The sequence below is a fragment of the Agrobacterium sp. LEGMi-208b genome, assembly GCF_059511785.1.
The window spans coordinates 1,230,172-1,287,215 of sequence record NZ_CM183446.1; the positions used below are offsets into that span (position 1 = coordinate 1,230,172).

A 57,044-nucleotide genomic window follows, 5' to 3' on the forward strand; every position below is an offset into this window, starting at 1 on the left:
GTATCCTCGTCGGCCTCTCCAGTGCGGCGATCGCGCTCGTCATCGGCGCATCGATCGGCCTCACCAGCGCTTATGTCGGCGGCCGGCTGGACTCGGTGCTGATGCGTATCGTCGATATCCAGCTGAGCTTCCCCGCAATCCTGATTGCGCTGATTTTCCTCGCCATTCTCGGCCAGGGCGTCGACAAGATCATTCTGGCGCTGGTGGTGACGCAATGGGCCTATTATGCCCGCACGATCCGCGGTTCGGCGCTGGTCGAGCGCAAACGCGCTTATGTCGATGCCGCCCGCTCGATGGCGCTGCCGGACCGTAACATCCTGTTCCGGCACATCCTGCCGAACTGCCTGCCGCCGCTGATTGTCGTCGCCACCATGCGTGTCGCTTATGCCATCATGCTGGAAGCAACGCTTTCCTTCCTCGGCATCGGTCTGCCGGTGACGGAACCGTCCCTTGGTCTGCTGATCTCGAACGGCTTCGAATACCTGCTTTCCGGTGACTACTGGATCAGCCTATTCCCGGGCATCGCCCTTCTGTTGCTCATCGTCGCGATCAACCTGATCGGCGATTCCCTGCGCGACATCCTCAATCCGCGTCGTGAGGGCTAAGATCATGACCAATCCAATTCTTTCGATTTCCAATCTCAACACGGCCTTCCGCGTCGGTGGCGAGTGGCGCAATGTCGTGCATGATGTCAGCTTCGATATCGCGCCAAAAGAAACCGTTGCCGTTGTCGGTGAATCCGGTTCGGGCAAGAGCGTCACGGCGATGTCGATCATGCGGCTTCTGTCGCCGGGCAATTCGCGCGTGGCCGGAAAGATCGAGTTCGAGGGCAAGGACCTTCTGTCGATCCCGCTTGAAGACATGCAGAAAATCCGCGGCAATCGCATTGGCATGATCTTTCAGGAGCCGATGACTTCGCTCAACCCGGTGCTGAAGATCGGTGCGCAGATCACCGAGGTCCTGCGCCAGCACCGCGGTATGACGGAAATCGAAGCTCAGGCAGAAGCCGTGCGGCTTCTGGAAAAGGTCCACATTCCCTCGGCAAAGTCGCGCCTTAACGAATACCCGATGAATTTTTCGGGCGGCATGCGCCAGCGTGTCGTTATCGCGATTGCACTTGCCTGTGACCCCAAGCTGCTGATCGCCGACGAACCGACGACGGCGCTCGATGTGACCATCCAGGCGCAGATCCTCGAACTCATCAAGACACTGCAGGAAGAGGAAGGCATGTCCGTTCTCTTCATCACCCATGACATGGGCGTTGTTGCGGAAATATCCGACCGTACGGTGGTGATGTATCGTGGCGAACAGGTTGAGACCGGCACGACGCATGATCTCTTTGCCGGCGCCAAACATCCCTATACCCGCGCGCTGTTGTCGGCAGTACCACAGCTTGGCTCGATGACCGGCAAGGATCGTCCGTTGCGGTTTCCGCAGGTGGACATGGCAACCGGGGAAATCCAGCCGGTCAAGCCGACCGAGGATACGGTCAAGCGCAACCACCCACCGATCCTCAAGGTCGACAACCTGATTACGCGCTTTCCGATCAGGAAGGGTTTCCTGCGCAAAACCATCGGCTGCATCCACGCGGTCGAAGGCGTATCGCTGGAACTACGTCAGGGGGAAACCCTGTCGTTGGTCGGCGAATCCGGTTGCGGTAAATCTACCACCGGTCGCTCGATCATTCGGCTTACCGATGCGGTATCCGGTGAAGTGCAGATTGGCGGCAAGAATGTACTCACGGCCGGCAAGAGCGACCTCGCCGATATCCGCCGCGAAGCGCAGATGATCTTCCAGGACCCGTTCGAAAGCCTCAATCCACGCATCCGCGTCGGCCAGGCGATCGCCGAGCCGATCGTCACCCATGGTCTGGCGCCAGCTTCGCAAGCGCGTCAGCGCGTCGGTGACCTTCTGGAACGTGTCGGCCTTTCCGCTTCGATGGCGGACCGCTTCCCGCACGAATTTTCCGGCGGCCAGCGTCAGCGCGTCTGTATCGCCCGCGCCCTCGCGCTGGAGCCGAAGCTCCTGATTGCCGACGAGTCGGTGTCCGCGCTCGATGTCTCGGTCAAGGCACAGGTCATCAATCTGATGCTGGACCTGCAGGAAAAATACGGTCTCGGTTACCTCTTCATCAGCCACGACATGGCGGTTGTCGAGCGCATCAGCCACCGCGTCGCCGTGATGTATCTCGGAGAGATCGTCGAGATAGGCCCGCGTCAGGCCGTCTTCGAAAACCCGCAACACGAATATACCAAGCGGCTGATGGCGGCGGTCCCGATCGCCGATCCGTCGCGCCGACAGACGCGCCGCATCTCCAATGACGAGATCAAGAGTCCCTTCCGCCCTGCAGATTACGTGCCTCCGAAGCGGACATACGAAGAAGCGGGCGAAGGTCACTTCGTTCAGATCGCGTAAGGAAACCGCGTCATGATCATCACCTTCGGCTCAATCAATGTCGACTTCGTTTATGAGGTCGAGGACATGCCGCAACCGGGCCAGACGCTGCTTGCCAAACGTTTCCGCACGGAAGCCGGCGGCAAAGGCGCCAACCAGGCGCTTGCAGCGGCCCGGGACGGTGCCGAAGTGGTGATGGTGGGTGCGGTCGGGCAGGATGGTCTGGCCGAAATCGGCTTGCAGAACCTGAAGACGGCAACGGATATCAGCCGCGTCGCCTCTCTTGGCGCACCGACCGGCAATGCCTCGATCCATATCGACGCCAAGGGTCGGAATATGATTGTGGTGGCGGCTGGCGCCAACCTCGCGGTTTCTTCGAATTGCGTGGAAGAGGATCTGTTGCAGCGGGCCAATATCGTGCTCATGCAAATGGAAAACGATGTCGCCGAAGTGGAAAAACTCATCCGCCGCACGCGTGCCTCCAAAGCCACCTCGATCCTCAACCTCGCACCGGCATTTCCTTTGTCGGAAGAGGTTCTGTCTTTGTGCGATTTGATTGTCGTCAATGAAGACGAAGCCGAGGCTTTGGCGGGTTGGCTTGGTTGCGATGCATCGGCAGAGGCCTTGTCTCTGCGTCTCGGCACCGGCGTTCTGCGCACACTCGGCGGTGAAGGCGCGGAAGCCTGCGCGTTTGGAGAACATGTTCGTATCGCGGCAATTTCCGTCGACGTACAGGACACAACGGCAGCCGGCGATTGTTTCGTCGGCGTGCTTGCCTCGGGATTGGACTGCGGCTTGCCGCTGAAGGCGGCTATGCGGCGGGCGTCGATCGCCGCGGCGCTGACATGCTCACGAAGAGGTAGTCAGAGCAGTATCCCCGACCGGCGGGCTACGGATTCCGTCGATAACAGGTGCAACTAACTTGGCGGCATGAGGTTGCCAGCTCTTTCTCACCTGATTCGGAGCCGACCGGCTCGGATTATGAAGCCGCCGTTCTTCTCGCAAAGGACCTCGGCGTTTCCTTGGAGATCGTCGAAGTCACCGGACCAAATCGCGTTCCTTTCCTCGTCAGCAATCGCGCCGATGTGGTGATATCGACCTTTTCGATTACGCCGGAAAGGGAGAAGGTCATCGACTTCTCCGTACCCTACGCCAGTGCCTTGCAATTCGTTGCCGCGCCGAGGAGCCTTGAGTTGAAGAGCCGGGACGATCTCTCAGGCCAGCGCGTCGGCGTGACCCGTGGCACAACAGGAGATACCGTGCTTTCGAAGATTTCGCCCATCCGCTTTCAATAGCTATACTTGCTCAAATATCCGTCATGCCCCCGTAAAATGGGGCGTCTATCGTTCCTTTCAGGAGCGGAAAATTCGCGGCATCGACGAAAGATAAGGCAAGCATGTATCAGGTGATCGTCATCGGCTCGGTCAACCACGACCGCATCTGGCAGCTCGACGATCCGCTGGTTGCGGGCGGGCGGCTGCGGTTTTCCTCACGCGAAATCCATCTTGGCGGCGGTGGCTTTTTCACCGGCTGCCAGCTTCTTGACCTCGGCGCCAAAGTCGTCCTCGTTAACCGGCTGATGCGGGACGAACAGGGTCTGCGTGCCCTCGAAACGCTGCGTGAAATGGGTTTCGACACCGGGCAGGTGGCGCTGCATCCCGGCGAAACCAGGCCGCTGGAAATCCTGCTCGAACCGAACGGCGAGCGGACGATCCTCTATTGCGGGGATCGCAGCAGTCCGTTGTTTGCGGCCAGCGCTCCATTCAGCGGCGATGCGGCCTATCTCAACGCGCTCAATCTCGATGCTGGCCTCGTCGCTGAGCTCGGTACGATCCCACTCGTCATCTCGCAACTGCCGCTACGCCCGGCCACACCTCGCCCCGCCGACTACGTCATCTCGTCGCGCCACGATGCGGACGACGGGATCGAGATCGCCTGGCGGCGCGCCCGGGCGATTGCGGGTCCGCGGTTGAAAATGCTGGTCCTGACCGACGGCCCCCGCCCGGTCACCCTGTTCGACGGACGTAACGTCGTTGAAGTCGCTCCGGCGCCAACCGTCCATGTCAAAAGCACGATCGGCGCCGGCGACCGCTTCAGCGGCGCTTTCCTCCATGCCCTGCTCGATGGTGAGACCGCAGCTTCCGCTGCAACCCGGGCCAGCCGCCAGACAGCCGACTGGTTGCGCCGCACGAGCGGTTGAACTGCGGCAAGCGCCCGCCGTTAGAAATCCCGGCAAATGCCCATTCGGACATACGACTGTCATTGAGGCCAGCTATAAACATAGTCATCCGAATGAATTTGAAGTCGTCCGAACATATAGGCTGGCCATGGTGCAGACCGAACGCCCGAAATCGGGCCAATGGCAATCCATCGAAAGGCAGATCAGCCGGGATATCGCGTCCGGGGCTCTGGCTCCGCGCAGTCAACTCCCGACCGAACTGGAAATCATGCGGCGCTTCGGCGTTGGCCGGCACACCGTGCGGCGCGCGATCTCCGAACTTGCGGCTGCCGGCAAGGTGCGGGTCGAACAGGGCCGCGGCACATTTGTGGAGGAACAGTCGGTCATCCGTTATGCGATTGCCAGGCGCACGCGGTTCAGCCGCAACCTGAAGGAACAGGGGCGGGTCCCTTCCGGCCAGCCCATCGATGAGATGGAGATTGCCGTCCCGCCGGTCGTCGCTGCGGCGCTGCGCATTCCGGAAGGTTCGAAGGTCTATATGATCCTGCGGCGCAGCTTTGCCGACGACGTGCCGATAACGGTTGGCCGAAGCTATTATCCGGTCGAGCGCTTTCCGGACATGCCGGGGCGCCGCCGTGCCGGCTCGTCGATCACCGAAATCTATCGGGAATTCGGCATCCCGGACTATGTGCGACAGGCCACCACCATTTTCGCCCGCCTGCCGATCGCCGAGGAAGCCCGGCTTCTGGCGCAATCCCCGGAACAGCCGGTCCTCGTCACCCAGAAGGTCGACGTCGACATGCAAGGCCGGCCGATCGCCTATTCCGAAGTGGTCTGGGCCGGCGAGAGAATGCAGTTCGTCATCGATAACGATGAAGCGCCCGGAGGCCGGGCAACGGGAATACCCGCAGAGAGGAAGACCAATGACTGACGTTGCGACCGGCGGGCCGGTCATCGCAGCCTATACCCATGGGCAGGCGCTCGACATTCTGGCGGCAAGCCGCCCCGAAACCATCAAGGCCTGCGCCGAGACCCTATTGACCGATCTCGGCGCCGTCTGCGTCGTCACCAACCGCACCGGGCTCGCCATGCTGCCCTTCATGGATACGGTGCGCAACACCGCCTTCCATCTCGGCGAGGTTCTGGTGGCGGAAGCGCATATCCGCGTGCCGGAGCGCGATGTTGAAGGTTACGGCGCCGTCACCGGCCGCGATCTCGAACATGCGATGGCGATGGCCGTCATCGACGCGGCCATCGCCGCCGAGCACCGGCCCGGCCCGATCCTCGAATTTCTGGATGCCGAAAGCCGCCACCTCGAAGCAACCGACCGCGAACGGCTGAAAAAGGTCGAGGCGACCCGCGTGCAGATGGAGACCTTCTGACCATGTCGCTCTCCCTGATCCCGACCGCCGACGACAGCCGCACCAATGCGGCATTCGACGCGTTGATGTGGGCGCTCAGCCGTCCCGGCCTCATTCGTTCCCTGCCCTTCGCCGGCTTCGAGACACTGGCCGAAAGCCTGCTCGACCGCGAATGCACCTTCTTCGCTGCCGATGACGCCGCGCTCGACCGGCGGCTCGCCGACACCGGCGCTCACCGCGCTCCCCTCGACAGGGCCGAATATGTCTTCGCCCCGCTCGGCTGCGCAGCCGAGGTCGAGGCGCTGTCGCCGCTGCGCAGCGGTTCGCTTGCCTATCCGGACGAAGCCGCGACGCTGTTTGCGCCCGCAGAGATCGGTTCCGGCCAGACCCTTCGCCTTACCGGCCCCGGCATCAAGGGGTCGCTGACGATTGAAATCGGCGGCATCGACCCGTCCTTCTGGGCAATGCGCGAAAAGGCGATCCGCTATCCGCTCGGCTGGGATCTCTACCTCGTCGATGCCGACCGGCTGGTCGGCCTGCCCCGTTCCACGAAAATCGAGGTGCTCAGATGGCCTATGTAGCAACCCGTGGCGGTGAACGCGCCATCGAACAGGCCGAAAACCTGTTCCGCGACGATCTCGGCCCGATCACCCGCGCCCGTATCGATGCCGTCAGACAAGGTCTGCCTTATCTGATTGATCGCGTCATGGGCGAGGCATCGCTCTATGAACCGGATCTCGCGGCACTCGCCATCGCCCAGGCCGGCGGCGAGCTTTACGAAGCGGTGCTGCTGCTGCGCGCCTATCGCACCACCCAGCCGCGCCTTGCGGTCTGCGAACCGGTCGCGCAGACGGATCTCTTCACCCTCCGCCGCATCTCGGCCGCTTTCAAGGATATTCCCGGCGGCCAGATCCTTGGGCCGACGCTCGATTATTCGCACCGCCTGCTACAGGTCGGCGTGCTGAAGGGCGAGGATTATACGCCCGATCCGGTCATCCCGAGCGCAGAACCGGCGCCGGCGACCCAGCCGTCACTCGCCGCCTGGCAGAAGGCGCAGGGCCTGATCAAGGATTACCCCTCAGAGGCAATCGCGCCCGACGATATTCCCGACCTCACCCGCCAGCCGCTGCTTTTCCCGGCCGAGCGCGCCCACAAGCTGCAAAGCCTGGCGCGCGCCGATACCGGCGGCACGCTGGCGCTCGGCTACGCCACCATGCGCGGTTACGGCGACGTCCACCCGACCGTCAACGAACTGCGCCTCGCCGAAGCGCCGGTGCGGCTGCGCCACCCGCGCGGCACCGTCTTCAGCGCCGGCCGCGTGCGTGTCAGCCAGACCGAGGTCATCACCAAGACCCATGAATTGCAGCTCGGCTTCTCGGCCACTTTCGGCTGGAACGAGGTGAAGGTGATCGCCGCCGCGACGCTCGATATCGCCTCCAGCCAGCCGAACGCGCATCCGGCCTCCAACGAGGAATTCGTGCTCTACCATACCGAGCCGGTCGAAAGCTCCGGCTTCTGCATCCACTTCAAGCTGCCCCACTATGTCACCTTCCAGTCGAGCCTCGACGCGATCCGCCGCGTCAAGGCCGATGGGGAAGCCGCGGTTTCCAGGCCGGCGGCCGAGGCGGCGCTTTTCGAACAGGAAGACGAGGAAGAGGTCGCGCTGTGACGACGCTACAGGAACTCACCAGGCCCTGGGCGGCCTTCAATTACGGCTTTCTCGATGAATCGGCCAAGCGCGAACTGCGCCGCCGCATCCTGAAGGCCATCGCGGTGCCGGGTTATCAGGTGCCCTATGCCAGCCGCGAAGTGCCGATCGCTCGCGGCTGGGGAACCGGCGGCCTGCAGGTGACGCTGACGCTTTTGAAGCCGACATCGATCGTCAAGGTCATCGACCAGGGCGCGGACGATTCGGTTAATGCCAGCAGCATCCGCAAATTCGTCGGCCGCGTCGGCGGGGCTGTCGAGACCGAGGATACGAGGCAGGCGACGATCATCCAGTCGCGCCACCGCATTCCCGAAGAGAAGATGCGCGAGGACCAGATCCTCGTGTTGCAGGTGCCGAACCCGGAGCCGCTGCGCCCCGTCCAGCCGGACATGTCGGTTGCCCGGCAAATGCACGGCGACGCCGATTACGGCCAGCTCTGGCTGATCCTCTACGAACAGCTCGTCCGCTCCGGCCGCATCATGCAGGGGTCGAGCTATCCGAGCATGGTCAACGGCCGCCACGTCATGACGCCATCGCCTATCCCGCGCTGGGACGTGCCGAAGCTTAATCAGGCCGACCATCTGACGATCCTCTCGGCCGGCCGCGAAAAGCGCATTTTCGCCGTGCCGCCCTATACCAGCGTCGAACCGCTGGTCTTCGACGACGTGCCCTACCGGGTTGAGGATCATCAGGACAAGACCTGCTACCGCAGCCATGTCACCGGCTATTTCATGAACGAGCTGCCGCAGGAAGACGGCTCGTCGCAATACGAACTCTCCGACAGCCATTTCGGCGTCAAGCACATCCAGAAATCGGATGGCGAGACGGTCGAGATCGGCGAAACCTGGTACAAAAACGGAAAGATGGGCTGATGGCGGCGCTTAATTTCGACAACACGGCCGGTCTGAAGCGCCAGCCGCCGAAACTCATGCTGGCAGAACCGATCCTGACGATGCGCGGCATCGCCAGGAATTACGGCGATGTCACGGCTCTCGCCGGCGTCGACGCCACCGTCTATCCGGGCGAAGTGCTCGGCATCGTCGGCGAATCCGGCTCCGGCAAGTCGACGCTGCTCAGAATGATGAATCTCGAGGACACGCCGGATACCGGCACCTATAATCTGGCGCTGCCGGGCCATGCGGACCGCGACCTCTTCACGCTCGACCGCTTTGAGCGGCGTATGCTGCGCGCCCACCATATCGGCATCGTCTACCAGAACCCGCATCTCGGCCTGTTGATGAACCACACGAGCAGCGGCAATGTCGCCGAACGCCTGCTGATCGCCGGAAAACGCAACTTCGCCGAACTGCGCGCCCGCGCGAAAGAATCCCTCGATGCGTCGGAATTCCCGATCGACCGCATGGATGCCCGGCCGCGCGAACTCTCCGGCGGCATGCAGCAGCGCGTCCAGCTTGCCAAGGCGATCGCGCTGGAACCGGCCGTGCTGCTCCTCGACGAGCCGACCACCGGCCTCGACGTCAGCGTCCAGGCGCTGGTGCTCGATACGCTGAAAAGATTGCAGCGTGACCGCGCGATCACCATGGTTCTCGTCTCCCACGATCTCGGCGTCATACGCACGATGGCTGACCGGGTTATGGTCATGCGCCGGGGGGAAGTGGTGGAACAGGGTCTCGCCGACCAGATTTTCCAGGATCCGCAGCACAGCTACACCCAGCAACTCGTTCACGCGAAACTCTGAAAGGGAGATGGGATCATGAACATTCAAGTGTCTCCCAAGCGCCCGCCCGTGCTGCGCATCGAAGGTCTCGCCAAACAGTTCGAGATGCATCACCTCAAGCGGACGCTCCATGCTTTCGAGAATATCGAATTCGAACTCTGCGAAGGCGAATTCATCCTTTTGAGGGGCGAAAACGGCGCGGGCAAATCCACCCTGCTGCGCACCATCTACCGCTCCTACCTGCCGCGCGCCGGCCATGCCTGGTATTACACCAAGGAAGGCGCGATCGATCTGGCATCGGCCGCCGATGTCGATATCGCCGTGCTGCGCCGCCGGGAAATCGGCTTCGTCACCCAGTTCCTCAATGCCCGCCCGCGCGTCGCGGCCGAGGAAATCGTCGCCGAACCCTTGCGTCTCGCCGGCATGGCGCATGGGCAAGCCCTGGCGGAGGCTCGCCGGTGGCTCTCAGCCTTCGGCGTCAAGCCGCAGCTCTGGCCGGCCTATCCCTCCACCTTTTCCGGCGGTGAGCAGCAGAAGGTCAATCTGGCCCGCGCCCTCATCCTGCCGCAGCGCCTGCTGCTGCTCGACGAGCCGACCGCCTCGCTCGACCGTTCGGCGCGCAAGGCCCTGGTCGACCGGCTTGCCGAACTCAAGGCGTCCGGTGTGGCGATGATCGGCGTCTTCCATCACCCGGAAGACGTCGCCCATCTCATCGATCGGGAAATTCAACTGGAAACCATCAAGATTACGGATGAGACAGACAATGTGGTTGACTAATTTCGAAATCGTCCTGAAGGACCGGGTCATCGAGCGCGGCGCGCTGCGGATCGAAAACGGCCTGATCGCCGAGATCAGCGAAAAGCAGGTCGCCAATGCGGATATCGATGGCGAAGGCCGGCTGCTCCTGCCGGGCTTCGTCGATATGCATGGCGACATGATCGAGAAGGAAATCGAGCCGCGCGCCAATGTGCGCATGCCGCTCGAACTCGGCATTTACGACCTCGACAAGAAGCTCGCGGCGAACGGTATCACCACCGCCTATGCGGCGCTGGCCTTCACACCGGCGACCTACGGCAATGTCCGCTCCGTGGAGCATACGACGGCGCTGATTTCGGCGCTCACCGACATGCGCGACAAGCTTTTGATCGACCACCGCGTCCATGCCCGTTTTGAGATCACCTATCCCTCGGCGATAGACGTCGCCGAAAGACTGATGACTTCAGGTGCGCTCGGCATGATCTCGCTGATGGACCACACGCCGGGACAGGGCCAGTATCGCGACCTCGAAATCCACACCCGCAACATGGCGAAGGCGAGAAAGATCGACTATGCCACGGCCGTTGAGATGGTGAAGGAGCGCATTGCCCAGCGCGAAGCCCATGGCGACGCCATGCATGTCGTGACCGGCCTGGCCGAACTGGCGCGGGAAAGGGGCGTGGCAATCGCCTCCCACGACGACGATACGCTCGAAAAGGTTGCGCTGATGCATGGCATCGGCGCCGCGATCAGCGAATTCCCGATCACGCTCGAAGTGGCGACGGAAGCCAAGCGGCTGGGACTGGCGACCGCCATGGGCGCGCCGAACGCGCTGCGCGGTCTCTCCTATTCCGGCAATCTCTCGGCGCGCGAGGCTTTCGAGGCCGGCGTGCTCGATATATTGGCCAGCGATTATCACCCCTCGGCCATCCTACCGGCGGTGATCGCTCTCGCGGAGTTGAGCGATGGCGGTCTGCCGGCCGCCGTGGCGCTTGCCAGCGCCAACCCGGCGGCGGCCTTGGGTCTCACCGACCGCGGCCGGATCGCCGAGGGCCTGCGCGCCGACCTCGTGATCGCCGAACGCAGCCGCATGCCACGCCTGCGCGCCACCATAAGGGGCGGCCGGAAAATCTGGTCCGACGGCGCCGTGAGGGTCGCACGCCCGGTAGCGGCATAAGAACGTTTCGAAAACACCCTGCGGGCTGGAGGTGATTTCCGGCCCGAAATGGTCTGCCATTCCAAAATATCCTGCAATCGTTCGGAAAAATCGAACATATTCTGACAATATAAGAATAAATTTCCAAAGATAAACGATTTATAAATAATTCTGTCACGGACACGGATTAATAATTCATCTCAGAAACCGAGCATCCTCCATCTCGATAGATGGCGGGAAGAAACTTTCTTTGCTTCAAGGGCGAGATTGATGCTGGAGCTATATTCCATCAAAAAGACATTCGGTCAGACGAATGCTGTCGATGACGTGACGATTACTGTTGAGGCCGGTCAGATGGTCGGCATTATCGGCCGCAGCGGAGCGGGCAAATCGACCCTGCTCAGGCTCGTCAACCGGCTGATCGAGCCGACCACCGGCCGCATCATGTTCGAGGGCCGCGACATTACCCAGCTCAGGGGCCGTGATCTGCGGCTATGGCGCGCCTCCTGCGCCATGATCTTCCAGCAGTTCAATCTGGTCGAGCGCATGGACGTTCTGACCAACGTCCTGATCGGCCGTATCGCCCACCAGGGTGTCTTCCCGACCGTCGCACGCCGCTTTACGGAAGAGGAAACCGCCATGGCGGTGCAGGCGCTGGCGCGTCTCGATCTCCTGTCGCAGGCCCTCCAGAAGGCCGGCACGCTGTCCGGCGGCCAGCAGCAGCGCGTCGCGATCGCCAAGGCGCTGGTGCAGCGCCCGCAGATCATGCTGGCCGACGAGCCGATCGCCTCGCTCGACCCCGCCAATGCGACCCGCGTCATGGAGGCGCTGCGCCGCATCAACCGCGAGGACCGGATCACCGTTCTCGTCAACCTGCATACGCTCGATACGGCGCGGGCCTATTGCGACCGGATCATCGCCATGCGCTTTGGCCGCGTGGTTTTCGAAGGTACGCCGGCGGAACTGACCCGCGAGCGCCTGAACAGCATCTACGGCGACGAGAGCGGCGAATTCGAACTCGACGAAACCGTGACATCGACGGCCATTCGCCCCCCGGCGGAAAAAGACAGCCGGCAGACGGCGATGGCCTGACGACCCTTCGGCACCGGCAATGGCGCCGGGCCGCAAGTTCATCCTTGGAGAGATCAATGAAAAACGTCCTCATGACAGTGGCCGTGACGGCTGCGTTTGCCTTTTCCGGCCTGAGCACCGCCCAGGCGCAGGAATGGAAGCAGACCTACAAGACGATCCGCTTCGGCATCACCTCCGCCGAAAACGAAAGGGACCGTATCGCCCGCTGGAAGGGCTTTACGGCCTATCTGGAAAATCAACTCGGCGTGAAGGTCGAGATTTTCACCGCCGGCAGCTATGACGGTGTCGTCCAGGCGCTTTCCTCCAACCAGATCGAGTTCGCCAATCTCGGTTCGTCGGCCTATGCCGCCGCCTATACCGAAAGCAATGGCGGCGTCGAGCCCCTTCTCGCCCAGGTCGACAAGGACGGCGCCAGCGGCTATTTCTCGGTCGTTACCGTGCGTTGCGACTCCGGTTACAAGAAGATCGAAGACCTGAAGGGCAAGGTTCTCGCCTTCGCCGATCCGGATTCCACTTCCGGCTATGCCGTGCCGTTCTTCAACCTCGTCAAGCAGGGTTACGATCCGAAGACCTACTTCTCGGCGATCCCTTTCTCGGGCTCGCATGAGACGGGCGTCATGGGCGTGTTCAACAAGCAGTTCGACGCGGCCGCGACCTATATCAACACCGAGAAGAACGGCATTCCGCAGCGCATGGAAGAAAAGGGCATGATTCCCGCCGGCCAGATCTGCCGCATCTGGCAGTCGCCGGAAATCACCAACGGTCCGCTGACCACCCGCAAGAATCTGCCGGCCGACCTCATCGCCGCCGTCAAGAACGCAATCAAGGCGCTGCCGAAGAACGACCCGGCCGTCTACAAGGAAATCACCTCCGGCAACGAATCCCAGGTCGGCTATATCGAGGTCGATCACAAGCGTTACGAATGGATCGTCGAAATGCGCGAATGGCTGCGCAAGCAGCGCCGCCAGGGCTGATGCAGCGTGGCGCCGGATTTCACCGGCGCCACTTCTTTTCCAGATAGGCCAAGGTTGTTCAAACAATGACCGTTCAAGCGATGACCGATCAATCAATAACCGTTCAATCTCTGGCGATCGGCAATTTCCACGCCGACTATGCGCGGGCACGGCGAAGCGCGCGGCGCGTGCAGATCGTCTCGACGCTGCTTTTCGTCGCGGCCGTGCTGTTTTCGGCCTATGTCGGCGGCTTTTTCGGCTTCACCGACGTCTCTTTGCCCGGCGGCGAGCGTGTTTCGATGCTTAAGATCTGGGCCGGCCTGCCGCGGCTTGGCGAATATCTGGAAAAGACCGTTCCGAAACTGCGTTTTGCGACCTTCGGCGCCGATCTCGCCGAATGGTTCTGGCGTTGGAAAACCTGGCTCAACCTGCTTTTGGAGACGATCCTGATCGCCTATGCGGCGACGGTGCTCGGCGTCTTCGGCGGTTTCGTCTTGAGCTTCTTTGCCGCCCGCAACTTAAGCCCCGGCAGGCTCGCCTCGACCGTGACCCGCCGCTATCTCGAAATCATCCGCACCGTGCCGGAACTGGTCTGGGCGCTGATCTTCGTCTTCTGTTTCGGCATCGGGCCGCTCGCCGGCGTGCTGGCGATCGGGCTTCACGCGACCGGCTCGCTCGGCAAGCTCTATTCGGAAGCCAACGAGAATATCGACATGCGGCCGATCGAAGGTGTCAGGGCGTCGGGCGGCAACTGGTTCCAGCAGATGCGTTACGGCGCGGTGCCGCAGGTCATCCCCAACATCATCAGCTATACCCTGCTGCGTTTCGAGATCAACGTCCGCTCGTCCTCGATCATCGGTTATGTCGGCGCCGGCGGCCTCGGCCAGGAAATCCGCACCGCCATGTCGCTACAGGAATATACCGACCTCTCGGCGCTGTTCGTCATCATCCTGGTGACGGTGACGATCATGGACTTCGCCAGCGAAAAGCTGCGCCACCGCATCATCGGCCTTTCGGAGAGCTGGGCATGACCGCAGAAACCATCGCGAGGCAAGCCGATAGCGTGGCGGCCGCAAGGCTGCGGCTGCCCGAAGCCTTCGACAAGCCGCTCGCAAAGCGCATCCTGCCCTTCGCCATCGTCTTGTTGCTGCTCGCGCCGGTCGTTTATGCGGCCATCGCCTTCGGCGTCACGCCGGCGCGCATTCTCCAGGGCCTGACGCGGCTCGGCAATATCATCGCCTTCATGTTCCCGCCGCATGTCTGGACCAAATGGGAAGAATGGCGCGAAATCCTCGAGGGCCTCGGCGAAACCGCCGTCATGGCCTTTCTCGGCACGCTGCTTGGCGCGGTCGCCGCCCTACCGCTCGCCCTTTTAGGCGCCAAGAACATCATGCCGCTCGGCTGGCTGCGGCTCATTTCGCGGCGCGGCTTCGATGCGCTGCGCGCCGTGGAGCAGATCATCCTGGCGCTGATCTTCATCCGCGCCTTCGGCCTCGGCCCCATGGCCGGTATCCTGGCGATTGCGGTGTCGGAAATCGGCACATTTGCAAAACTTTTCGCGGAAGCGATCGAGAATACGTCGCGCCGGCCGGTCGAGGGCGTCAAGGCCTCGGGGGGCAGCCGCTTCCAGGCGATCCGCTATGCGATCATCCCGCAATCGCTTCCGGTCATCCTGTCGATCATCCTCTATAATTTTGAATCCAACGCCCGCTCCGGCACCATCCTCGGCATCGTCGGCGCCGGCGGCATCGGCTTCCTGCTTGCAGACCGCATGCATGCCTTCCGCTGGCCGGAAGCCTGGTCGATCATCTTCCTGATCATCGCCATGGTCTATCTGATAGACGCTGCATCGGCCTGGCTGCGCAAAAGGCTGATCTGAAAACGAGGGTCGGCCGAGATGTTCGGCAGGCTTCAGCGTGAAAAAACTCGAAACTTCTTGCGGAACAATCTGGGAGGCTGAGCGATGCGGTGGCAATGCGGGGCTCTGACGCCATCTCGATGCCATCAGGACGCTCTATTATTTAGGGTACGGTATCCGGACGGCTCATATACGGGGTGATATGCAGGGCGTACAACGCTTTGGAGGCTTCACCCTTTGTGGCACCTGTTGCATGCGGCGATGTGGATCTTAGAATTTTAAACGACAAAGGGACAGGCATGCACCTGTCCCTCGCTTTTCGCACGCCGTGCAAATCTACTTCGCCGACAAGTCTTCCATGAAGAACTCATAATTGTCGGCATTGTCGACCGCCTCATTGGGATTGCCGGCGGCCCGTTTCTGGGCATTCGCCCGGCCATAAGTGTAGTCCTGAGTGCCGGCTACCACGTGGGTCAGTTCGTGCAGCAGCGTCCCGGCACGCGAATCTTCGCCGGTCAACGGGGCTTTGAAGAATGCGGCGCACAGCCCGATATAGTCCCTGCCGTGGGTTGTCAGGGCAAAAGTGCCGTTGCCGCAGCGTTGTGGTACGCATTCGACGGTGAAGGTTTCCTTGTTTTGTAGAAGATCGCGCACGCCGCCGATTGTGTTCTGCACTCTCGTCAACCGGGTCTGGTTGGCCTTGCCGAACCAGGTTTCGTAAAGCGGCGACGTCTTTTTCACAGTCATGTCATCAACTGCATTCGCGGCTTTTTTGGCGATCGGCGTAATTCTGGCAAATGCCTCGTTCGTCGCGGTGCGGTGCTCCTTTGTGCAGTTCGCGTCATATTTCAAATTGGTGGCGTGAGCTTGGCCGGCGACCGCAAGCAGCATGCCCAGAGCCAGGATCGTGCATGATTTATGGGGATGAATGGATGACATGGATAATCTCCTTGATGAGAAATGCACTGCTCGCCCGAGACGAGTCAGCCCGGAATCTCCGGTTGGCTTGATGATATGATGAGGCCGGAGGCAATTACCGGGTCGTCAGTCCTCAATGGTCATGTTCATCGTCGTGCCGCGGATCGTGACAATCCTGTCGCGGTCGAGGGTCGGATAGGATTTGAACGCCGTGTGGTGCTTGTCCCAGACTATCCATGTGTCATTCGTCGCCTTCACCATGAAGTCCCGGGCGTCGCCTGGAAATGGCGGCAAGGTGCAATCATAGGGGTTTGTCTTACCGTGCGAAGTCCAACTTCTCGAGGCAAAGACGGTCTTATCGTCCGTGCTCGCGGCCTCATCCACTTCGTTCCACGTAACATCGAATTTGGCGGCGTAACCGCCGCGATGGCGAACAGTGATCAGTCGATCCGAAAGCACCTTGCGGTCAACTTCAACATATCTGGTGGTATTTCTGATCTCTGACACCTTCGCCGACTTCAGGTCCGCCACGACATACGAAATCGGATAGCCCAGATTGTCCTTGGACAAGACAATACCCTTCTCGATAACTTCCCTGATTTTGTCGATCTCGCCTACCAGCAGGGGTGTCGAGCCCTCGCCGGCGCCAAGCACGATCGCCTGAAATGAGGAGACATTGGCGATGCTTTCATATTTGGCCTTGGTCTCGGCACTCACCTCGACACCGCCGGTCGAAACATCAAGCGCGGCTTCGGCGTCGTGTTCGCTCACATGCTCGCTTGTCCGCATCTGAACGATCATGATCCTGCCGTAGTCGACGCTGCGCACAAAGCCGGGCGGCTCGGCGTTGGCCATGTTGTTTTTTGACAGGGTTACACTGGCATCGAAGACATCGCCGGCTTCCTGCGGATCCTGCGCGACGACCGTGTAATAGATCTGGCGGAATACCCGGTAGACGATGGTCTCGCTGTCGTTCGAAGACGACTTCAGGTTGGCGGTGGCGCTGTTCTTGCCCCATTGGGCGCCAAAACCGAGCGATATGCCGATCTGTTCCTGGGTGTATGATTTATGAGAGCTTGAGAAAGCGCGCATCGGCGGGAAGTAGCCGCCAGTGTCCTTCAGCCAGGTGTTGACGGTCTTCTCGATGGCGATCGACACGGATGTGTAGTCCGGCATTTCGACCCGGAGTTCGCTTCGCTCTTCCAGGCCAGGTAATTCCACCCGCAGGGTCAGGGGTGCCCGGGCAAGGCGATAGGGCGTGGGGCGTCCTTCCGCCAGGGTCTGGTCCTGTTTGATGACAGCGCCCGGAAATATCACCCCGGCCGCGGGGTTCAACAGCGCACTCGACTCGATCTTCTGATCGAGATTGATCTCACGCTTGCTGCAAATGATAACCGAGCCGGAAGCGCGTTCGCGGTTGGGAAATTTGGGCTGGGACGTTGGCTGCAAATCCAGCGCCAGCAGTCTGTCCAAATCATAGTCGAGGCTGTTGATATAGTCTGTATTCTTGGACATGGCATCCTCCGTTGATGGCAACGGTGGGATGTTCCCTCCGCGACGTCATCTACGGCAGTGCAGCCCCGTATCAATTGAGGGCAACGCGTATCAATCTGAATCCGAATCCGCCAGGGCTGACCTGACGTGGCGGAGCGGGCTACGGCGAAACTCGCCGGGTGTCATGCCGAAGCGCTTGGCAAACTGGCGATTGAAGGTTCGTAGATCGACGAAGCCATTGCTCAGCGCCAGGGTGGCAATCGGCGTCTGGCTCGGCGCGGTCTGTAACAGTTTGCCCATGCGCTCCAGCCGCGCCATGCGGATAGCACCTGCCACGGTGAGGTCGCGATCGGCGAAACAACGGTAGAGCGTAGCGCGCGAGCAACGAACGCCATGCGCCACCGAGTCCGCGTCCAATGTCAGGTCGCTCAGATGCGCGTCGATATAGCGGGTCGCCGCTACGAACAACGCACGGCGCGCCATAGGCGCATCGGCGGGGCCGTGTTGCTGATAGACGGAACGCAACGCCCCAAGAGTAAGGTCGGTAACACTGCCGAACACCATGCCTTTTTCCATTGCCGACATCTGCTCGATATATTCGGCCAGCAATCGCAATTGAGCTATGAGGAAAGGTGCCAATCTCGACTTATGCAGCGCTTCGACAATGCACTCTTCCGCCGGCACGTCGCCATTGAAGGCGTCCACCAGCGCATTGCGCCGCAAGGTCAGGGCAATGGCCATATGGTTGGCACGCCAAGCCACACGCGAGGGTTTCGTCGGATCGTAAACGAAAAAATCATTGAGGCCGGCGCACAAGGCCGCACCGGTTGACGTCGCATGCTGGCGCTCGCCTGCTAATGTCAAGCCGATAGCGATGTCGTCATGTGCGCCCGACAGCGCACTCGATGGCGGCCGGCTGCCCGAAATGGCCTCTGAGCGGTAGCGGAACAACGTGCCTGTCGGTGTCACCGTGCCGATCGTGTCGGCCTTAAAATCCAAGCGTTGTGTATCGTTAGGCGCATCCGGCTCAAAATCATAGAACGCGATATTTGTCCAAGCGTCGTAGCGTTGGCGCTGTGCCACCTCCTCGCTGCTCAACGACAACTGGACGCTTTTGCTCGGTACTCCGGCATCCGGGGTCCACTTGCCCTCCGCCGGCGACCACAGCCAGATTTCCGGAGACCAGGCTCGCGGTTTGGAAGAGTCTGATGCGCTATCCGACATGATTTGTTGCATAGCGTCGCCCTGATACGGTCTTTAACGGCCGCCGAGCCATAGAAATCGCAAGGTCGGCATCATCAAGCATGGACATCCATTTTCCCCGGGGGCTACGCGATCGTGTTCTCTTCGGCGCTCAAGCTTCTGTAATGGCACTCAGAATCATAAACCCCACAACACATGGGAGTGGGAATTTCGCCAGCGATGGTCAACACAGGGTTAACCAAGACAATTACCGTGCTGACTGCACAGTCAGCCCCGGTTTCCTGCAATGCCTCGAACAGGATTCCGGAGGCGATCATCGTTCCAAAGCGGCCGCCAGTTACAGCGCCCTTTGTCAGACTGACGACTTACCAAGTAGCCCCTGAAACGCCCTAGAACCTGACAATGAGCCCGACTGTGCCCGCAAGGCTGTAGCTGCTCCCGAAATCGACAAGACTTGTATTGACGCCAGCTTGACCGTGGATGGCGTATTTATAGTCGCCCCACGAATAAGTCCCGCCGATCCCGAGGCCACCCCAGAGATTGTCTTGCGTGTTTACCAGTGCCACTCCCGCAAGGTCGGTCCTGCTATCGGGCAGCGCGGCGTAGTAGAGATTGGCAATGCCATAGGCATGGATACGGCTGGTCTCGCCGGCCTCATCGGTCCAGCTATTCTGGTAGTCGGCCGAAAGGCCCAGCCGAATATTGAGGTCGTTGCCATCGGCCAGCGAAACGGCGGCACCGAAGGTGTCAGTGAAGTCATCATAGGTGACGTCGGAATAGGTTAGCTGCGCCTGTGGCGTGACCGACCAGTTCTGGGTAAGTGCGATCTGCTGACCGGCCTCGACACCAAGGGCGTAACCGACGCCGCTATTGCCCGAAACCAGGCCGGTCGCTGCGGTCGAGGAAGCGAGTGCGCTGTCGTACCAGGTCAGGTTCGCCTGAGCATCGAGGTAAAAGCCGCGCGAACCATACCAGGTCAACGATCCGCCCAGGCCATAGCCGGTGCTGCTGATCGAGCCGTTTCCGAATATCGAGTTCACATCGCTGGCAATGGTGCCATATCGCGCGGAAAGCCCCCCGACAAGATTGCCGGCCTCACCCGAATAGAGCTGCTGATCGGCCCCGGCCTGCAATTGCCAGATGTCGACATCGGAGTCGGCTCCAGTTGTGGAGAACTTGGAATTCATGCTGGCGTGGCGGCCAACAATACGGCCCCATATACCGCTATTGGCGCCAGCCGCTTCGGGCAAGGCACGCGTTTCGATCACACCGGTAATCCAAGCACGATTGCCGACACGCTGCTGCAAGGTTTCGAGTTCGTTGAAACTCTGCAGCACCGTGGCATAAGCCTCGTAGATCGGAGCCCCGGCTTGATAAAGTGGCCCCGTCGGGGTAGTCCCGTTGATCAAGGCGGACCGCAGGTACCAGTCACCGTCGGCGGGCGTACTGACGCCTCCCTGATAAAGCCGGTAGGCATAGGCCCCGGCTACCACCGCCGGAGCGCCCTCGAAAGCATAGCTCCCCAGCAGCCTGAAATCGCCCGCGGACACGCCACCCACATCGACGATCCTGATGCCTTCGCTGGTCTGCGCGCCAGCGCCGCCGAGATTGATGACACGAACATTGGTGCTGCCGGACGTGTCGCCGGTCACCACCAGCAAGTCCGTGGCCGAGCTGTCTTCACCCAGAACCGTCTCGATTTCGAGCGTGCCGCCATTGCCGGCATAATTGCCAGCGACGGTAAGCGTGCCGATCGAATTGCCAGGCGCGATCGTGCCGCCGGCAAAATTCGTCGTCGTCCCCACCTGGCCTATGCCCTGCAACCGCCCGCCGATGACTTCCATCGACCCACCAAGGATGCCGTTGACCGAGAGGATGCCGTTATACACCCCGGAGACGCCCGACAGGCTCGAGCTATCGGCAGTAAGTATGGTCTGCCCGCTGCCCACCTGCCGAACGCCACCCGTCCCGTTGATTGTGCCGCCAAAGGTCACCTCGTCCGAGCGATTGAAGGTAAGGATGCCGCTATTGGCGACATTGCCCACTATGCTTCCGCTCGTGCCGCCGTCGCCCAGCTGCAAGGAGCCGGCCGTGATCGTCGTACCACCGCCATAGCTGTTGGCGCCGGTGAGCGTCAGCGTGCCCAGGCCGTCCTTGGTCAGGCTGCCCGCTCCCGTCATTACAGGGGCGATGCCGATATTATGGTTATTGGTGTCGATGATGCCGCCGCCAGCGCCAAGGGTAATCTGTTGAGCGCCATAGTTGCTGAAGAAATTCGCGTTTTCGCGAATGGCCCGAATGATGCCGCCATCCACGGTGACATTTGAGATACCTATACCGCCCCGGAAACCGCTGGTTTCCAGAACCCCGCGCACACCCGGCGTACCAAGTACATTCAGAGTACCGCTGGCTGTCACATCCGATGTGCCGAGATAGACGCCGTTATTCGCGAAAACCCGCGCGCCATCTTCGATGGTCATCACGCCGGTTCCATAATTGCCTAGGCTAAGATTGAAACTGGTCATGTCCCAGCTCGATCCCGCCCCGGTTACGGTGACACTGCCATCGCCACCGGCATTAGCGCCCACATAGCCCTGGCTGCTGGTCAGGCCGGCGCCATCTTCAATACGCAGATCGCCTTGGGCGAACAGGCCGACGGTGAACTGGTCCGTCACGGTCCAGGATGCGCCGGAAGTCAGAACTGCCTCTCCATAGGCGTTGACGCCAATGATAGCATCATAGCTCGACACCGCAGCGCCACCGGAGAGCTCAACAGCGCCGGCCTCCCAGGAACCAACGCTGATACGGCCGACAGTCGTGACACGACCGCCCTGCGCGACGTTAAGCGTTCCCGTTCCTTGCTCTCCAACGATCAGATCTTGCCGAAGAGACCAGGTGGAAGCATTGCCTGAGCCATCATCGCCTGAAACCGTCACGACGCCTGTGCCGCCCAGGCTGCTGCCGATATAGCCGGTCTCACCGCCAACGAAGCCGCCGGCAAGAATGTCGAGCGTTCCATTACCTTGCTGCCCGATAACGACATCACCAAGATTGTCCCAGCGCGAATTCTGACCCGAAACCGTGACGACTCCGACGCCGGACCCATTGAGGCCGACATAGCCCGTAGCATTGGTCAATGCGCTGCCATTGAGAATGGTCAAGCTACCAGCACTGTTCACACCGATTTCCAGATCGACGTTGCCATCGATGAGCGCAGGGTCTGACGGCGCGCTGTCGCCGCCAATGGACATTTGTGCCGATGCAGGCGAGAGCGCCGCCATCGCCAAAACGAAGGGTGCCGCCGAAATGAACAGGCATTGACGGAACGACCCAACACTTTGGAGAAAACGGCTGCCTTGCATCGTCACCGAGTTAAAAATGAAATAAGCGATGCCTGATTTTGTGAATATTATGCCTAATTATTCATTAATTCCCCTGTCTCATCGGTGCTGATTTCTTGAAGAAATTATTGCGGTTTGAGATGTTAACTTCATCCCCCCAAACCGATACTGCCACAGCGTAGCTTCCGAAGGCAGCGCCAGTGATGGGATTAGTCAGTTGGCCAGAACCCAAGTCTGCACACGAGCGTCTGAAATGCTTGCCGGTTTGACAGAAGCTGCCGGTCCGCAACTACCTCAAGTAGGGCCTTCAGCTCGAATAAACCCGAATGGCAGCTTTCGGAAACATGCAGAGTGACACCGAACGACTGAAATGACGGCGCAAGGCAGTCGATCGACCGCCCCAAGACTCTACACCTGACCGCAACGCCACTCGCTACACATATGGCGCCGGAGTCAACTTCCGGGTGAGGCGGGATGGGTCACAAGACGGCGAGGCTTATTAAGATTCCGCTTCGGCGAAACCGATAGCTTCGGGCCTACAAATGGCACTGGCTAGGGGCGACCAACGCCCGCCGCCGTCACCTGTGGCCTCAAACCATTCGTGCCCAGGTTTGGATGATTTGACGGTCGAAACTGTCCAATTTGCCCGCAAAGATCGAGGTGTCAAAAGCCGCAGCAAGTCTCTGAGATCAAGTGCGAGCACATTCTCTTTGAGATCATAAATTCTAAGTATCGCCATGCCCCCTGACGGCACGATTCGCATTGGCAGCAGCACTTCGTCAACAGGACCTACGTCGGGAAAATGCCTGAAAACAAAGCGCAGAGAACGTCAAACGTTTCCGTTTAAACAGGACGTGCTCTAAAAAGCCTGCTGGGGTCAGCGTCGGCAGGCTTCTTGCGGAGGCTGAAAGCCCGTCAGCTTAATCCTGGCTCTTATAGTGAACGGAAAGAGCGGCGCTGAGATTGCGGTTCAGGAAGTCCATGAACCTGCCCCTAAATTGCGCCGCATGTTGATGCGCGGCGTGCTCGGCCGCGTCGATATCCCGGTTTGTGATGGCATCAACCATGATCGTATGATCGGCAGCGATCTCCGCAACGCTCAGACTTGGATCGAGCGACTGATATTTGAAATGGAAGAAAAGAAGGCGGCGGCCTTCCTGCAGGATGCGACGGTATGAATCGCTGAAATAAGCGTTTCCACAGGCGCTCGCGATTGCCATATGGAATTCGAAATTTTTCTCGATCATCGGGATGCTGTCGCCGGACACCAACGTATTGGCAGCTTCGGCTTCATAGGCTTTCTGGGCGATGACGATTTTCTTGAGTTCGGCCGGGCTTCTGTTCATCGCCGCCAGGCGTGTTACGACCCGCTGCAGAAGGTCCAGCGCGTCGAGAAATTCCGGCATCTTGTCGAATTCCATCGGGGCAACCATGGTGCTTCGATTGGGAAGGATGACGACAAGTCCTTCTCCGGAAAGGCGAACCAGTGCTTCGCGGATCGGCGATCGGGACATGCCGAAGCGTTCGCTCAATCCCAGTTCATCAAGGGGCATGCCAGGAGCTACCTGCACCCGCAGAATTTCATCTCGCAACGTGTGATAAACGCGCGCGCTGCCGGTCAGTTTTGACCCGCTGGACGTGAGTACCGTAGGAGATGCAGGCATTGTAAACCCTTCAACAGTGATCTTGCGGGTGTTCACAACGCATTGCGGACCTCAAGATGTTAGAACCAAACACGTATGCATACTCTAATTTGTCATGGCTTGGCACAAAATATAGATCACCTTGGCCGCTGGTTGCGCTTGTCTCATCCCTTATCCTGAGTTTCCAAATGGCTGGGTTGCATGGCGGTTAAATCGACGGCCGAACTGACATTGCGGTTCAGGAACTGCATGAAACGTCCCTTGAATTGGGCCGCATGTTCGTGGGCGACCCGCTCAGCGCCATCGGCGTCCCGAAGCCTGATCGCCTCAATCATTTCTTCATGCCCAGCACCCAGCTTCTCGACACTGATATCCGGATCCATACGTTGAAACTCCAGGTGGAAGTGCAGGAGCCGGCGCCCGTCGTTTAGAACACGACTGTAAAAGTTGGTGAAATAGCGGTTACGTCCGGCCCGTGCGATCGCCATGTGAAACTCGTAATTGGAATCGATCATCGGGATTGAATCGCCGGTGTCGAGGCTGATGCGCGTATAGTCCACATAGCGCTTTTGCGCAGCGGTAATGACATCCAGATCGGCCTGTGTCCTGAACATCGCGGCGGAACGTGTGGTCACTCGCTGGTACAGGTCGAGCGCATCGAGAAATTCGGGTAATTTGTCGAGGTTCAGCGGAGTAACGATCGTGCTTCTGTTGGGCAGAATGTCAACGAGCCCTTCGCTGGAAAGGCGAACCAGAGCTTCGCGGATCGGCGAGCGGGACAGGCCGAAGCGTTCGCTCAATCCCACCTCATCGAGCGCGGAGCCAGGCGCCAGATCGACCCGAAGGATATCTTGCCGCAACTGGCTATAAACCCTGGAACTGCCCGTTTCCTTGGCCTGTGCCGGACTGGTGCTGAGCGGCTTTGCCATGCCTTCCTCCCTTTCGAATACCACCGCACATTCCCAAGGTGCGGCGGCTTGTCAAGCGTCTCGCTTTCCTCCTGTCACATTGCAAAGGGAAAGCGGCTGGAAAACCATGAACTTTCCAATGTTCAGGTTAGATAACCCTTGGCGTAAGGTTCGCTGTCATCGATATAATGGGTGGAGAGACCCGTAATATAAGCGCTGCCCTCGACGCTCGGAATCACCGCTTCAAGGCCGCTGTTCAAGGTAACGTGACGTTCCACCCGTCCCTTGAAGCTGGAGCCTATCAGGCTCTCATGGACAAAGACGTCGCCAATCTTCTGGTCGCCACGGGATGCGCGCAAGGCGACGCGCGCCGATGTTCCCGTGCCGCAGGGTGATCGGTCGATGATCTTGGGTGTTGCGATAACCACAGCCCGCGCCTCGCCGCCATTTTGAGCTGCGCCGCACCACATCGTATGATGGGCGCCGCGGATCTGCGGGTTGTCCGGATGGACGACATCGATAACCTCCGGGAGCAATTTGACGAGAACCTGCGCAAGCCGGCGAAGCTCTTCAGGGGCATAATCGGCGCAATCGCGGAAATTCGGTTGGCTTTCGATGATCGGATAGAAATTGCCGCCATAGGCAATGTCGAAGACGATCGGACCCAGATCGGGATGGTTGAGTTCGACGCCTTTTGCCAGGACGAAGGAAGGAACGTTGCTGAACCGCACGCCGGTGACCTTGTCGCCCTGCTTTTCATATTGCGCTTCGACCACGCCGGCGGGCGTATCCAGCCGAACGATACCGGCCGTTGCCGGGGTGACAATGCCCTGTTCGATAACGAATGTTACCAGGCCAATTGTGGCGTGGCCGCACATTGGAATGCATCCAGACGTTTCCAGATAAAGAACGCCGGTATCGCAATCGGCTCTGGTCGAAGGAACGAGCATCGCGCCTGACATCATCTCATGGCCGCGCGGCTCGCACATCAACCCGGTTCGTATCCAGTCGTGGCGGGCGATGAAGTCGACGCGGCGATCGCTCTGGGTTTCTCCGACGAGGTCTGGCTGACCTGAAATGACAAGGCGGACCGGCATGCCGGCGGTGTGGCCTTCGATACAGTCGAATGTGTAGCGGGTCATGATGTTTACTCGGCTTTCGCAGGGATTGATCGCGGTGACATTGTTGCCGACACTGGGCACATCCAGATTGTACGCATAATGTCGGTCATATGTCGACATATTAAATGTCAAACGTTAGAATGTTTTTGGTTCGCCGCAAAACGGTAGCCGAAATTGACTTGACTTCAGATTTATGTCGACATTAGATCGACCAATATGGCTTGACGACTGAGATATGACGGGAGAGTGCAATGAATGAAAAGTCCAACGGCGATCAGACGCCACTTGTTATTGTGACGGGCGGCGCCAGCGGTATTGGCGAAGCAACGTTACGAAAGTTCGTCTCGGCCGGCTGGCGAACGGTGAGCGCTGACGTCAACACCGAGCGCGGCAATGCGATTGCCGACGAGCTCTCCGCTCTGGGCGCAAAGCATGAATTCGTCCGTCTTGATGTCTCGGATGAGAATGCCGTGGATCAATTTGCAAGCGATGTTTATGCCAAGCACGGCCCCGTCGCTGCGGTTGTGAATTCCGGCGGCGTGCTTCAGAACGCGATCCGCATTACCGATATGCCGATTGCCGACTTCGACCGGATCATCGATATCAATCTGCGTGGCAGCGTTTTGATGGGCAAGGCATTCGGCCGCCGTATGTCGGAGACGGGTGGCGGCTCGATCGTCAATCTCTGCTCGCTCACCAGCTTCCAGGCAACGCCGCAACCGGCCTATGGCATGAGCAAGGCAGCGGTGAAGATGTTGACCGAGCAGATGGCCGCTGAATTCGGCCCCAGGGGTGTCCGCGTCAATGCGGTCGCACCGGGCTACACATTGACGCCGGCAATGAAACAGCGCATCGGCAGCGGCCAGCGCGATCCTGCTACCATTATCGCGAAGTCCGCTCTTCGGAAATTTGTGGAGCCGAAGGACGTCGGGGAAGCGATCTTCTTCCTGTGCTCATCGGCTGCATCGGCAATCACCGGGGCCACCTTGCCGGTGGATGCCGGTTGGCTGGTTTATTCCGTTTACAGCGCCGCCGCCGCGCAGCCCGAGTGATCCCCTTAATTCATTGAAAGCTTGCAGGAGCATCAGAAAATGCCCGTCATTCGTGTCGAAATGCTGTCCGGTCGTAGCCGGGAGCAGAAAAAGGAACTTGCGGAAGTTTTTACCCGCGAAATGTCCCGCATCTCCAAATGCGGACCAGAAGCGGTTCAGATCGTCTTCGTCGATGTCGAAAAGCAGGATTGGTCGGTTGGCGGCGTCCTGAGCGATGAGAAGAAGCACCCCTGACTGGCATAGGGGCTGGCCGTTTCCTTCGTCATTTCCGCAAATAGGCGATGACGATACCGACGGCCTGCTCCCGCTGCTTGGCGACTTCGTCCGCCTTTTCGAGTTGTTCATCGAGAACGATCGACAGCGTGTGGATGTTTGAAAAGTAGAAATATCCGAGCGCCGAGATTGAAACATAAAGATGCTTCAGATCGATATTTTCGCGGAAAACGCCGAGTTTCTGGCCTTTCCCGATGATGTAGTCGAGCTTTTCGAGAAGCGGCGTATAGAGCGACTTGATGTCCAGCGCCTGTTTGAGAAACCGGGCATTTTGAACATTTTCATGCGTCATCATTCTGACGATGTGCGGATTGTTGGCAAATGTGTCGAAGGTCGACTCGACGAGTTTCCTGATCGATTCCACAGGGTCTGGATCGTTATGGTCGATCTCGTGCTGGGAAGCGCGCAACTGTCTATAAATGTCGGAAAGGCTTGATATATATAACTCTTCCTTGCTGTTGAAATATTTGTAAATCAAGCTCTTGTTGGTTTGGGATTGCTCGGCGATCGCGTCGATGCGGGCGCCGTCGAAGCCACGTTCGGTAAATTCCGCCACGGCGGCGTCGATGATCCACTGTCTGGTTCGCTGCGGATCGCGAATTCTTTTCTTCTTGGTCACCGCGACTGTCTCATTCACGATCGGTGCCTCCTCCCGACGGGGTTGATCTCAGTTGTCCGTCTCGGCTCCCTAGCAGCTAAAGCCCGGTTTCGCCATGCGTTTTGCCGCATGGCCAAGCGGCATAGCAATGAATGGACATGTCGAATTCCGCAGTAAAAACAACATCAGTCAACCTAAGTTGCTGATACAAATCACAAATTTCGCATCTTGCCGCAATTTAAGGCGATTGACTCCAGTTTGGAAATCCAGTACGACAGTCGTTATTAAACTAAATAGTTCTATAAAGAACAAGAGGGGTTTTCGACATGGTTAGCAGGAACATCACATTTTCGACGACAAGACGGGCATTCGTTGCCGGAAGCATGGCAGCGCTTGCTGCACCGGCGCTCGGCCGCGCACAGGGACTGGAGACGGTTTCTGCGCGGATGGATTTTGCGCCATGGGGCGTTCAGGCGGCAATTCATCTTGCGCATGTCAAGGGCTGGTTCAAGGATGTCGGCCTGAATGTCGATATCCAGGATGGCCGCGGCTCCGCCAATACGCTGCAATTGGTAAATGCCGGCCAGGTGGATGTCGGGCAGGTTCAGCTTGGTCTGGTCCCGCAGGCGAGGGTCAAGGGTGCGCAGGTTCGTGCTTTCGCCGGTTTTGGCCGCGCGACCGATCTTTGCGCTGCGGTCGACCGGGATTCGTCAATCAAGACGGTCGCTGATTTCAGGGGCAAGAGCATCGTCTGCTTCGCTGCCAGCCCCTGGGCGCCCTTCATCGATTACTGGCTCGCGCAAGGTGGTCTGGATCGCACGACGGTCGAGCTGCTTCTGGTCGATCCCGCAGCCCTGTGGAGCACCTATACCACCAAGCGCGCCGATGCGATCCTGTCGACCGGGCCATCGATCCTTCCGCCAGCCGAAGCCGTACGTCCTTCCAAGGGGATTGCAGCAAGCGATGCAGGGGTGAATTTCCCGAGCTACGGCCTGGTCGCCAATGAGCAGGTCATTGCCAAACGGCACCATGTTCTAAAGGGTCTGGTTGCCTCCCAGCAGAAGGCATGGGCCTATCTTCGTGACGGACATGCGGAGGAAGGTGCGGAAGCCATGATCCAGCAGCGCCCGAATGCGAAGCTGGACAAGGCAATTCTCGTCAATCAGATCAAGCTGACGATTGAAACATTCGACACGCCGGCGACGGCCGGCAAGCCGATCGGCTGGCAGGCTGACGCGGATTGGAATGCCGCGCTCGACACCATGCGCAAATCCAAGGCGCTGACAACCGAGCTTGCCTTGACCGACATCTTCACAAACGATTTCGTTGCTTGAGGTTGACGGTATGAGCGTGCCGCAAGACAGCTACATACGGGTTTCCGGCGTGGATAAGCGATATGGCGGGCCGGAAACCGCATTGACCCTGCAGGGTATCGACCTGAACATACGTAAAGGCGAGTTCGTGAGCATTCTCGGTCCGAGCGGCTGCGGAAAGAGCACACTCTTGAAATGCGTGGCCGGGCTTGAGAATGTCACTTCGGGCCGGATCAGTGCCCGGGGTGAGGCCATCAAAGGGCCCCCGGCGGGCCTTGGAATGGTGTTCCAGCGCGACATGCTGCTGGACTGGCGCACGATCGTGGAAAACGTGCTGTTCAATGTCGAGCTTCAGCAGAAGGTCACGCCGGAGATCCGCGAACGTGCGAAAGCCCAATTGGCGAGGTTTGGTCTGGCTGGATATGAGGACAAGCGCCCCTGGGAGCTTTCCGGCGGCATGCGGCAGCGTGCTTCCATTTGTCGGGCGCTGTTGACCGATCCGGATATTTTGCTGATGGACGAGCCCTTCGGTGCTCTCGATGCGATGACGCGCGACGACCTCAATGTCGAGGTCGCCCGCATCTGGCTGGAAACCCGCAAGACGATCGTCTTCATCACTCACAGTATCAGCGAGGCGGTTTTCCTGTCCGACAAGGTCGTCATTCTAGACCGTCATCCGGGCAGGATCATCGAAGTTCTCGATATCGACCTGCCGCGCCCGCGCCCTTTGTCCTTGCGTGAGACGCCCGACTTCGGGCGCTACAGCAACCACATTCGACAGGTCTTCACCAAGCTGGGAATCGTCAAAGATGCATAAAAAAGCTTCCCGCCTTTCACGCTTTCTCCCAGGTGTTCTGACATTGGTGGCGGCTGTCGCGCTCTGGGAGGTCGCGGTTCGGGCCTTCGCCATATCGCCCATCCTTTTACCCGCGCCTTCGGCCGTATGGCAGGAGTTTCTGAGGGCACCCTCTTATTTCCTCTATAATGCCGGCATCACGCTTGGCGTAACGCTGATCGGCTTCCTGTTGTCGGTTCTGTTCGGTGTTTTGCTCGCAATCGTGATCGTCTCGTCGAAATCGCTGGAACGGCCGATCTTTTCGCTGCTCGTCGCACTCAATTCCATCCCCAAGGTGGCGCTTGCACCCCTCTTTGTCGTCTGGATGGGCATCGGACCCGAGCCCAAAATCGCCATCGCTGTGATGCTGGCGATCTTCGCCATCGTCATCGATACGGTTCTCGGCCTGCGCTCGGTCGATCCCGACATGATCAATCTTGCCCGCGTCGGTCGGGCAAGCGCTTGGCAGATCCTCGTGAAAGTGCGGTTGCCCTGCGCCCTGCCGAGTATCTTCGCCGGGCTCAAGGTCGCCATTTCGTTGGCGTTGATCGGCACGATTATCGGTGAATTCGTCGGCTCCTCCTCTGGTCTCGGCTTTGCGATCCTGACTGCCCAGGGCCAATTCGACACGCCGAGCCTTTTCGTCAGTCTGGTGCTGCTGATCGCGATGGGCTCGCTCCTCTTCAGTCTCATGGAAACAATCGAACGGCTTTCCATTCCCTGGCACGCCTCGGTTCGATCCCACTAACGCATACGCATTCACTGCTGCTTTCATTCGACGGCCGGAAAATCCGGGCGAACGGGGAAGGCATGCCCTGATGTTCCCAAGGCGCGCTTCGGCGCAGGAGGTAAAAATGAATACTGCACGCATCGGCGTGGATATTGGCGGGACATTTACGGACCTCGTCCTGTTCGGTGATGGAGGCGAGACCTTCTTCACGAAGGTTCCCTCGACCCCTGCCAAGCCTGAGCAGGCGGTTCTGACCGGTATCAGGCAGATCACCGAGACGGCCGGGCTTGACGTCGGCAAGGTTGTGGAAGTCGTCCACGGAACGACAGTCGGCTCCAACACGCTGCTTCAGAAAGTCGGCGCCAAGAGCGGCCTTATCACCACAAAGGGTTTCCGCGACGTTCTCGAAATCGGCCGCGTTCGCACGCCGACCATGTTCGATCTGAGCTGGGAAAAGGCGGTTCCGCTGATTTCGCGTCGCTATCGCCTTGAAGTGGATGAGCGCTCCACATCCGATGGTCGTGTGCTCAAGCCGCTGAACGAACGGGAAGTCATCGAAATCGGTCGCTTTTTCGAAAGCGAAGGCGTCGAATCCGTCGCGATCTGCTTCATCAACTCCTACAAGAACCCGGAGAACGAGGCGCGTGCGCTCGATGTCATGCGCAGGCACTTCCCGAACATGTGGGTCACCGCTTCCGTTTCGGTTCTGCCGGAAATCCGCGAATACGAGCGCACCTCGACCACGGCCGTCAATGCCTACGTCCTTCCGTCGCTGCGCGCCTATTTCGAGCGTCTCGAAAACGGTCTTCGCGAGATCGGTGTCTCGGCACCGCTCCTCATCAGCAACTCGAATGGTGGTTTGTCGAGCGCCAGGATGGCGCAGGAAAAGCCGGTCTTCTTCATTTCGTCGGGCCGTTCGGCAGGCGTCGTCGGTGCCGGCCGTCTCGGCGAAGCGATGGGCGAAAAAGACCTTGTGGTCTTCGACATGGGCGGCACCACAGCTTCCGCGTCGCTGATCCACAATGGCGAACTGTCGCGCGCCAATGAATATGAATTTCGTGCCGGCATTTCGACGCCGAGCCGGTTCATCAAGGCCGGTGGTTATCTGATGCGTGTTCCGACCGTCGACGTTGCCGAAGTCGGCAGCGGCGCTGGCTCCATCGCGCGCATCGACGATGGCGGCCTGCTGCATGTCGGCCCCCTCTCGGCCGGCGCCGATCCGGGGCCGGTCTGCTACGGCATCGGCGGTCAGTCACCGACTGTCACGGACGCCAACGTCGTTCTCGGCTTCCTGCCGTCTGCGCTTGCCGGCGGCAGCATGAAGCTCGACGTTGAAGGTGCGCGTGCCGCGATCAGGGGCGACCTCGCCGATCCGCTCGGCCTGTCGATCGAAGACGCTGCTTTCGGTATCCGCGAAGTCGTCAATATCAACATGGCCCGCACCATCAAGGCGGTGACCGTCGAGCGCGGCGTCGATCCGCGTGATTTCGCAATCCTCGCCTTCGGCGGCTCCGGCCCGGTGCATGCTTGTGACCTCGCCCGCACGCTCAACATTTCCCGCGTCATCTTCCCGAAGTCGCCGGGCGTATTCACGGCGACGGGCATGCTGGCCGCCAAGGTCGAGCGCTACTTTCTGCGCAGCCTCAACGGCATGCTCGACCAGCTTCCGGTCGATCAGGTCAATGCGCTGCTGAAGGAAATGCGCGCGGAGGCGATCGCATCGCTGGCCGAGGAAGGTTACTCGGAAGCTCAAGTCGAATGCGGTTTCGAAGCCGATCTGCGCTTCAAGGGGCAGGATTTCGAACTGCCGATCGCCTTGCCGGAAACCGTTACCGAAGCCGACCGGGCGAGCCTGCGCACCGCCTTCCGTGAGGTCTACAAGGGTATTTACGGCTATGCGTCGGATGATGGTGTCGAGATCGTCAACATCCGCCTCAATGCCAGCGGCAATAGCGGTAACCGTCTCAGCTTCGTTCCGAACCCGCCGGAAAAGAGCGCGAACGGCCCCGACTCTCGCAAGATCTATTTCTCGCGCACCGACGGCTGGATCGATACTCCGATCTACCAGCGCGAGACCTTCCAGGGTGGCGTGACCGGACCGCTCATCATCCAGAGCCCGGACACCACCATCGTCATCCCGCCGCGCGCAACCGCCGACCTCGATACCTTCGGTAACGTCGTCGCCACCCTCGCTTGAGTCGTTTGAGAAGGAACAGCTTCATGGCTCAGAAACACAACGATCCCATCACCTTCGCCGTCATCAAGAACGCGCTGGATACCATTGTCGACGACATGGCCTTCGCCGTCATGCGTACCGCACGCTCACCGATCGTTCGCGACGTTCTCGATTATTCCGTCACGCTCTGCGACCGTCACGGCCGCATCCTGTCGCAAGCCAAGACCGTTGCCCTCCATCTCGGTGCAGTTCCCGATGCGATGGAAGTCATCATGGCGAAATATGCCGACGATCTTTCGCCCGGCGACGTCATTGTCTTCAACGATCCCTATGAAGGCGGCATGCACCTTCCGGATATCTTCATGATCCGGCCGATCTTCCATCGCGATTCACTGCGTGGTTTCTCCGTCGTCATCGCGCACCATTGCGATGTGGGCGGTCGTGTTCCCGGTTCGAATGCCGCAGACTCGACCGAAATCTACCAGGAAGGCCTGCGCATTGCGCCGATGAAGCTCTATTCGAAGGGTGTCGTCAACGATACCCTGATGCGCATCATCGAAAAAAACGTCCGCCTTCCGGAACTGGTATTCGGTGATCTGGAGGCGCAATTCGCGACCTGCAACCTCGGTGAGCGCGAATTGCTGCGTCTGATCGAACGTTACGGCGCCGAGGAACTCGACAGCTATTTCGATGACCTCATTGACTACGGCGAGCAATTGACGCGCGCTGCGATCCGCTCCTGGCCGGATGGTGACTACCATTTCGAAGACTATATCGATGGCGATGGTTTCACGACCGAAGCGATACCGATCAAGGTCAAGCTCACCGTCAAGGGCGATCATCTCTACGTCGATTTCGCCGGGTCTTCGCCGCAGGTCAAGGGTGCCATCAATTCGACGCTCTCCTTCGTGAAGTCTTCGACTTATCTTTCGGTGCGCTGCGCGCTCGATGGCGAAGTACCGAACAATGCCGGCGTATATCGTGCCATCACGATCTCGGCGCCGGAAGGCTCGATCCTCAATCCGCTGATGCCGGCGCCGGTCGCGGCCCGCGCATTGACTGGCTATCGCGTTGTCGACACGGTTCTGGGTGCGCTGTCGCAGATCGCGCCGAAGAGGGTCATGGCGGCCGGTGAAGGCGGCAACACGGTTCTGGCCTTCGGCGGTTGGGATAAAGAAACCCGCGAACCCTTCGTCCTGGTCGACATGATCAACGGCGCATGGGGCGGTCGCTGGAACAAGGACGGCGTCGAAGGCGTCACCAATCCGTCGCAGAATATGTCGAACCTGCCGGTCGAGACGCTCGAAGTCCGTTATCCGATGATGATGGACGAATACAGCCTGCGACCGGACTCCTGCGGAGCAGGGGAATATCGCGGTGGTCTCGGCCTGATCCGGCAATATCGTCTTCTTGCCGAAGAAGCCGTGCTGCAGATTCGCGCCGACCGTTGCAACCATTCGCCCTACGGCCTGTTCGGCGGCAAACCGGCTGCACCCTGCATCAACATCCTCGATCCGGAAGGTGAGAATGTCTATCTGCCCGCCAAGGTTACCCGCACGATCGGTCGTGATGTCGTGGTTCGGCATGAGCAGGCCGGTGGCGGTGGCTACGGCGATCCGCTGAAGCGTTCGCTCGACCTGATCCGCGACGACCTCGTCAATGGCAAGATCACAGCGGCCTATGCCGGCGAACATCATGGCGTCGTCTTTGCCGCGGACGGTGTGACCATCGATGTCTCGGCAACCGAGAGCCGTCGCATCCAGGGGGTGGCGGCATGACGCAGTACGATCTTACGCGGTTCGCGATCAATCAGATCACCACACCAAAATGGTCGATGCCGGAGGCGATCGAAGGTTATGCGCGCCATGGCGTGAAAGGCATCGCGGTCTGGCGGCACTTCCTCGACGCTTATGGTGTCGAGGCAACAGCCAAACATCTTCGGGATGCGGGGATGTGGGTGGCTTCGCTGTGCACGAGCGCCTGGGTCAATGAAACGGACCCGGCAGCCTATCGGGGGAAGATCGAGGAAAACCGCCGCATCATCGATCAGGCGGCGGCCATCGGTGCGCCTTGCGTCGTCATGGTGATGGGTGGTTTGCCAATCGGTGACAAGGATCTTGCCGGCCAGCGGGCGCGTATTCACGACGCGCTTGCGGAACTTGCGCCCTATGCTCAGTCTTCCGGCGTAAAACTCGGCCTCGAGCCGCTGCATCCGATGTATTGCGGTGACCGCAGCGCAATGAATTCTATCACCGACGTCAACGGTCTGATTGACGAATTGGGAGATAGTGTGACCAGCCTTGTTGCCGATGTCTACCATTGCTGGTGGGACACGGCTTTCGAGAGGGAGTTGCGCCGGGCCGGAAAAGACCGGATCCAGACGTTCCACTATTGCGACTGGCTGGTGCCCACCAGAAATCTCAGAGACCGCGGCATGGTCGGAGATGGCGTTGTCGATATTGCCCGCATTCGCGGCTGGCTCGACGAGATCGGTTATGAAGGCCCGTTCGAGCTGGAAATCTTCTCCGAGCTCGACTGGTGGGAACGCGATCCAGATGAGACGGTCCGTATCGCCGTGGAACGATGCGGACCCTATGTCGGGCCATTGCGATAGGGCTTTTCAAGCTATCAACTTGATTGCATGTCACGGGGGCTTCGCATTGCTGCGGAGCCCTGTCAAGTTTCCGGTATCGTGCCTGTCAGCTTGGTTCCCTCCAGCAGATTGTGCTGCTCGGATAAAGACCCTGCAAGATCGGCGTTTTTGTTACGGATCGCATCGAAGATCGGTTGGTGCTGGGCGACAATCTCGGACGGATCGCTGATCAGGGCATCACTGGAATGGATGTAGACCAGGATCTGCTGTTCGATCAGTTCATATTGCAGCCGGAGCCTTTCATGGTTTGCAGCATTGACGATCGACTTGTGGAACGCGAAATCCGCCTCCGCGATAGAGGCAGCCTTGCCCGTCTCGCATTGCGACTTTAGATTCTGGAACGCTTTGGCGATCGTATCCAGGCCATTGCTGTCATCCGTGGACGCCGCCAATTGGGCGGCCAGTCGCTCGACGGCCCCGCGCAAAGTGTAAAGCTCCCAGATATCCTGGCGCGTCAATTCAATAACGGTCCATCCGGTATAGGGAACGAGATTGACGAGCCCTTCCTTGCCCAGTTGGTGAAGGGCTGTCCGCACGGTGGCGCGTGAAAGCCCCATTTCTTCGGAAAGCTGGACTTCGGTCAATCGCGAACCCGGGCGGATGGAACCGTCGATGATCTGGCCGCGCAAGGCGTCCAAGGCGCGCGCGTCGGCGGGCATTTTCTGGATCTTGGGAAGTTTTACCTGCGTCATTGAAAGCCTCTGCCTGACAAGGAATCGAAACCTATAGCCGCGCCCGATATCCAACAAGGTCAAAAAAAACGCTAAATTGATTTATGGGCTATTGTCGACAATAGCCCATAATGATAGAGATGGCGACCACAGAGGCAAACCCTGTCCGCACAAATATCCATTCACCCTCCAGCGCACAGCTGCTTTCGAGGAGCGCCTATCCGTGTCCAAAATGACGAAGATACGAAACGCCGACACCATTCTTTCGCAAGGCGACATCGCTTCACGGCAGGTCGTGCTGGAGATTGCCGATCGCACGCTTGAGCGGCTCGACAGCTATAAGCGCATTCGCAGCATCATGCGGCTGGACGGCGATATCCTGCATATCGGCACCAAGTCCTGGGATCTGTCGAAGAAGCGCCATGTCTATCTCTTCGGCGCCGGCAAGGCCTGCAATCACATGGCGATGGCCGTGGATCACGTGCTTGGAGATCGCCTGACCGGCGGAATTGCGATCGTCAAGATCCACGAGGAAACCGACCACTTCAACAAGACCGAGGTCTATGTCGGCGGTCATCCGCTTCCGAACGAGGAGGGTTTCCGTGCCTCGCGGAAGATCATCGAGATCGTCGATCAGGCCGGGCCGGACGATCTGTTCATCGTGGTGATCAGCGGCGGCAGTTCTGCCCTCATGTCGTGCCCGATTGACGGCATCACCTTGCAGGATGAGATCGATACGACTGACGTTCTGCTGAAGTCAGGCGCCGGCATTTACGAAATCAATGCCGTGCGCCGGCATATTTCCGCGCTGAATGGCGGCATGCTGGCCAAACGTATCCAGGAAGTGGGTGCCGAACTCATCGGCTTCGGTATCAGCGATGGCGTGGGCACACCGGCTACAGGCGACATTGCCGTCCCCTATGCCGCGTATAAGAGCACGCCGATCGGCCCGGATGCGACGACACTGGACGATGCGCGCGCCACCATCGTCAACTTCAACGTCGCCGACCGGCTGCCACCGCGTGTCGTCGATTACCTGATGAATGCCGGCCCGGACAAGGAAACGCCGAAGGCCTTCCCGAGCAACACGTATTTCCTGCTGAACTCGCTGCCGGACAGCTGCATCTATGCCAGGCAGGTCTGCGAGGAGATGGGCATTCCGGCCATGATCGTCTCGTCCTTTCTCGAAGGTGAAAGCAAGGATGCCGGCACGTTTTTCGCGTCGATCGCACGGGAGATCCAGACGCATGGCAATCCGATCAAGGCGCCCTGCGTCCTTCTCAGCTCGGGCGAAGTCACGACCCAGATCCTCGATAACAGCGTGATCAAGGGTCATGGTGGACCAGGTCAGGAAATGGCCGTCGGCTTTGCAATCATGGCGTCGAAAACAAAAGGCGCCTGCCTTCTGTCGATAGACAGCGAAGGCACCGACGGCACCGCCAAGGTCGCCGGCGGCATCACCGACTCCGCCAGCCTTGCCGCCGCTGCCGCCAACGGAATCAACCTCCACCAGACATTGCGCGAACACAGCTGCTTCGAGGCGCTCGATGCGATCGGATCGGCGATCTTCACCGGCAATACCGGCACCAATCTCTGCGACCTCAACATTCTCTACGTTCCAGCCTGAAGGATGGCCAGCAAGATGGAAGACAGGATCGTATCGGTCTTTGCCCAACAGATCATCGACTGCAAATGCCGCCCCGCCGTCGAAGTCGAAATCCGCACCGCAAGCGGCGCAATCGGTCGGGGTGCGGCGCCGACCGGTACATCAGTCGGCATGCATGAAGCCTTCGTCCTGAGAGACGGCGACAAGTCGAGTTATGGTGGCCTTAGCGTCCATAACGCCGTCGAAAAGGCCGAGAAAGTCATTGGTCCGGCATTGATCGGCATGAATGTCTTCGATCAGCGCGCCATCGACCAGAAGATGATTGATCTGGACGGCACACCGGACAAACGGAACCTCGGCGGCAACACCATTTATTCGGTGTCCATCGCGGCGTTCCGTGCCGCTGCCGACGCACGCCGCATTCCGCTTTACGATCATATCGCCGGCGCCGGCATCAAGACTGTTCCGGTGCCGTGCTTTAATGTCATCAACGGCGGCAAATACGAAGGCTTCATCCAGTCTTTCAACGAATTCCTGATCGTCCCCTACGGCACCGACAGCATCGACACGTCCATCGAGATGGCGGTGACCGTTTTCCAGAAGCTCGGAGAGGTGCTGACCGGACACCTCGGTCACAAGCCGCAGGTGGCAAGCTCCTACGGTTATGCGGCGCCGTCCGATGATCCTGAAGTCCTGCTTGACCTGATGCAGAAGGCGATCGACGAATGCGGTTATACCGGCCGGATTGCCTTTGCGCTCGATTGCGCTTCCAGCGAATTTTACGACGCAAAAAGCCGTACCTATCTTCTCAAAGGGGAGCGGGTCAGCAGCGATCGGTTAATTGCCTACACCAAGGCACTGACGGAAAAATACAATTTCGTCTTTATCGAGGATTTGCTCGATGAGAACGATTGGGATGGTTACGTCAAGACGAGCCAGGAACTGACCCGCACCATCATCCTTGGCGACGATTTGACGGTCACCAAGCTGGACTATCTCAAGCGGGCCCATGAAACCCGCGCGGTGGCGGGCTTCATCCTCAAGCCGAACCAGGTCGGCACGATCACCGAAGCCATGGACGCTTATCGTTTTGCCGACGATCACGGGATGATCGCCGTGCCTTCCGGTCGCTCCGGCGGTGTCGTTGACGATGTGGTGATGGATTTCTCCGTCGGTCTGCAGGTGCCGTTTCAAAAGAACGGCGCGCCGCGTTCCGGCGAGCGCATCGAGAAACTGAACTTCCTGATGCGGGCCAATGCGCGAAGCGCCGGCTGCCGCCTCTACGACATCAAACCTCTGCTCAAGTTCTAACCATAAGTCTTCGAAGGGAACAGCAATGTCTACCAAAATCGACTTCGTTTATCTGTCCGAACCCGACATGATCGCCGCCGGCGTCAACGACGCGGCCCGCTGCGTCGAGGTGTGCGAGGAAACCTTCAGCCTGCTCGGCGAAGGCGATTACCTCATGGGTGGCGCCAACCACAATAATCACGGCATGAACATCGTCTTCCCGAAGGAAACGAAGTTCCCGAACATGCCGGTTGCCGGCCCTGACCGCCGTTTTGCCGCCATGCCGGGTTATCTCGGCGGTCGTTTCGATGTCTGCGGCAACAAGTGGTACGGTTCCAACCACGCCAATACCCAGAAGGGCCTTCCGCGCTCAATCCTGACGATGATGATCAACGACAAGGAAACCGGCGCCCCGCTGGCACTGATGTCGGCCAACCTGCTCAGCGCCGCCCGCACCGGCGCCGTACCGGGCGTTGCCGCCAAGCATCTCGCCAGGAAGGATTCCAAAACCGTCTCGATCGTCGGCTGCGGCCCGATCAACAAGGCCTGCTTCACGGCGGTCATGACGCAGCTGCCGGCCGTCGAAAAGGTTGTCTGCTTCGACGTCTTCCTCGACAAGGCCAATGAACTGGCGCGCTGGGTCGAGGAAACCTACAAGGTCAAGGCCGTTGGCGTGGACGAGGCCGAGGCCGGCTTCCGTGATGCCGACGTCATCACCGTCGCGGCCTCGCGGCTGAAACCGCTGTTCTTCAAGGACGAATGGATCAAGGAGGGCGCAACCATCCTGGTCTCCGGCCCGGTCAATGCCGACGAATCCTTCCTGACCAGTTGCAAGATCGTCTATGACCACACTCCATTGCAGGAAGCCTATGTCGAAGACGCGATCGCCTCCGGCAACAAGGATGCCTATTACAGTGGTGTCATCGGCGGGCCTTTCTACCGCCTGATCGATGCAGGCAAGCTGCCAGCGCTGAAGGACTCCACCGGTCTCGGCGACGTTGTCAACGGCAGGAAGTCCGGCCGCGAAACCGCCAGGGACAGGATTGTCTTCATCGCGTGCGGCATGGCCGTTTTCGATATCAGCTGGGGTTACGAAATGCTCGAAAGCGCCAAGCAAAAAGGTATCGGGCAATCCCTCAACCTCTGGGACAAGCCGAGCCTGGCCTGATCGAAAGCCGGCCGCGGCGGGAAAAGACGCCTTGGCCGGCGATTACGATGAGATAGGCGAGATGCCGATGCGGTCGTTGAGAGCGCCGCATCGGCCTCCGCCTGTCGATCATGTTGCAAGTCTTCATCGGTAGCGTGCAATATTTTCGTCAGCCGGTAAGCGAACCCCGGATATTAAAGCAGCTCGGCCGGGCGACTGAAGATCGTCCAGTGGCGCAAGTTCCGGGTACGCCTGAAACCTTATCAACCCGAAGGATGCTCAATCTTCTCCGGGTCGCTGCCTAAATGGCCGACGTTGGCGCGACGATCGCCGTGATCATCGAACGAGACGGACATGCTCTAGAAGCGCGTGACGCGGTAGGGCGACAGGTCGATCGCCGGCTTGCGCCCCGCTACCAAATCTGCAACGATTTTTCCCGTCGTTGCGCCAAGCGTCATGCCCACTTGGCCATGGCCGAAGGCCAGAACGACATTGTTGTGATGCGGTGCGCGATCAAGAACAGGCATGGTATCCGGCATGAACGGACGTGGACCCATCCACTGCTTTCCACCGGAAATATCGAGCCCCGGCAAGACCTTCAGGGCCTTTTGCGCGATGAGATCCGCGCGCGCGAAGTTCGGGCGCGGATCGAGCCCGGCGACTTCGATCGTCCCGCCAATCCGAAGACCGCTTTCCATCGGCGTCAAGACGAAGCCGCCATTCGCGTAAAGCACAGCGTGATTGAGCTTCACGCCGGGGTTCGGAACATGGTGGTGATAGCCCTGAAGCGCGGCGATCGGGACCTTCAGCCCCAGATCTTTCGAGAGCTTGCCGCTCCATGCGCCAGCGCACACCACCACCTGGTTTACGGCGAAGCGCTCGCCGCTGGCCAGATGAATGGCGACAGCCTTGCCGCCTTGCGTTTCGATCCGATCCGCCGATCCGACACGGAGCTTGCCGCCATTGGCGACAAAGAATTCCAGCAGACGCTGTCGGATCACTCCGGGCTCGCTGAACTGAAGCCATCCTTGCAGGAGGACGCCGCAGGTGATCGGGCCGCCGAGACCCGGTTCCAGCGAGCGCAATTCTTCGGTGCCCAGAAAGCGATGTTTGAAGTCCTGACTGTCGCGCAGGTCCCAGGTAAAGCGGTCGGCTTCGTAATCGGCTTTTGAATTGAAAGCCATAATGTTTTCCGTGGGGACCAGCTTGTCGGCGATATCGACCTTGTCGAAAAGGGCGCGATAATCGTCTTCCGCACGGTGCAGCAGCGGTGCCATGCCCTTGGCGATTTCCAGTACCCGTTTGCGCCGGCCCGACCACAGGAACCGCAGCAGCCACGGCATCTGGCCTACCAGATCCTTCGGCCTGACGAAGAGCGGGCTCTGCGGGTCCAGAATCCATTTGGGAATCTTCGGCAATATACCCGGCTTGGAAATGGGGACTACCTCACCGACAGCCAGAAGTCCGCAATTGCCGTAGCTAGCACCCTCGGTATCGAGGCCGCGATCGATGACTTCGACAGAATGGCCTTCTGATTGCAGCGATATCGCCGAACATATGCCGACAATCCCGCCACCCACTATCGTAACTTCGCTCATCTTCAGTCCCTGGGTGCATTGTTTGGGGTTCACCGCCAAGATTCCGGGCGATTACAGCGGCGGGCTCAAGGCGTTGATCAAATCAGGCCGAATATTGCATATCTAATGTCGACATTCCATAGACAATATGCGAGACCTTGCATCATGCCAAGGCGGTCTTGCCCGGCACAGGTTTTCAAGGAGGGCATTCAGGCATGATTTCGGGTACGACAAAGATTTTCTACATGCTCGCCCATCCGATCGCGCATGTCCGCACCCCCGAGGTGATTAACCCCTTATTCAAAAGCCGCAACATCGATGCGATCATGGTGCCAGTGCATTTCACGCCGGAAGACTTTGCGGCCGGCTGGGCCGCCATGAAACGCACCCGCAACCTGGGCGGAATCGTCGTCAGTGTTCCCCTTAAGGAACAGGCTTTCGAATTGGCCGACGAGGCCGATTCCGTTGCTGCAGAGCTTGGTGCCGCCAATGTGATTCGCCGCAGTGAAGATGGCCGGATGATCGCCACCAACCTTGATGGACAGGGTTTTTTGCGTGGCATGCTCAACGACGGCAGCGACGCGAAAGGCAGTAAGGCACTCGTCGTCGGAGCAGGGGGGGCAGGCAAGGCAATTGCGTTCGGACTGGCGAGAAGCGGCTGCGCTTCTCTGAAAGTCAGCGATCTGGATCGCTCGCGCGCGCAAGCACTGGTCGATGATATCAGGAAGCGTTATCCGGGCCTCGATGTTGAAAGCTCGGACAACGGGCTCGACGGTATCGATCTCCTGGTAAATGCCACCCCATGCGGTCTGCATCCGAAAACGGATCCCTTGCCCGTCGATATAAAGCAGCTCAAGTCCGACATGTTGGTCGCAGACATCATCATGAAGCCCCGGGAAACACCCTTGCTTACGGCTGCGCTCAAGGCCGGTTGCGACGTCAGATATGGCGCCGGCATGCTCGATAAACAGATCGACTTGATGGTCTCGTATTTCGGATACTGACAGACGTCGCGACCGGCACGGCGGCGCACGAGATCGGTCATTCCACGACCCAATCGTCAGTCCAAGCCGGCGCTCCCGGAGAGCGCCGGCAGCGTCGTCAGATCTGCGCCCAGCCGCCATCGACACAGAGTTCGCTGCCCGTCAGATAGGACGAGTCATCGGAGGCCAGGAACAGAACGGCTTTTGCGATTTCCTCGACTGTGCCGCTGCGGTGCATCGGAATTTGCGCATGCACCTGGGCTTTCGTCTGCTCGATCATCTCTTCGCTCACTCCCGATTTACGGGCTTGATCGGTATCGATGTAGCCGGGGGCCATGGCGTTCACACGAATGCCCTTGCCGGTGAGTTCCGCAGCGAGCGACCGTGCCAGCGACCGGATGGCCGCCTTGCCGGCCGAATAGACGCTGACATAAGGCATGCCTTTCGTGGTCAGGGTCGTGGTGTTGAGGACGATCGAGCCGCCGCCGGTCATGAGGGGCAGGAGCTTCTGCACCGTGAAATAGGTCCCCTTGAAGGTGCAGGCGATCGTGAAATCGAATTCTTCCTCCGACATATACTCAAACATGTTCGGCCGCGCCGCGCCGGCATTCGCGAAGATGATGTCGACGCGGCCATGCTTTTTCTCGACAAAGTCGCGAAGCGCTTCGATATCCGACATCTTGGAAATATCGCAGCCGATAGCGGCGCTGCCATTTCCGATACTTTGAGCCGCAGCATTGAGCCTCGCTTGATCGCGGCCGGTAATGACGACCTTCGCGCCTTCGCGTGCAAACAGCTTGGCGGTCGCCAGCCCCATTCCATCGCTGCCGCCGGTTATGACCGCGATCTTTCCGTCCAATTTACCCATATTCAGCTCCAATTCGTCTTTGCATGCGCCCGACATAAACCGCACTATTGCTGGAGTGGCGGGGCCAGAAGTTATATATGAAGCATCTTTCAGGTTTTGGATTCGCTTATGGGAAACGGCTCTCCACCACTGCTAACTCCCCGGAAATCCCCGCGTCAGGGTCGATCCATCGCGACCGTGGATGCCATTTTCGAGGCAACCATTCAGGTTTTGGCGAATGATGGTCTCATCCGCCTGAACACCACGCGCGTGGCGCGTCGTGCCGGCGTTTCGGTCGGAACGTTGTACCAGTATTTCCCGAACAAGCAGGCGCTGCTCTTTGCGGCGCTGGAGCGACATCTCGCGATCCTGGCAATCGCCATAGAAAAAGCCTGCGACGAAAATCTCCACTCAACCCTTGAGAAGATAGCCGACGCCGTGGTCAAGGCGTATCTTCGTGTACAGATGGCGCAGGCCGAAATCTCTCCCACCCTCTACCGCATCGCCCTGGAATTCGACGCGCGCGAGTTGCTCGATCTGGCGGGTCGGCGGAGTGCGGAAGCGATCGAGGCGGCACTGTCGACCGCCAGCGATGGTCGCTTTGCCGATCCCGGCCTGCTCGCTCGAACCATGACGGCAGCGCTTTACGGAACGGTTCCGGCTTTCTGCCACCGCGTTCTGTCCCCCGTTGATGGTCGAGAGGCCGAAAAACAGCTCACAATCATGTTTCGCTCCTACCTTGTCGCTCAGCAGAGCGGTACGGCGGATGTTGAGCGCAAGGATGCGAATGGCGCCGGGCTGCAAGCCGGGTAGTGGGATCAACTCCGGTCCCGCTTGGGATCGAGAGCGACGTTCAGGCCGACCTTCACGCGGTCCATGGTGACAAAGCTGCGGAAACGCTTGACGTTCTTGTTCGAGAAAAACAGCCTTCTTGTCATCGCTTCGTAATCGGCCATCGTCCGGACGACGACGAGAAGAATGAAATCTACCTCACCCGTCACATAGTAGCACTGCTGGACTTCCGGAGCCTCGGCGAAGGACTTCTTCGTTGCGTCATGTGTGGTGCCGAATTCGTTGTGCATCTCCACCTCGACGAAGACCGTGATCTCGTGACGCACATGCGACGGTTCCACCACTGCCACATTGGCGATGATGGTGCCCGTCTCCTCCATCCGCTTGATACGGCGCTGCACCGCCGGGGCGGACAGGCCGATCGCCTCTGCGATAGAGCGCTGCGGTATCTTGTTGTCCTTCTGGAGAATTTCCAGAATCGCGAGGTCGAAGCGGTCGAGTTCTACCGTTTTCGCAGGGTGCCTGCCAGCCATGCATATGTCCTTTCGAGGATTCCAAGTTGCCGATCGGTCGAGAGAGTCGCCGAAATTCATGCGATGAGCGAGCGAATGTTTCATATAGGACGTCAAAATACAGCGCATTTTTCGCCGCCAATGAATTAATTATCAATGCATGGTCAATCTCGAAAGAATGTTCCGATGCTCCTCCTGAATGAACACTCCGACTATCGCAAGCCGCTTGAAGCGATCGACGCCGAAGTTCTGGGGGTAGAGGCCGCCAGGACCGTCGAGCACTTCCTGCATCACCGCGAAGGTCACAAGCCCACTCCGCTGGTTTCGCTGCCGGATCTCGCGCGGGAGATCGGCATCGCGTCGATCCTCGTGAAGGATGAGGGGCATCGCCTTGGCCTTGGCAGCTTCAAGGCACTCGGCGGCTCTTATGCCGTCATCAAGCTGGTTCTCGAAGAGGCATCGAAGTGCCTTGGCCGGGAAGTCGACGTGGCGGAACTGCAGAGCAAGGACGTGAAGGCCATCGCATCGAAGATGACAGTCGCCTGCGCAACCGACGGCAACCACGGCCGGTCCGTCGCCATGGGCGCGCAACTCGTCGGCGCGAAATGCTCGATCTTCGTCCATTCGGGGGTCAGCAAGGAGCGCATCGCGGCAATCGCGCGTTATGGAGCGACCATGATCCGGGTGAATGGCAATTACGACGACTCGGTCCATGAGGCCGCCCGCGTGGCCAAGGAGAAGAATTGGATCACGGTGTCGGACACCTCCTGGCCCGGTTATGAGCGCATCCCCGGTTTCGTCATGCAGGGCTATACGGCGTTGCTGACAGAGGCGCTTCGCCAGATGCCGGAGCGCCCGACCCATGTCTTCGTCCAGGCTGGTGTCGGTGGCATCGCAGCCACTGTCGCAGGCCATTTCTCCGTTCTGTTCGGCGATGCCCGTCCCTTCTTTGTCGTCGTCGATCCATCCCGCGCAGCCTGCATCGTCGAGACTGCCCGGGCCGGACATCCGGTGAAGGTCGATCATGGCGAAGCCACCGTAATGGCGATGCTGGAGTGCTACGAGCCCTCGCTCGTGGCGTGGCGAATTCTCTCCCGCGTCGCGGACGCCTTCATGACGGTCGAAGACGATGACGCAATCAATGCGATGAAGCTGCTTGCGAACCCGAAAGGATCCGATCCGGCAATTGTTGCCGGCGAGAGCGGCGGTGTTGGCCTTGCCGCGCTGCTGAAGGTCGCGGACGACAAAGAGCTGCGGGCAAAGATCGGCCTCGATACGCAGTCCCGCGTCTTCCTTATCAACACCGAGGGGGCAACGGATCCCGCTCTTTACCAGCAATTCGTCGGTGTGACGCCTGCGGAAATCGTCGCAAGGAATTCAAATCGGTCCGGGGAAAAGGAAAGGGTCGCCTGATGAGCAAAATCTCGATCGACTCCTTACGGCTTCTAAGCCGACTGTCGGAACTGGGTGAGATTGGCCGTGGCGGCGACGGCCGGCTGGTCCGGCTCGCGGCTTCGGATACTGAAAAACTGGGACGCGACACGTTCGTATCGTGGATCGAACAGGCCGGGTTGGAACTTGCCGTCGACCGGATCGGCAACATATTCGGCATCTGGAGGCCTGAGGGTGTTTCCGATGAAGCGCCGCTCATGCTCGGCTCCCACATCGATACCGTCATCGATGCGGGAATCTACGATGGATGCTACGGCGTGCTTTCTGGCCTCGAAGTGATCGAGACGCTTATCGAAGCGGGCTTCAAGCCATCCCGCCCGATCGTTGTCGCCGCCTTCACAAATGAAGAGGGCGTACGCTACGCACCGGACATGATGGGGTCGCTTGTCTATGCGGGCGGTCTTGATGTCGACACCGCCTTGGCAACTGTCGGGACCGACGGCACGAGGCTCGGAGACGAACTGCGGCGCATCGGCTTCGATGGGGAGCACGAACCCGGCTTCCTTCGGCCCTATGCCTATATCGAACTGCATATCGAGCAGGGCCCGGTCCTCGAGCGCGAGGGCATCCAGATCGGAGCCGTCGAAAACCTGCAAGGGATCTCCTGGCAGCGGGTAACAGTGAGTGGCGATGCGAACCACGCCGGAACGACGCCGATCTCCATGCGTCGTGATGCCGGACATGCAGCCGCACTGGTCGTCACGTTCCTGCGGGAGCGTGCGCGCAATTCAAACACTCCGACGGTCGCGACGGTCGGTTGCATGAATTTTGAGCCGAACGCTATCAATGTCATCCCCTCGCGCGTGACGTTCACCGTGGATCTCCGCGACCCCGACGAGGATCGGCTGAAAGAGGAAGAAGCCGCTCTCGATGCGTATCTTGCCCAGGTGGCGAGGGATGAAGGCGTATCCTTCAATGTGGAGCGCCTTGCCCGATTCCAACCCGTGACATTCGATGCCAATATCGTCGAGCTCATCGAAGGGGCTGCCGCGAGACGAGGCCATACGGTTCGTCGCATGACGTCCGGTGCCGGCCATGATGCGCAGATGATCGCAAGGATTGCTCCATCGGCGATGATCTTCGTGCCGAGCCTTGGCGGTATCAGCCATAACCCCAGGGAAAAGACAGCGGACGAGGATCTTGTCGCGGGAGCGAACATGCTGCTGGATGTGGTTTGTCAACTCGCAGGCGGGGATAATTGACATGGCTGTCGCGCGGATTGAGCTGTTGGCGAAGCCTCAAATCTCAGAGTCGGGATATCTCTCGGTTCAAGATTGCTGCTCACCAAAGTGAGTGGCCGTGAGGTTTCGTACAATGATTTGAGAGTTTTCAGGAGAGGTGGAAGCCTTTGAGGCGCATAACGCTGTGCAAACTCGGGTGCGCGAGTAACCCTGAAAGCCTGATTTTATTGCCGGAAAAATAATTGGCTGGGGAACCTGGATTCGAACCAAGATCGACGGAGTCAGAGTCCGCTGTTCTACCATTGAACTATTCCCCAAAAGCCAGCGCGTGGCGCGTTCGCTTTGGTGGGTCGTCATATAGATGATTTATCCCGTGGCGCAAGTCGAAAAAATCGAAAAATGCGTTTTATCCGTGTTTTGTGTTTCGCCCCAGGCTCAGAGCCTTGCGCGGGTGGAGCGGGGGGTGGAGAGCAGCAGGCTGGTCTCGCTGCCGGTGATGCCGGGCACCAGCCGGATGCGTCGGAGCACCGCATCGAAATCGCTGAGCGTGGCGGCGTTGAGTCCCACGATCAAATCCCAGCGGCCGTTGGTGCTGTGGATTTCGGATATTTCCGGAAAACCGCCAAGGGTGCGGATGACGCGGTCCGTTACATGGCCTTCAATCTCGATCATCATGATGCCACGGATAGCGGCCTCCACGGCGTCGGCGCGCAGGATGACGGTATAGCCGATGATCGTGCCGTCATTCTCCATTCTTTCGATGCGCGAGCGCACCGTCGCGCGCGAGGTTTCCGTCTCGACGGCGAGATCGGAGATGCTGCGCCGGCCATTATGCCGCAAAAGGGTGATGAGGCGTTCGTCGAGATTATCCATTCATGCCATTTCGATAAAAATATTTTACCAAAATGATAGCTCATTTCGATAATATTGCCAATATTTGATGTTCATTCTGCCATGTCTCCATGGTCTAGTGGCACGATCGGTTGGGAAAGCGAGGACGGGAATGGATATCAGGCTTGTTGGTGCGCCGTTGCAGATCGGGGCCGGGCAGTTGGGGTGTGAAATGGGGCCAAGCGCCTATCGCGTCGCAGGGCTGGCGCACGCTCTCGCAGAGCTGGGGCATCGGGTTGTCGATACCGGCAATGTGACACCTACGCCGTTGCGCGAATTCCACCATCCCAATCCCGCCGTGCACCATCTGGCTGAAACCGTGGCCTGGACCGAGGCGCTGACGGAGGCCGCCTATCTCGAAAGCGCCGGCGCCGTGCCGATCTTTCTCGGCGGTGACCATGCGATTTCCGCCGGAACGGTGGCGGGCATGGCGCGGCGTGTGGCCGAGACCGGCCGGCCGTTTTTTGTGCTCTGGCTCGATGCCCATACCGACTATCACACGCTGGAGACGACGCGCAGCGGCAATCTCCACGGCACGCCGGTCGCCTATTTCAGTGGGCGAGAGGGGTTTGCCGGTTATTTCCCGCCGCTCTCTCATGCGGTTCCGGAAGAGAATATCGGCATGATCGGCATCCGCAGTGTCGACCCCGCCGAGAGAGCCGCGCTGGAGAAGAGCGGTATCACCGTTCACGACATGCGTTCGATAGACGAGCATGGCGTCGCCGTTCTCTTGCGTGAGTTTCTGGCGCGGGTTCAGGCGGCAAACGGCCTTTTGCATGTCAGTCTCGATGTCGATTTTCTCGAACCGTCCATCGCGCCGGCCGTCGGCACCACGGTTCCGGGCGGGGCGACGTTCCGTGAGGCGCATCTCGTCATGGAAATGCTGCATGATAGTGGGCTGGTCTGCAGTCTCGATCTGGTGGAACTCAACCCGTTTCTCGATGAGCGCGGCAGAACCGCGACCCTGATGGTCGATCTCGCCGCCAGCCTGATGGGCAAGCGGGTTATGGACCGCCCGACACGGGCCGGCTGAAAGGGGCGATGCGATGACCGTGATACCGAACCTCAATATCGTCCCCTTCGTCAGCGTCGATCACATGATGAAGCTTGTGCTGCGCGTGGGCATCGACACGTTTCTGCGCGAGCTTGCGGATGCGGTGGAGGAGGATTTCCGCCGCTGGGAAAGCTTCGACAAGACGCCGCGCATCGCCTCGCATTCGAAGGAGGGCGTCATCGAACTGATGCCGACCAGCGACGGCACGCTTTACGGCTTCAAATATGTCAACGGCCATCCGAAGAACATGAAGGAAGGCCGCCAGACGGTGACGGCTTTCGGCGTGCTTTCCGATGTCGGCAATGGTTATCCGCTGCTTCTGACCGAGATGACCATTTTGACGGCGCTGCGCACCGCCGCCACCTCCGCCATCGCCGCAAAATATCTCGCCCGCAAAAATTCCCGATCCATGGCCATCATCGGCAATGGTGCCCAGAGCGAATTCCAGGCGCGCGCCTTCAAGGCTATCCTCGGCATCGACACGCTGCGACTATTCGATATCGACCGGTCCGCCAGCGAAAAATGCGCCCGTAATCTCGCCGGGCAGGGTTTTGCCATCAAGATTTGTGAAAGTGCGCAGGAGGCAGTCGAAGGGGCGGATATCATCACCACCGTCACCGCCGACAAGCAATATGCGACAATCCTGACCGACAACATGGTCGGGCCCGGCATTCACATCAACGCCGTTGGCGGCGATTGCCCCGGCAAGACGGAACTGCACCGGGACATTTTGCTGCGGTCGGATATTTTCGTCGAATATCCGCCGCAGACGCGCATCGAAGGTGAAATCCAGCAATTGCCGGCGGATTATCCCGTCACCGAGCTCTGGCAGGTCATATCGGGTGAAAAGCAGGGGCGGGCAAGCGACCGACAGATCACGCTGTTCGACAGTGTCGGCTTCGCGACGGAAGATTTTTCGGCGCTGCGTTACGTGCGCTCGAAACTGCCATCCACCGGCCTTTATACGGAGCTGGATCTGCTGGCCGATCCGGATGAGCCGCGCGATCTGTTCGGCATGCTGCTGCGTTGTGAGGCGGCTCTCGTCTAGCGCCTCTCCAGCGCTGGCTGCTTATTTCGTTTCCTTCTTTGCCATTTGGCGGTTCCTGCGGGCAACCACATGCTCCCGCCAGATGGTGAAGAGGCCGGCGGCAATGACGATCGCGGCACCGATGACCATGTTGGACGTCACCACCTCGCCATAGACGGTGACGCCGATGATGGAGACGAGCACCAGCTGGTAATAGGAAAAGGGTTGCACAGCTGCGGCGTCCGCCAGTTCGAACGCCTTTATCAGGCAATAATGGCCGCTCATGCCGGTAATGCAGAGCGCCAGCATCCATCCCCAGTCCTGCGGCTCGATGCTGACCCAATAAAACGGACCGACCAGCGTCAGGGCCGCCGCACCGGCCACGCCGGTGTAAAAGAAACTTGTCATCGCCGAATCGCTCTTGCTGCCAAGGCGGGTCAGGACGCTGTAGAGCGCCAGCATGAAAGTGGCCACGAAGGTGATCACCAGCCGGTTGTCAAAACCGTCGCCCTCCGGCTTGAGGATGACGAGAACGCCGATGAAGCCGACAAAAATGGCGCACCAGCGCCGCCAGCCCACATGTTCCCCCAGCAAAGGCATGGACAGCGCCGCAACGATCAGCGGCGCGGAGGCGAGGATGGAATGGCTGTGCGCCAGCCCGACGACGGCGAAGGAGAAGATCGAAATAACGATCTGCACGGCGAGAAGCACGCCGCGGCCGATCTGCAGCCAGGGACGGTTGGCCATGACGGCGCCCCTGATACCGCCCGCCGACCTTGCGGCCATCAAAAGAACGAAGACGGCGAAGGCCCAGTATCGCAGCATGGCGATAAAAACCGGCGGATAGGCGCTGCCCAGATGTTTCGATATGCCATCCTGCGCCGCAAAGATCGTGAAGGCGACAAGCGCATAAAGAAAGCCGGTCCTGGGTGAAGGCATGAAAAAACCGCTATCCGACTGCCGCTGGCAAAAGAGTATTCGGGGTGAATGAGGTGGGTAACAGCCATATGTTACGGCCGCACCTTGTCAGACAACCTTATTTTCCGAATAGCTGTCATGCAAGTGTGGAAGCTGCGTTTTCAAGGGCCGATTGTTGGAACGTGCTTTTGCGGTGCCTCCCCTCATCCCTGTGCTTGTCACAGGGATCCAGCCAGTCCAAGTCCTTGGACTGAAAGGAGTCTCTCCCGCCGCGCAGACGCGCGTCGGCTGGATTCCTGTGACGAGCACAGGAATGAGGGCGGTAGGGGCGCCGGCCTATTGCGTGATATGAGAGGTGCGTCGTGCTGCAGCTCGACGTGGAATTCGGATGATGTGAGCTTGCTGCCGAGGGCTTTGGGACAGGCACGGCTGTCCGCCGTCAACAATTGCGCGGCGGACAGAAGGTTCAGCAAGACGCTTAGTGTCTCGGTTGTGGCTTCAGCCGATCGTCACGGCCGCCTTCGAGGTCGCGGATTTCAGTGCGGCGTCGGCCAGTTTCAGCGCGATCAGACCGTCCTTGATGGAAGGCGACGGCGCGGCATTGTTTTCGATGCTGTCGATGAAGGCGGTGATTTCCGCGGCATAGGCCGCCGTATAACGCGTCATAAAGAAATCATGCAGCGGCGGGCGGGTGTAGCCTTCCGCATTGGCGATTTCGATAGAAACCGGGCGCTGGTTCTCGGCCGCTGCCGAGCCCAGCGAACCGTGCACCTCGATGCGCTGGTCGTAGCCATAGGTGGCGCGGCGGGAATTCGAAATGATCGCCTGCCTGCCGCTTTTCGTCGTCAGGATGATGCTGGCGCTGTCGAAATCGCCAAGCGCGCCGATCTCCGGATTGACGAGAACGGAACCGGTGGCGAATACGCTTTCCACTTCTTCGCCGAGCAGGAAGCGGGCCATGTCGAAATCATGAATGGTCATGTCGCGGAAAATACCGCCGGAAACCTTGATATATTCGGCCGGCGGCGGGCCAGGGTCGCGGCTGGTGATGGTCACCATTTCCACCTTGCCGATACGGCCATCTTCGATTGCCTTGTGAACCGCCTGGAAATGCGGGTCGAAACGGCGGTTGAAACCGAGCATCACTTTCGCACCGGTTTCCTCGACCACCTTGGCGCAGGCTTCCGCGCGGGCGACATCGAGATCGACGGGTTTTTCGCAGAAGATCGCCTTGCCGGCGCGGGCGAAACGCTCGATCAGGTCGGCATGGGTGTTGGTCGGCGTGCAGATGATGACGGCATCGATCGTCTTGTCGGCCAGTACCTCATCGATCGTGCTGACCTTGCACTGCGCCTCGCGGGCGATTGCTTCCGCGGCACCGGCCATGGCGTCGACAACGGCCACCAGCTGCGCACGGCTGTCGGTGGTGATCGCCTTGGCGTGGACCTTGCCGATCCGTCCAGCGCCGAGCAGTGCCAATTTCGTAACCATCTTTCCTCCGGTTTCTCACACCCGTCCCTCACTCCCGGAGAGACAGAATATGAATGCAAGCAATGTTTCGATATGGAATATATGTTCCATTTTGCTAGATCGACATCGGAGACGTGTCAAGCGTTTTGACGATGATCGAGACGGCCGAAATCATTGCTCGGAGAAGGTCATACGGCGCGGATGGCCGCTGGCGTAAAAAGCATCGGCGCGGTGTCAAAGCCCCTCGCGATAATCAATCAGCCGAAGCTGTCAGCGCCGCATTGTGAGGCAGGGCATATACCTCGACCGGAGTTTCGAGGCCGCGCAGCAGCCATGGGCCGAGATTTTCGAGCTTTCCCTGATATCCGGCTGTGCGCACGAATTCTTCGGAGAAAAGCACATTACGCCCGGTCTCCTTGGTCAGCGTTTCCAGTCGCGAGGCAATGTTGACGGCAGGGCCGATGACGGTGAAATCGAGTCGGGTCTTCGAGCCGATATTGCCGTACATGACATCGCCGACATGCACGCCGATACCGTAACCCAGGGGATCGTGGCCCTTGCGGCAATTGATCTCATTCAGCGCAACGAGGCTCTTCTGTGCGCTGGCGATGGCTTTCAGCAGGTTTTCGCAGGCCTGCGGGTCGCTGAGCGGGAAGATCGCCAGCAGCCCGTCGCCCATGAATTTCAGGATCTCGCCGCCAAATTCCTCGATGGGATCGCACATGGCGTCGAAATAACCGTTCAGAAGTTCGATGACATCGTCACGCGGCCAGAGGTCGGAAATATGGGTGAAATTGCGGAGGTCGCAGATCAGGATCGCCGCACCCACCGTCATGCCGCTGCCGCGCGTGGTGGCGCCGTTGAGGATTTTTTCGCCCGCATGCGGTCCCACATAGGTTTCCAGAAGGGTGCGCGTCATGCGGTTTTTCAGGCGTATCTCGCTGACGAGCGCCAGCGCCGGAAGCAGGTTTTTCAAGGTGAGGATTTCGCTGTCGGAAAAACCGCCGGGCCGGTCGCTCGAAAATGTGGCGACATGGCGTTTGCCGAAGGTGTGTTCGATCGGCCAGGCGCAATAATCCGTCAGCCCTTCGGCCCTGAGGTCCTCGTAGATCGTATAGCCGGGGTCATCGATCGCCTCGCCGTTCAGCCGGTGGCGGATTTCGGTGGCGCCCTGATGAATGTCGTTGATCGGGCTGTTCAGATATTCGGGCGTATTTTCAGACCCGTAGCCATAGGTGGCGATCTCGGCGGAGGACAGGCCGGCTTTCCACAGAATGCGTGCGCCAAGCCATTGCGGATGGCGAATGCGGAAAGCGAGCACGCCCCGCGCCACGGAAATTCCACTCGCCCGCAGCCTGCTGCAGAGCTCGACGAAGATCTCGTCGATAAAGCGTTCATCCTTGGTGCCGGTGATCAGCCAGTCGAGAATTTCCGTCTTTTCCGCTGGCCACAATTCATCCAATGCTGAAGAAACCCGTTCTTCGGTGTCGAGACTTAGTGTCATGGCAGGATTCCGGAGGTTGTTGCTGCTCTCGCACAAGCGGGGCGCATGTCGCACTCGGCCGAACATGGTCGCTCGTGAACCCCATGTGGTGCCGGATAACGAAAATGTTAAGAGAGGGGCGCGGAAAATGTTCCGGAAGGGATTGGCGGCATCAGGCCACGCGCGCCGCCCGGATGTTCGCGGGAACATCGTCCCCGGCGGCGCTGAGATTTTCGATGATCGCTAAAAAAGGATCAGATAACGGTTTCGACAGGAATATGGAGTGCTGCGGCAACGCGTCTGATGCGCAGCGGATCGCTGTCCGTGCCGTCTTCGAGCGCGCGTATCTCGCTGGTGGTCAGGCCGCAGGTCACGGCAAGCTGTTCGACCGTATATCCGGCGAGATTGCGCGCGGTGAGGACCTTTTTGGCAAAAGGAGCATCGGTTTCGTGATCGGAATCGGGTTGTGAGATTGAAATTGTCATTATTGCATCTCCCTCAGAATGGACACTTAAATGCGGGCGGCAAAGAAAAGTTGCCGGGACCGAATGCGACCGCGTTGCCGGAGAAGAAAATCAGTGTTGCAACGCAGCGAGGAACATAGCGGCTTCATCGACCTACGCAATAGTTAAATTTTGTTAAGATTCGTGATCGCTGAATTGCCGCGGCACGCCGTGCCCGGAAAAAAGCCGAAGAATCGCCGTTTTCCGGCTCTCGCGGGGGCCGGTGGTTTTTTGCTACAGCATGCCCCAGGCACGAAACCGGCCACGACCCGTCACTTCCCGCAATTCCAGCTGGTTGGCGAGCCCGATCGCGCCCTGCGGCGTGGTGCCGAGTTCCTTGACGATCATCGCTGCCGAAACCACCGGCCGGGCGACGACAAGCTCCACCAGTTCCGGCAGGCGCGAGGAGGAGCGCCGGCCTGCCAGTTTGCGCATCATGCGTTCCCGCGCATGGGTCAGCCGGTCATGTTCCTTCATGCCGGCCTGTGCCGCTTCGTAAAAGCTGTCGAGAAGGGCGGCAAGGCGCTGCGTCTGGTTGCGGGCGTGCCGGCGCTCCCTTGGGACCGCACGGAGGCCGGCGCTGAGGGCCGGCAGATGATCAGGCGTGACGGCGCCGTCGCGCAGAAAGGCGGAGGCGAGAAGCCGGCCGAGCCAGGGGCTGCGTTGCAGCACCTCGATCATGTTCCAGGCGTCGAGCAGGATGGCGGTGCGAAGAATCGCCGGCAGCTCCTCCGTTCGCGCATGCACGTCCCACCATTCTTTCAGCCGCTCATCCTCGTCCCAGTCGGGTTCGTTGATGATCGCATGGCTTTCCTCCCTGTGCATCGTCGGAAGCGCCGTGCCGGTGGTGATCGCATCGAGCGTTGCGGCGCTTCGCGCCAGAAGCGCGTCCAGTTCGGAAAAAGCGCCATCCAGCGATGTTTCCCCCTCCTCGTCGGTTTCTCCATCGCGGGCGTGATCGAGTGTCTGCCGGGGAGGCGCCGGGTCTTCGGCAAGTGCTGCCCTGCCGCGTAGCCTCGAAAGGCCCGGCGCGGTAAAGGCCCAGCCGGGGGCATTGGAAAAGATCAGCCGTCTCGAGCGGAGAATCCGGTGCGCCGCCGTCATTTCATGGGTCGGCGCGCGCACATCCATATGCGCGTCATGCAGCACCAGATCTTCCATGTGGACGAGTTCGCCATCCACCCACATGGAGGAAATCGCATCGGTGAAATCCTGTCTTTCGATGAAGCCGTGTTTCATCGGTGACCGGTCGATCCGCTCGTCCAGCCGCGCCAGCGCCTCGCCGGCACGGGCGGCGGCAATGAGGAGCTTTTCGATCTGGACGTCCGATATATCGTAAATCATTGATATTTTTTAGTTTGAGCGTGGGCGGCTTACAAGGCGGATCACAGTCGGGCGGTTTTACTTTTGAGGTTTCCACCCGAAAATCTGCTGAAAAAAAGGTGGTGGAAGGCCGGGAATCAGCAGGGCTTCAGCCACCATGGCTGGTTTTTCGGCAATATCGCGATGCGGTATAAACTTGCGCACCGCAATATGACGGGTATATACCCCCACCGAGAGCGACAAATTATCACACCTTCCGTTCGCCCTTCCATCTCCAGACGAAGATGAATTGGAGTTTACCCGTGAATATTATGGCAAATGGTCCCGCCACCGCGCCGGACCAGAAAACCCGTTTGAAATCCATTATCGGCGGATCGGCCGGCAACCTCGTCGAATGGTACGACTGGTACGTCTATTCGGCCTTCACCCTTTATTTCGCGCCGGTGTTTTTCCCTTCCGGAAACCAGACCGCCGAACTCCTGAGTGCGGCCGCCGTTTTCGCCGTCGGATTTCTGATGCGGCCCATCGGGGCCTGGTTCATGGGCACCTATGCCGACCGCAAGGGCCGCAAGGCTGGTCTCACCTTGTCCGTCACGCTGATGTGTCTCGGTTCGCTGCTAATCGCGATTACGCCCGGCCATGAGGCGATCGGCATCGCCGCGCCGGCCATTCTGGTTTTTGCAAGGCTTCTGCAGGGCATCAGCGTCGGCGGCGAATATGGTGCCAGCGCGACCTATCTCAGCGAAATGGCCGGCAAGAACCGCCGCGGTTTCTTCTCCAGTTTCCAGTATGTGACGCTTATTTCCGGTCAGCTTCTGGCGCTGGCGGTGCTTCTGGTGCTGCAGCGGGTTCTGACGCCGGAACAGCTTGGCTCCTGGGGCTGGCGCATTCCCTTCTTCATTGGCGGCCTCCTGGCGATTGCGG

At 59.5% G+C, this 57,044-nt stretch carries 53 protein-coding genes and 1 tRNA gene (2 of these 54 only partly in view); 35 read left to right on the plus strand and 19 right to left on the minus strand.

Annotation, left to right across the window (positions count from 1 at the left end; translation table 11 throughout):
• The 17 genes from AC5YUO_RS20220 to phnE (AC5YUO_RS20300) all read left to right on the plus strand — a co-directional run.
• Positions 1-605, plus strand: the 3' portion of a protein-coding gene (locus AC5YUO_RS20220; RefSeq protein WP_035264986.1) for an ABC transporter permease. 334 nt of this gene lie to the left of the window's left edge; 605 of the gene's 939 nt are visible here — the last part of the coding sequence; the start codon falls outside the window, past its left edge; it ends in the stop codon at positions 603-605.
• A gap of 4 nt (positions 606-609) precedes the next feature.
• Positions 610-2,415, plus strand: a complete 1,806-nt coding sequence (locus AC5YUO_RS20225; RefSeq protein ID WP_496154926.1) for an ABC transporter ATP-binding protein — start codon at positions 610-612, stop codon at positions 2,413-2,415.
• Positions 2,416-2,427: 12 nt separating this feature from the next.
• Positions 2,428-3,315 (plus strand): ribokinase, encoded by an 888-nt coding sequence (locus tag AC5YUO_RS20230; protein ID WP_496154927.1) that lies wholly within the window; start codon positions 2,428-2,430, stop codon positions 3,313-3,315.
• A complete protein-coding gene (locus AC5YUO_RS20235; protein WP_496154928.1) occupies positions 3,306-3,689 on the plus strand; it encodes a transporter substrate-binding domain-containing protein in 384 nt (127 codons plus the stop codon). The genes AC5YUO_RS20230 and AC5YUO_RS20235 overlap by 10 nt, the downstream gene beginning before the upstream one ends.
• Positions 3,690-3,790: 101 nt before the next feature.
• Complete coding sequence (locus AC5YUO_RS20240) at positions 3,791-4,594, plus strand: PfkB family carbohydrate kinase (protein ID WP_496154929.1); 804 nt, start codon at positions 3,791-3,793, stop codon at positions 4,592-4,594.
• A gap of 127 nt (positions 4,595-4,721) precedes the next feature.
• Positions 4,722-5,504: a phosphonate metabolism transcriptional regulator PhnF gene (phnF, locus tag AC5YUO_RS20245; RefSeq protein WP_496154930.1), complete on the plus strand. Its 783-nt coding sequence runs from the start codon at positions 4,722-4,724 to the stop codon at positions 5,502-5,504.
• Positions 5,497-5,955 (plus strand): phosphonate C-P lyase system protein PhnG, encoded by a 459-nt coding sequence (locus AC5YUO_RS20250; RefSeq protein ID WP_496154931.1) that lies wholly within the window; start codon positions 5,497-5,499, stop codon positions 5,953-5,955. Before phnF ends, AC5YUO_RS20250 begins: the two co-directional genes overlap by 8 nt.
• A gap of 2 nt (positions 5,956-5,957) precedes the next feature.
• The gene (gene phnH, locus AC5YUO_RS20255; RefSeq protein ID WP_496154932.1) at positions 5,958-6,515 is read left to right on the plus strand and encodes a phosphonate C-P lyase system protein PhnH; all 558 of its coding nucleotides are present in this window, start codon (positions 5,958-5,960) and stop codon (positions 6,513-6,515) included.
• Positions 6,503-7,603, plus strand: a complete 1,101-nt coding sequence (locus AC5YUO_RS20260; protein WP_496154933.1) for a carbon-phosphorus lyase complex subunit PhnI — start codon at positions 6,503-6,505, stop codon at positions 7,601-7,603. The genes phnH and AC5YUO_RS20260 overlap by 13 nt, the downstream gene beginning before the upstream one ends.
• Positions 7,600-8,514 (plus strand): alpha-D-ribose 1-methylphosphonate 5-phosphate C-P-lyase PhnJ, encoded by a 915-nt coding sequence (locus AC5YUO_RS20265; RefSeq protein ID WP_496154934.1) that lies wholly within the window; start codon positions 7,600-7,602, stop codon positions 8,512-8,514. Before AC5YUO_RS20260 ends, AC5YUO_RS20265 begins: the two co-directional genes overlap by 4 nt.
• On the plus strand, positions 8,514-9,341 hold the full coding sequence (locus tag AC5YUO_RS20270) for an ATP-binding cassette domain-containing protein (RefSeq protein WP_400816330.1): 828 nt from the start codon (positions 8,514-8,516) through the stop codon (positions 9,339-9,341). Before AC5YUO_RS20265 ends, AC5YUO_RS20270 begins: the two co-directional genes overlap by 1 nt.
• A gap of 15 nt (positions 9,342-9,356) precedes the next feature.
• Positions 9,357-10,097, plus strand: a complete 741-nt coding sequence (locus tag AC5YUO_RS20275; RefSeq protein WP_496154935.1) for a phosphonate C-P lyase system protein PhnL — start codon at positions 9,357-9,359, stop codon at positions 10,095-10,097.
• A complete protein-coding gene (locus AC5YUO_RS20280; protein WP_496154936.1) occupies positions 10,084-11,253 on the plus strand; it encodes an alpha-D-ribose 1-methylphosphonate 5-triphosphate diphosphatase in 1,170 nt (389 codons plus the stop codon). Before AC5YUO_RS20275 ends, AC5YUO_RS20280 begins: the two co-directional genes overlap by 14 nt.
• A 246-nt stretch (positions 11,254-11,499) precedes the next feature.
• Positions 11,500-12,324 (plus strand): phosphonate ABC transporter ATP-binding protein, encoded by an 825-nt coding sequence (phnC, locus tag AC5YUO_RS20285; protein WP_496154937.1) that lies wholly within the window; start codon positions 11,500-11,502, stop codon positions 12,322-12,324.
• 56 nt (positions 12,325-12,380) lie between these two features.
• On the plus strand, positions 12,381-13,298 hold the full coding sequence (gene phnD / locus AC5YUO_RS20290) for a phosphonate ABC transporter substrate-binding protein (protein ID WP_496154938.1): 918 nt from the start codon (positions 12,381-12,383) through the stop codon (positions 13,296-13,298).
• Between the two features lie 65 nt (positions 13,299-13,363).
• Positions 13,364-14,308: a phosphonate ABC transporter, permease protein PhnE gene (phnE, locus tag AC5YUO_RS20295; protein ID WP_496154939.1), complete on the plus strand. Its 945-nt coding sequence runs from the start codon at positions 13,364-13,366 to the stop codon at positions 14,306-14,308.
• A complete protein-coding gene (phnE, locus tag AC5YUO_RS20300; protein ID WP_496154940.1) occupies positions 14,305-15,156 on the plus strand; it encodes a phosphonate ABC transporter, permease protein PhnE in 852 nt (283 codons plus the stop codon). Before phnE (AC5YUO_RS20295) ends, phnE (AC5YUO_RS20300) begins: the two co-directional genes overlap by 4 nt.
• A 315-nt stretch (positions 15,157-15,471) precedes the next feature.
• Here phnE (AC5YUO_RS20300) and AC5YUO_RS20305 read toward each other — a convergent pair whose 3' ends face one another.
• The 7 genes from AC5YUO_RS20305 to AC5YUO_RS20335 all read right to left on the minus strand — a co-directional run bounded on the left by AC5YUO_RS20305 (position 15,472) and on the right by AC5YUO_RS20335 (position 25,784).
• Positions 15,472-16,074, minus strand: a complete 603-nt coding sequence (locus tag AC5YUO_RS20305) for a M35 family metallo-endopeptidase (protein WP_496154941.1) — start codon at positions 16,072-16,074, stop codon at positions 15,472-15,474.
• A gap of 105 nt (positions 16,075-16,179) precedes the next feature.
• On the minus strand, positions 16,180-17,568 hold the full coding sequence (locus tag AC5YUO_RS20310; RefSeq protein WP_496154942.1) for a thiol-activated cytolysin family protein: 1,389 nt from the start codon (positions 17,566-17,568) through the stop codon (positions 16,180-16,182).
• A 90-nt stretch (positions 17,569-17,658) separates the two neighbouring features.
• Complete coding sequence (locus tag AC5YUO_RS20315; RefSeq protein ID WP_496154943.1) at positions 17,659-18,783, minus strand: helix-turn-helix domain-containing protein; 1,125 nt, start codon at positions 18,781-18,783, stop codon at positions 17,659-17,661.
• A gap of 356 nt (positions 18,784-19,139) precedes the next feature.
• A complete protein-coding gene (locus AC5YUO_RS20320) occupies positions 19,140-22,001 on the minus strand; it encodes an autotransporter outer membrane beta-barrel domain-containing protein (RefSeq protein ID WP_496154944.1) in 2,862 nt (953 codons plus the stop codon).
• A 1,010-nt stretch (positions 22,002-23,011) separates the two neighbouring features.
• Positions 23,012-23,791, minus strand: a complete 780-nt coding sequence (locus AC5YUO_RS20325; protein WP_400816271.1) for a GntR family transcriptional regulator — start codon at positions 23,789-23,791, stop codon at positions 23,012-23,014.
• Positions 23,792-23,898: 107 nt separating this feature from the next.
• Complete coding sequence (locus AC5YUO_RS20330) at positions 23,899-24,663, minus strand: GntR family transcriptional regulator (RefSeq protein ID WP_400816269.1); 765 nt, start codon at positions 24,661-24,663, stop codon at positions 23,899-23,901.
• A gap of 122 nt (positions 24,664-24,785) precedes the next feature.
• Positions 24,786-25,784 (minus strand): 4-hydroxyproline epimerase, encoded by a 999-nt coding sequence (locus AC5YUO_RS20335; protein WP_496156530.1) that lies wholly within the window; start codon positions 25,782-25,784, stop codon positions 24,786-24,788.
• A gap of 230 nt (positions 25,785-26,014) precedes the next feature.
• Here AC5YUO_RS20335 and AC5YUO_RS20340 point away from each other — a divergent pair, with 230 nt between their 5' ends.
• Entirely contained in the window at positions 26,015-26,815 is an 801-nt protein-coding gene (locus AC5YUO_RS20340; protein WP_496154945.1) for an SDR family NAD(P)-dependent oxidoreductase, read from the plus strand.
• A gap of 21 nt (positions 26,816-26,836) precedes the next feature.
• The gene (locus tag AC5YUO_RS20345; RefSeq protein ID WP_496154946.1) at positions 26,837-27,049 is read left to right on the plus strand and encodes a tautomerase family protein; all 213 of its coding nucleotides are present in this window, start codon (positions 26,837-26,839) and stop codon (positions 27,047-27,049) included.
• A 28-nt stretch (positions 27,050-27,077) separates the two neighbouring features.
• Here AC5YUO_RS20345 and AC5YUO_RS20350 read toward each other — a convergent pair whose 3' ends face one another.
• The gene (locus tag AC5YUO_RS20350) at positions 27,078-27,725 is read right to left on the minus strand and encodes a TetR/AcrR family transcriptional regulator (RefSeq protein ID WP_400816261.1); all 648 of its coding nucleotides are present in this window, start codon (positions 27,723-27,725) and stop codon (positions 27,078-27,080) included.
• A gap of 287 nt (positions 27,726-28,012) precedes the next feature.
• Between AC5YUO_RS20350 and AC5YUO_RS20355 the strand changes: the two genes are divergently transcribed.
• The 6 genes from AC5YUO_RS20355 to AC5YUO_RS20380 all read left to right on the plus strand — a co-directional run bounded on the left by AC5YUO_RS20355 (position 28,013) and on the right by AC5YUO_RS20380 (position 35,354).
• Positions 28,013-29,020 (plus strand): ABC transporter substrate-binding protein, encoded by a 1,008-nt coding sequence (locus tag AC5YUO_RS20355; RefSeq protein ID WP_496154947.1) that lies wholly within the window; start codon positions 28,013-28,015, stop codon positions 29,018-29,020.
• A gap of 10 nt (positions 29,021-29,030) precedes the next feature.
• Complete coding sequence (locus AC5YUO_RS20360) at positions 29,031-29,816, plus strand: ABC transporter ATP-binding protein (protein ID WP_496154948.1); 786 nt, start codon at positions 29,031-29,033, stop codon at positions 29,814-29,816.
• Complete coding sequence (locus tag AC5YUO_RS20365) at positions 29,809-30,582, plus strand: ABC transporter permease (RefSeq protein ID WP_400816255.1); 774 nt, start codon at positions 29,809-29,811, stop codon at positions 30,580-30,582. The genes AC5YUO_RS20360 and AC5YUO_RS20365 overlap by 8 nt, the downstream gene beginning before the upstream one ends.
• Positions 30,583-30,688: 106 nt before the next feature.
• On the plus strand, positions 30,689-32,761 hold the full coding sequence (locus AC5YUO_RS20370) for a hydantoinase/oxoprolinase family protein (protein WP_496154949.1): 2,073 nt from the start codon (positions 30,689-30,691) through the stop codon (positions 32,759-32,761).
• 23 nt (positions 32,762-32,784) lie between these two features.
• Positions 32,785-34,518, plus strand: coding sequence for a hydantoinase B/oxoprolinase family protein (locus AC5YUO_RS20375; protein ID WP_496154950.1), 1,734 nt, complete (start codon positions 32,785-32,787; stop codon positions 34,516-34,518).
• Complete coding sequence (locus AC5YUO_RS20380) at positions 34,515-35,354, plus strand: sugar phosphate isomerase/epimerase family protein (RefSeq protein WP_496154951.1); 840 nt, start codon at positions 34,515-34,517, stop codon at positions 35,352-35,354. The genes AC5YUO_RS20375 and AC5YUO_RS20380 overlap by 4 nt, the downstream gene beginning before the upstream one ends.
• A 62-nt stretch (positions 35,355-35,416) precedes the next feature.
• Here the strand turns inward: AC5YUO_RS20380 and AC5YUO_RS20385 are convergent, their stop codons facing one another.
• The gene (locus tag AC5YUO_RS20385) at positions 35,417-36,052 is read right to left on the minus strand and encodes a GntR family transcriptional regulator (protein ID WP_496154952.1); all 636 of its coding nucleotides are present in this window, start codon (positions 36,050-36,052) and stop codon (positions 35,417-35,419) included.
• 244 nt (positions 36,053-36,296) lie between these two features.
• On the opposite strand from AC5YUO_RS20385, the gene AC5YUO_RS20390 reads away from it, so the two are divergent.
• The 3 genes from AC5YUO_RS20390 to AC5YUO_RS20400 are packed head-to-tail and all read left to right on the plus strand — an operon-like array spanning position 36,297 to position 40,128.
• Entirely contained in the window at positions 36,297-37,691 is a 1,395-nt protein-coding gene (locus AC5YUO_RS20390; protein ID WP_496156531.1) for a glycerate kinase type-2 family protein, read from the plus strand.
• 15 nt (positions 37,692-37,706) lie between these two features.
• Complete coding sequence (gene eno / locus AC5YUO_RS20395) at positions 37,707-38,981, plus strand: phosphopyruvate hydratase (protein ID WP_496154953.1); 1,275 nt, start codon at positions 37,707-37,709, stop codon at positions 38,979-38,981.
• A 25-nt stretch (positions 38,982-39,006) separates the two neighbouring features.
• Positions 39,007-40,128 carry a tyramine oxidase subunit B gene (locus AC5YUO_RS20400; protein ID WP_400816243.1) on the plus strand — a complete coding sequence of 374 codons (1,122 nt, stop codon included), beginning with the start codon at positions 39,007-39,009 and terminating at the stop codon, positions 40,126-40,128.
• A gap of 338 nt (positions 40,129-40,466) precedes the next feature.
• On the opposite strand, the gene AC5YUO_RS20405 is transcribed toward AC5YUO_RS20400, so the two are convergent.
• Positions 40,467-41,705, minus strand: a complete 1,239-nt coding sequence (locus tag AC5YUO_RS20405; RefSeq protein ID WP_496154954.1) for an NAD(P)/FAD-dependent oxidoreductase — start codon at positions 41,703-41,705, stop codon at positions 40,467-40,469.
• Positions 41,706-41,899: 194 nt separating this feature from the next.
• Here AC5YUO_RS20405 and AC5YUO_RS20410 point away from each other — a divergent pair, with 194 nt between their 5' ends.
• Complete coding sequence (locus AC5YUO_RS20410) at positions 41,900-42,688, plus strand: shikimate dehydrogenase family protein (protein ID WP_496154955.1); 789 nt, start codon at positions 41,900-41,902, stop codon at positions 42,686-42,688.
• 97 nt (positions 42,689-42,785) lie between these two features.
• On the opposite strand, the gene AC5YUO_RS20415 is transcribed toward AC5YUO_RS20410, so the two are convergent.
• Positions 42,786-43,535 carry an SDR family NAD(P)-dependent oxidoreductase gene (locus AC5YUO_RS20415; RefSeq protein WP_496154956.1) on the minus strand — a complete coding sequence of 250 codons (750 nt, stop codon included), beginning with the start codon at positions 43,533-43,535 and terminating at the stop codon, positions 42,786-42,788.
• A 177-nt stretch (positions 43,536-43,712) separates the two neighbouring features.
• Between AC5YUO_RS20415 and AC5YUO_RS20420 the strand changes: the two genes are divergently transcribed.
• Entirely contained in the window at positions 43,713-44,327 is a 615-nt protein-coding gene (locus AC5YUO_RS20420) for a TetR/AcrR family transcriptional regulator (protein WP_400816235.1), read from the plus strand.
• 5 nt (positions 44,328-44,332) lie between these two features.
• Here the strand turns inward: AC5YUO_RS20420 and AC5YUO_RS20425 are convergent, their stop codons facing one another.
• Positions 44,333-44,839 (minus strand): Lrp/AsnC family transcriptional regulator, encoded by a 507-nt coding sequence (locus tag AC5YUO_RS20425; protein WP_496154957.1) that lies wholly within the window; start codon positions 44,837-44,839, stop codon positions 44,333-44,335.
• Positions 44,840-45,004: 165 nt separating this feature from the next.
• Here AC5YUO_RS20425 and AC5YUO_RS20430 point away from each other — a divergent pair, with 165 nt between their 5' ends.
• Positions 45,005-46,231 (plus strand): diaminopropionate ammonia-lyase, encoded by a 1,227-nt coding sequence (locus AC5YUO_RS20430; RefSeq protein WP_496154958.1) that lies wholly within the window; start codon positions 45,005-45,007, stop codon positions 46,229-46,231.
• Entirely contained in the window at positions 46,231-47,472 is a 1,242-nt protein-coding gene (locus tag AC5YUO_RS20435; protein ID WP_496154959.1) for a Zn-dependent hydrolase, read from the plus strand. Before AC5YUO_RS20430 ends, AC5YUO_RS20435 begins: the two co-directional genes overlap by 1 nt.
• A gap of 222 nt (positions 47,473-47,694) precedes the next feature.
• Here AC5YUO_RS20435 and AC5YUO_RS20440 read toward each other — a convergent pair.
• Together AC5YUO_RS20440 and AC5YUO_RS20445 are read right to left on the minus strand one after the other, a co-directional pair.
• Positions 47,695-47,768 (minus strand) — tRNA-Gln (locus tag AC5YUO_RS20440).
• A 118-nt stretch (positions 47,769-47,886) separates the two neighbouring features.
• Positions 47,887-48,324: an Lrp/AsnC family transcriptional regulator gene (locus tag AC5YUO_RS20445; protein WP_496154960.1), complete on the minus strand. Its 438-nt coding sequence runs from the start codon at positions 48,322-48,324 to the stop codon at positions 47,887-47,889.
• A gap of 130 nt (positions 48,325-48,454) precedes the next feature.
• Between AC5YUO_RS20445 and rocF the strand changes: the two genes are divergently transcribed.
• Positions 48,455-49,375: an arginase gene (rocF, locus tag AC5YUO_RS20450; protein WP_496154961.1), complete on the plus strand. Its 921-nt coding sequence runs from the start codon at positions 48,455-48,457 to the stop codon at positions 49,373-49,375.
• Positions 49,376-49,388: 13 nt separating this feature from the next.
• Positions 49,389-50,444 (plus strand): ornithine cyclodeaminase, encoded by a 1,056-nt coding sequence (gene ocd / locus AC5YUO_RS20455; protein ID WP_496154962.1) that lies wholly within the window; start codon positions 49,389-49,391, stop codon positions 50,442-50,444.
• Positions 50,445-50,465: 21 nt separating this feature from the next.
• Here ocd and AC5YUO_RS20460 read toward each other — a convergent pair whose 3' ends face one another.
• The 5 genes from AC5YUO_RS20460 to AC5YUO_RS20480 form a co-directional block, all read right to left on the minus strand.
• Positions 50,466-51,362, minus strand: coding sequence for a DMT family transporter (locus AC5YUO_RS20460; RefSeq protein ID WP_400816221.1), 897 nt, complete (start codon positions 51,360-51,362; stop codon positions 50,466-50,468).
• Between the two features lie 477 nt (positions 51,363-51,839).
• Positions 51,840-52,832, minus strand: coding sequence for an inositol 2-dehydrogenase (gene iolG, locus AC5YUO_RS20465; RefSeq protein ID WP_496154963.1), 993 nt, complete (start codon positions 52,830-52,832; stop codon positions 51,840-51,842).
• A gap of 232 nt (positions 52,833-53,064) precedes the next feature.
• Entirely contained in the window at positions 53,065-54,315 is a 1,251-nt protein-coding gene (locus AC5YUO_RS20470) for an adenylate/guanylate cyclase domain-containing protein (protein WP_496154964.1), read from the minus strand.
• Positions 54,316-54,548: 233 nt separating this feature from the next.
• The gene (locus AC5YUO_RS20475; protein WP_003522093.1) at positions 54,549-54,779 is read right to left on the minus strand and encodes a helix-turn-helix domain-containing protein; all 231 of its coding nucleotides are present in this window, start codon (positions 54,777-54,779) and stop codon (positions 54,549-54,551) included.
• 252 nt (positions 54,780-55,031) lie between these two features.
• The gene (locus AC5YUO_RS20480; RefSeq protein ID WP_496154965.1) at positions 55,032-56,141 is read right to left on the minus strand and encodes an RHE_PE00001 family protein; all 1,110 of its coding nucleotides are present in this window, start codon (positions 56,139-56,141) and stop codon (positions 55,032-55,034) included.
• A gap of 290 nt (positions 56,142-56,431) precedes the next feature.
• Here AC5YUO_RS20480 and AC5YUO_RS20485 point away from each other — a divergent pair, with 290 nt between their 5' ends.
• On the plus strand, positions 56,432-57,044 hold the start of the coding sequence (locus tag AC5YUO_RS20485) for an MFS transporter (protein WP_496156532.1). It continues 692 nt past the right edge of the window; 613 of the gene's 1,305 nt are visible here — the first part of the coding sequence; the start codon lies at positions 56,432-56,434; its stop codon lies beyond the right edge, outside the window.

Excerpts from the sequence above, each read along its gene's own strand:
- phnE (WP_496154939.1), top strand. The coding sequence starts at position 13,364 with ATGACCGTTCAAGCGATGACCGATCAATCAATAACCGTTCAATCTCTG.
- AC5YUO_RS20385 (WP_496154952.1), bottom strand. The coding sequence starts at position 36,052 with ATGCCCGCCGACGCGCGCGCCTTGGACGCCTTGCGCGGCCAGATCATC.
- AC5YUO_RS20305 (WP_496154941.1), bottom strand. The coding sequence starts at position 16,074 with ATGTCATCCATTCATCCCCATAAATCATGCACGATCCTGGCTCTGGGC.
- phnF (WP_496154930.1), top strand. The coding sequence starts at position 4,722 with ATGGTGCAGACCGAACGCCCGAAATCGGGCCAATGGCAATCCATCGAA.
- AC5YUO_RS20310 (WP_496154942.1), bottom strand. The coding sequence starts at position 17,568 with ATGTCCAAGAATACAGACTATATCAACAGCCTCGACTATGATTTGGAC.
- phnE (WP_496154940.1), top strand. The coding sequence starts at position 14,305 with ATGACCGCAGAAACCATCGCGAGGCAAGCCGATAGCGTGGCGGCCGCA.
- AC5YUO_RS20330 (WP_400816269.1), bottom strand. The coding sequence starts at position 24,663 with ATGGCAAAGCCGCTCAGCACCAGTCCGGCACAGGCCAAGGAAACGGGC.
- AC5YUO_RS20240 (WP_496154929.1), top strand. The coding sequence starts at position 3,791 with ATGTATCAGGTGATCGTCATCGGCTCGGTCAACCACGACCGCATCTGG.
- AC5YUO_RS20365 (WP_400816255.1), top strand. The coding sequence starts at position 29,809 with ATGCATAAAAAAGCTTCCCGCCTTTCACGCTTTCTCCCAGGTGTTCTG.
- AC5YUO_RS20335 (WP_496156530.1), bottom strand. The coding sequence starts at position 25,784 with ATGACCCGCTACACATTCGACTGTATCGAAGGCCACACCGCCGGCATG.
- AC5YUO_RS20320 (WP_496154944.1), bottom strand. The coding sequence starts at position 22,001 with ATGTCCATTGGCGGCGACAGCGCGCCGTCAGACCCTGCGCTCATCGAT.
- AC5YUO_RS20460 (WP_400816221.1), bottom strand. The coding sequence starts at position 51,362 with ATGCCTTCACCCAGGACCGGCTTTCTTTATGCGCTTGTCGCCTTCACG.
- AC5YUO_RS20280 (WP_496154936.1), top strand. The coding sequence starts at position 10,084 with ATGTGGTTGACTAATTTCGAAATCGTCCTGAAGGACCGGGTCATCGAG.
- AC5YUO_RS20340 (WP_496154945.1), top strand. The coding sequence starts at position 26,015 with ATGAATGAAAAGTCCAACGGCGATCAGACGCCACTTGTTATTGTGACG.
- AC5YUO_RS20390 (WP_496156531.1), top strand. The coding sequence starts at position 36,297 with ATGACGAAGATACGAAACGCCGACACCATTCTTTCGCAAGGCGACATC.
- AC5YUO_RS20430 (WP_496154958.1), top strand. The coding sequence starts at position 45,005 with ATGCTCCTCCTGAATGAACACTCCGACTATCGCAAGCCGCTTGAAGCG.
- rocF (WP_496154961.1), top strand. The coding sequence starts at position 48,455 with ATGGATATCAGGCTTGTTGGTGCGCCGTTGCAGATCGGGGCCGGGCAG.
- AC5YUO_RS20315 (WP_496154943.1), bottom strand. The coding sequence starts at position 18,783 with ATGCAACAAATCATGTCGGATAGCGCATCAGACTCTTCCAAACCGCGA.
- AC5YUO_RS20415 (WP_496154956.1), bottom strand. The coding sequence starts at position 43,535 with ATGGGTAAATTGGACGGAAAGATCGCGGTCATAACCGGCGGCAGCGAT.
- AC5YUO_RS20230 (WP_496154927.1), top strand. The coding sequence starts at position 2,428 with ATGATCATCACCTTCGGCTCAATCAATGTCGACTTCGTTTATGAGGTC.
- AC5YUO_RS20270 (WP_400816330.1), top strand. The coding sequence starts at position 8,514 with ATGGCGGCGCTTAATTTCGACAACACGGCCGGTCTGAAGCGCCAGCCG.
- AC5YUO_RS20250 (WP_496154931.1), top strand. The coding sequence starts at position 5,497 with ATGACTGACGTTGCGACCGGCGGGCCGGTCATCGCAGCCTATACCCAT.
- AC5YUO_RS20225 (WP_496154926.1), top strand. The coding sequence starts at position 610 with ATGACCAATCCAATTCTTTCGATTTCCAATCTCAACACGGCCTTCCGC.
- AC5YUO_RS20445 (WP_496154960.1), bottom strand. The coding sequence starts at position 48,324 with ATGGATAATCTCGACGAACGCCTCATCACCCTTTTGCGGCATAATGGC.
- AC5YUO_RS20275 (WP_496154935.1), top strand. The coding sequence starts at position 9,357 with ATGAACATTCAAGTGTCTCCCAAGCGCCCGCCCGTGCTGCGCATCGAA.
- phnH (WP_496154932.1), top strand. The coding sequence starts at position 5,958 with ATGTCGCTCTCCCTGATCCCGACCGCCGACGACAGCCGCACCAATGCG.
- AC5YUO_RS20380 (WP_496154951.1), top strand. The coding sequence starts at position 34,515 with ATGACGCAGTACGATCTTACGCGGTTCGCGATCAATCAGATCACCACA.
- AC5YUO_RS20260 (WP_496154933.1), top strand. The coding sequence starts at position 6,503 with ATGGCCTATGTAGCAACCCGTGGCGGTGAACGCGCCATCGAACAGGCC.
- AC5YUO_RS20475 (WP_003522093.1), bottom strand. The coding sequence starts at position 54,779 with ATGACAATTTCAATCTCACAACCCGATTCCGATCACGAAACCGATGCT.
- AC5YUO_RS20360 (WP_496154948.1), top strand. The coding sequence starts at position 29,031 with ATGAGCGTGCCGCAAGACAGCTACATACGGGTTTCCGGCGTGGATAAG.
- AC5YUO_RS20410 (WP_496154955.1), top strand. The coding sequence starts at position 41,900 with ATGATTTCGGGTACGACAAAGATTTTCTACATGCTCGCCCATCCGATC.
- AC5YUO_RS20375 (WP_496154950.1), top strand. The coding sequence starts at position 32,785 with ATGGCTCAGAAACACAACGATCCCATCACCTTCGCCGTCATCAAGAAC.
- AC5YUO_RS20400 (WP_400816243.1), top strand. The coding sequence starts at position 39,007 with ATGTCTACCAAAATCGACTTCGTTTATCTGTCCGAACCCGACATGATC.
- AC5YUO_RS20405 (WP_496154954.1), bottom strand. The coding sequence starts at position 41,705 with ATGAGCGAAGTTACGATAGTGGGTGGCGGGATTGTCGGCATATGTTCG.
- AC5YUO_RS20470 (WP_496154964.1), bottom strand. The coding sequence starts at position 54,315 with ATGACACTAAGTCTCGACACCGAAGAACGGGTTTCTTCAGCATTGGAT.
- AC5YUO_RS20480 (WP_496154965.1), bottom strand. The coding sequence starts at position 56,141 with ATGATTTACGATATATCGGACGTCCAGATCGAAAAGCTCCTCATTGCC.
- iolG (WP_496154963.1), bottom strand. The coding sequence starts at position 52,832 with ATGGTTACGAAATTGGCACTGCTCGGCGCTGGACGGATCGGCAAGGTC.
- ocd (WP_496154962.1), top strand. The coding sequence starts at position 49,389 with ATGACCGTGATACCGAACCTCAATATCGTCCCCTTCGTCAGCGTCGAT.
- AC5YUO_RS20425 (WP_496154957.1), bottom strand. The coding sequence starts at position 44,839 with ATGGCTGGCAGGCACCCTGCGAAAACGGTAGAACTCGACCGCTTCGAC.
- AC5YUO_RS20435 (WP_496154959.1), top strand. The coding sequence starts at position 46,231 with ATGAGCAAAATCTCGATCGACTCCTTACGGCTTCTAAGCCGACTGTCG.
- AC5YUO_RS20370 (WP_496154949.1), top strand. The coding sequence starts at position 30,689 with ATGAATACTGCACGCATCGGCGTGGATATTGGCGGGACATTTACGGAC.
- eno (WP_496154953.1), top strand. The coding sequence starts at position 37,707 with ATGGAAGACAGGATCGTATCGGTCTTTGCCCAACAGATCATCGACTGC.
- AC5YUO_RS20355 (WP_496154947.1), top strand. The coding sequence starts at position 28,013 with ATGGTTAGCAGGAACATCACATTTTCGACGACAAGACGGGCATTCGTT.
- phnD (WP_496154938.1), top strand. The coding sequence starts at position 12,381 with ATGAAAAACGTCCTCATGACAGTGGCCGTGACGGCTGCGTTTGCCTTT.